A 57,463-nucleotide genomic window follows, 5' to 3' on the forward strand; every position below is an offset into this window, starting at 1 on the left:
GCCAAATCTCGATAAAGCCCAAGGCGCATTGGGCTATGGCTTTGGCATTGAGCAAGCTGGCACGCCGCCACCCACTGCGCCCATGCGTAAAAATCGACCGCACTTTGATGATTGGCGATCCACGCCTGCGTGGCGGGTGCATGAAAATCATGCAACGCCGCTGGCAGGCTTTTCCAACCGTGGTTGGTTTGTGGCGCAAAGTGTTCAAGCATGGCATCAAGGGTCGCTTGCGCGCGCAGACTATCACCGCCTTGAAGGACAAAAGTGCGGTATTGCGCTTTGCGCGATTCACAGGCTTCCGTGTTAAAATGCTCAAACGCTAAGCGCAGCCCTGCGAGTTTCAACGCCATCACCTGGGTGTAATCCACCCAGTCTGTCTCACGCACTTGGGCCAGCTTCGCTTGCGTCTCAGGCGAATTCAACCACGCCGTTGCCACCGCACTTTGAGCAAATTCAGGAATGGAGGCGACATCAATATAAATAATATTCAACCACTGGCGTGATGAGGGGCTGTATGGGCTGGCGGCTTCAGGAAAGGCAGGAAAGAGCGCATGAGTGGGGTTAAGCCCTACAAAATCGCCACCGTGGCGGTGAAATTCGTCCATAAATGCCTTCAAATCTGAAAAATCGCCCACGCCCCAGTTGCGCTCAGATTTAAGGGTGTAAAGCTGCAAGCTCGTACCCCACAAGTATGGTTGGCTTTGCAAAATGGGGGCTTGATAACAGCGCCGTGGGGCGATAATGATGCGGCTTTGCAACGCTCGCCGACCGCACTTTACGCTCAGCTGATGATAGCCTTCGGGTAGGTCGCGTGGCAGTTTTATGCCACTTTTTTTCACTCGCCCTTGCAGGCTCTGTCCGTTTTCTAACGTCAGTCGCCACTGCCCGTATAGCGTGCTATTATGGCTGGCAAAACGAATTTCTTTCGGCTGATCGGCATAAAACACCACAACCGACGGCAGCAAAGTGCGGTTTTCCCCCGCGCCCAAGCACACCAAAATAGACTTCACCACCAATGGACTTGGCTTGCACTTCACCCCACGCCCATCATAAAAGGACGGAATAATGCCCATTTGAGCCAATCGTTTTCTGTTGAGAGTCTGTCTCGCCACTGTAGCCCCCTTACGTTACACCCGACGTTCAAGGATGCGGCGGGCGATGTCTGGGGTGATATTTTGCTTTTCACCCAGAGCCACTTGGCCGTGTTTTTCAAGCTGGGCGACCACGTCATCAACCGCACTTTTATCTAAACCGTGGTACGATAGGCGAGTTTTCATACCCATTTGTTGGAAAAACAGTTCCGTTTGCGCAATCGCCGAGCTGACACGCTCCTCATGGGAGCCTGTGCGGATGCCCCACACATTAAGGGCATATTGCACCAATTTATCGCGTTTTTGATCTTTGAGTTCTGCCCACAACCCTGGCAGCACGATGCTCAAGGTTTGCGCGTGATCCAATCCATAAAGTGCGGTCAGTTCATGCCCGATTTGGTGGCTGGCCCAATCTTGCGTCACGCCCACGCCAATTAGTCCATTGAGCGCTTGGGTGGCGCACCACATCATATTCGCGCGCAGATCAAGGTCATCCGGGTGCTGCATAATTTGCGGGCCTAAATCACGCAGCGTGCGCAAAAGCCCTTCAGCGTAAGCATCTTGCACCATAGCACCAGCAGGTTCGGTGAGGTATTGCTCAAGCACATGAATAAAGGCGTCGACAATGCCATTGGCGACTTGGTGCATCGGCAAGGTGAGCGTTTTGGCGGGGTCTAAAATGGAAAATTGTGGATAAAGTGCGGTGTTGCGAAATCCTTGTTTGATTTTGAGTGCTTTGCGGCTCACCACGCCCACGTTATTCATCTCAGAGCCAGTAGCTGGTAAAGTCAGCACCGTACCCAGCGGCAAAGCGTTTTTCACCACCGCACCGCGTGAGGTCACAATCTCCCACGGGTCGCCGTCAAAGCAAGCCGCTGCGGCGACAAATTTGCTGCCATCCAGCACCGAGCCACCGCCGACGGCCAGTAGAAAATCGAGCTTTTCTTGCTTAATCACGTCCACGGCGCGCACCAATGTTTCAAACTCAGGGTTTGGCTCAATTCCGCCAAATTCCACCACATAGCGGCTGCCCAGTGCGGTTTTCACTTCATCGAGTGTGCCTGTGCGTTTAGCACTGCCACCGCCGTATAGCACCAGCACGCGTGCATTGTCGGGCACGAGTGTGTCGAGCTTGGCAATTTGCCCCACGCCAAAAACAATGCGGGTTGGGTTGTAGTATTCAAATGTAAACATAATGCCTCCTAACGTCGGCTAAGGGGTTGCATTTTAAAGCAAAGATCATGCTCGACCACTTGCAATAAAAAATCAATATTAGGATGGGCGCCTGGGCGGCGTTTGGCGTCGTCAACGTGTTCTGCAAATAAAATCAAGCCAGCCTTTGCTGCCGTGCTGTTGAGTTCGGTAAAGCGCATCGCCAATGTATTGTACACTTTCAGCGAGCCGAGTTTGCCTTCGATTGCGGGAATGCTCAGCACCGTTTCCCCTGTTTTATCCAGCACAATCAAGCCTTTTAAATGTTCCACCGACGCCAATGTGGCTAAAGTTTGTTGAAAATTCATGTTATTCCTCATGTAATCGCAGGGAAATTTCCCCGATATGAAAGCGTTGCCGTTGCCCTTGTGTGTCGATAATTGCCTCGCCGCTGTCAGGGTCAATGCCGCGATAAACGCCATCAATATGCCGATTTTCTTGTAGTAGGCGCACATTGCGGTTTAAAAAACAATCAAACTGGACAAATGCCGCGAGGGAGAGCATCCCTTTCTGCGCTTGAAAATGCGCAAAACATTCTTTTAGCGCACTCACCAGCGCCACCAATAATGCGTTGCGAGACAGTGTTAAATGGCTTTGCGCAAGGCTTGCCCACGGTTGGGTAATTGCCCCTTGTTGCACCGCTTGCATGGCTAAATTCAGCCCGATGCCTATCACCATATGCTGGTGTTGAGCGCTGAATTTTTGCGTTTCAATTAAAATGCCACCGAGTTTGCGATCGTCTAAATAAATGTCGTTGGGCCATTTGAGCGCGACGTTGGATACCCCCTGCGCCCTTAGCGTTTGGGCAATGCAAAGTGCGGTCAGCAAGCTGAGCTTGGGCAGATGAGGGGCTAATTGGGTGAAATCCCATCGCAAAGAAAAGTATAAATTTTGTGCAAAGGGGGAATGCCACACTCGCCCGCGCCGTCCGCGACCCGCTGTTTGCGTCTCAGCAGTGCACAGCGTATTGTGCGGGGCTTGCTCACGCAGCAAATAGGCGTTAGTGGAGTCAATCTCCTTAAAGATCAACACCGTTGTGTCCCCCAATGCTTGGCGCAGATATTGTGCGTCAAGCAGCTCAGGCGTTGGCTCGCTCATCCACGCACCGCCTCAGCACTATCGAGCTCGCCTTGCGCGCCATAAAACCGCACTTCAGGCACCAGCGCTACGCCGAATTTCGCGATCACTTGCTGATAGATGAAGCGCGACAAGGCCAGCACATCATCTCCCGTGGCATGACCTTTGTTGACCAATACCAGCGCTTGCTGGCTATGCACGGCAGCACCGCCAATTTGTTTACCTTTAAGTCCACATTGGTCAATTAACCAGCCTGCCGCTAATTTCACTTGTCCGTCCGCTTGTGGGTAAGCAGGTATGTTGGGATAACGTTCTTGCAATTGGTGATAGTGGCTTGGGCTGACAATCGGATTTTTAAAAAAACTGCCCGCGTTGCCAAGCTCTGCGGGGTTGGGCAATTTGGCTTGACGAATGGCGCACACTTGGGCAAACACCTCACGCGGGGTCACTGTGCGCGCATCAAGCTCGCGCAGTGGGCCGTAGTGCAAGTGCGGTTGCCAACGTTTTGCGAGCTTAATGCCGATCGCTACAATGGCATAGCCTGTGCGGTATTGGCTTTTAAAAATGCTTTCACGATAGCCAAATTGGCATTGCGATGCTTGCAAACGCCGCGTTTCACTGCTGTTTAAATCAAGGCAATCGACATAATCGCACACCTGCGCAAATTCCACCCCATAGGCACCAATATTTTGAATCGGCGCACTGCCCGCACAGCCTGGGATCAAGGCGAGATTTTCCAGCCCGCCCATCTCACGCGCCACACAAAATTGCACCAGTTCATGCCAATTTTCGCCAGCGTTGACGTGCAGATAATAATGGCTGTCGTCTTCGTTAACCTCAATGCCTTTGATTTGATTGCGTAACACCACGCCGTGGAAATCTTGTAAAAACAACACATCGCTGCCTTCGCCTAGCAATAAGCGGGGTTGATGGGCGTTTCTTTGCCAAGCGTGGTATAAATCATCGGCGCTGGTGATGTCAATCACCGCGTTGGCATTCACGGCAATGCCGAAGGTGTGGAAAGGTTGTAAACTTTGCATAGTGCTCTTTTGTGTGAAAAACAAAAAGTGCGGTTTGACCGCACTTTGGCTTTAAATCAATGTTCGTGTTTGCCACCACAGCAGCCACCATGATGGTGCTCATGCTCACCGCCACAGCAGCTGTCATGATGCTCATGTTCATGGTGGTGATGACCACAACCACAGCCGTGACCTTCTTCATCACTGTCATGCCCACCACAGCAACCGCTGCCTTCTTGGTGTACATGCCCGTGGGCAATTTCTTCCAATGTAGCTTCGCGCACGCTGACCACTTCCACATTAAACAGCAGCTCTTGCCCTGCGAGCATATGGTTGCCGTCCACCACCACGTAATCATCACCTACTTCGGTGATCACAACGGGCAATGGCCCAACGTCGGTGTCTGCAATAAAGCGCATGCCAACCTCTAAGCCGTCCACGCCGACAAACACATCTTGTGGCACGCGTTGCACGAGGTTGTCATTGTATTCGCCGTAGCCTTCTTCAGGTTTCACGCGCACGTCAAATTTATCGCCGACGCCATGACCTTCTAAAGCATTTTCCAGCCCGATGACCAAATTATTATGCCCTTGGAGGTATTCCAACGGTTGATTAGCTGGTGCTTCGTCCACTAAAATGCCATCTTCGGTGCGCACTTGGTAAGCGATGCCTACCACGGTATTTTTTGCAATATTCATAGGCTCTCCGCCAGTTGATGTAAAGTAATGCGATTATAACACGCAATCGTACTATTCGGTTAAATTAATCGTGGCGTTAATGCCGAGATTCACATCCGCCTCGCCTGCCTCAATGGGCATGCTCTCAGCTTCGGCGGAATACATCGCCGTGGCTGCTTTGGCCATGTAAGGCCGCGGCATACTGCCTGAGTTTGAGCCGATGGTAAGATCGACAATGCGATAGCCTTTGGCACCAAATTGTTGCACGATAAAGTCCGCTTTTTGTTTGAAGGCGGCAATCGCCTCGGCGGTCATCTCTTGTTCTAAATGTTGGCGTTTTTGTTGTGATAAACTAAAACTAATATCATCCACCGCCGCTACGCCACTGAGTTGGTTAATTAACTGACCCAGTTTATTAAAATCTTGGCTTTTAACACGATATTGCGCACGGTCAACCCAGCTTTCTGCTTCTGACTTTTTATTGTAATTGACGTAGGTATTGCGGCTTGTCGTCCCTTTGGGTAAGTCTAACGCTTTCGCAGCATTCACAATTTGGTTCATTTTGTCATTGACATCAGCATTAAGCGCTTTAAGATCGCTGCCTTTTTCCTCAACCAAAAAGGTAACTTGCATTACGTCGCGCTCTACTTGACGTTGGGCTTGTACGGTGAAGGTGATGTTTTGAGACGCCTGCGCTGCAGGCTCATGGGCGAATGCAAGCACGGGGCTGAGGCAAAGTGCGGTCAAAAGGGGTAAGTGTTTTTTCATCATCTGCTCCTTAGACGTGTAGCCAAAATGTCACCGGCCCGTCGTTGGTTAAACTCACTTGCATATCGGCGGCAAAAATACCGCACTGCGTTTGAATCTGTTCACTGGCTTTGACACGAAAATAGTCATAAAGTTTTTCCGCCATCTCTGGGCTGGCACCATTAGAAAAGCTCGGACGCAGCCCTTTTTGGGTGTCTGCCGCGAGCGTGAACTGAGAAACCACCAGCAATGCGCCGCTCACTTGTTGTACGTTGAGGTTCATTTTGCCCGCCTCATCACTAAACACGCGATAAGCCAGCACTTTTTTTAACAGCTGATCGGCACGGTGCTCGTCGTCGTTTTTTTCCACCCCAAGCAACACCAACAGTCCTGTGTCAATTTGCCCAACACAGCGTTCATTTACGCTAACGCTAGCGTGTTTAACGCGTTGAATCAGTGCTATCATGACGCTCTCCTTGGTTTTCTTCGTTATGGTGTTGCAACTCAATGAGGGCTTGTTGCAATTTTTCTTGGCGCACTTCGTATTCACGATTATTCGGCATTTCGCCATTTTTAATCAACCGCATATCTTCCAGCACCGCCGTTAACTGCGCGCCGAGCAGCACAAATGTCCAACTTAGTTGAATCCATAGCAGCAAAATCGGCAGTGTTGCCATCGCACCATAAATCAGCTGATAAGACGGAAAAGCCGAGATGTACCACGTAAACGCACGCTTACCCAGTGTAAAGAAAATGGCGGCAATCAGCGCGCCGATCATGGCATAACGCAAATTTACTTTGGTATTCGGCACCACCGTATAAATCAAGGTGAACGCCAGCCAGGTCAGCAAAAAGGGGATAATGCTCAGTAAATAGGTGCTAAATGTCGCATTATTAAACGCATCACTGGAAAAAATATACGAGCTGACAATCACGCTTACACCCAAAAAAAGCGGTCCGAGGGTAAGAATCATCCAATACATCGCAAAAGAGACAAACAGTGTACGCGAGTTAGTATTGGGCCAAATATCATTCAAAGTGCGGTCGATGGAGGAGATCAGCATCAGCGCTACTACAATCAAACCGATGATCCCAACGCCGCTCATTTTTTTGGAATTTTCCACAAATTCATTGATATAATCTTGCACCACACCGCCCGTTTCTGGCGCAAAATTACTAAAAATCATATGCTGCACTTCACCGCTCACCTCTTTAAATACGGGAAAGGCGGAAAAAATCGCAAGGCTGACCATCACCAACGGGACCAGCGCCAACATCGTGCTGTAGGTTAAATATCCCGCCGCCATATTGAGCTTATTCTCGTTGTAGCGATGCCAAAAGAGCTTTATAAAAATTAATGTATTTGAAGTGTAATGGGTCATTGTTTTATTCCATTGTGACATTGAGCCAATTATGTAACAGTTGTTGTCCGTGTTCGCTGATGAACGATTCAGGGTGAAATTGCACCCCAAAAAGCGGTAAAGTGCGGTGTTGCACAGCCATCAACACGCCTGTTTGGTCACACGCACAAGCCTCAAGCTCGTCAGGTAAGCTATCTTGAGCGATGGCCCACGAATGATAGAGCCCTATTTTAAAAGATTTCGGCAGATTTTTAAACAAAGGTGACGGTGCAAGGGGCACAAGTGTTCCCACTTGCCCGTGGCGTACTGCGTTGAGGTTATAAAGCCGCGCGCCGAAAAAGTCACACAACGTTTGGTGTCCTAAACACACGCCCAAAATCACCTTTTGGGTATAAAAATGCGCCAAAAAATCATACAGTTGTGGATAGGCTTGTGGCACGTCAGGCCCAGGGGAAATCAAAATATGACTAAACGGTTCGATTGATCGAGTGGACAGTTCTTCCGTTTTGCACACATGAAGATCCGACAACGGCAGCCGTTTGAACAAATCCACCAAATTGTAGGTAAACGAATCGTGGTTATCCACAATCAACACACTTGCCGTCACATTTTCCTCCCATGATTGAATGGGCATTAGTATAACGCAAAAGTGCGGTCAAATAACCGCACTTTTCACCAATGAATGGAAATTTGCTTAGGCAAACACTCCTAGCTGTTGAGCGATAAACAACAGCGCAAAGCCTGTTAGGTAAATCAACCCCACCACTGAGAGAATAAACAAGCCACCACGCACGCGGTGTTCGCCTTTCATGACCAGTAATAAATTTAAAAAGGCAAAAATAGGGGTTAATACAAATGACGCAATCATAGCGAATTTCAACATCGGTCCGAGCGCATTGTTGAAGAAAAACAACACCACAATCCCTGAAACAGTGGTAATTGCCATGGCAACATTAAGTATACTTTGACGGGTATGTTTTTTGTTTAATAAAAGACGAATGCTTTCTACACTGGTGCGGGTGTAGCCGTCAATAACGGTAATAGTTGTACCAAACATACAAGCAAAGGCGATGAAAGCAATTAGCCAGCGTGACCAGTCACCGATGGTGTAGGCATACATATTAATCAATTGCGCGATATATTTGCCGCCCACTTTTTGCACTTCAACGCCTGAGCCATACTGCACCAAAGCACCCAATGCTAAGAATACCAGTGCCAAAATAGCCGTGCCAATATAACCGACATTGAAATCAAACAAGCCATCATTGTAGGAAAATTTGTTTAAACGACGTTTCGCTACCACCCACATAGAGTTCACCGCAGAAATTTCAATTGGCGCTGGCATCCACCCCATCAGTGCGACGATAAATGCTAATGCACCCATATTCCATGGTGTTGGACCAATGTAGTCCGGTGGCGCAACGGCTCCACGACTAAAGGCAATCATCACAGCAATCACTGTAGACACAGTCAACGCAATCATAATGATCTTTGAGATGCCGTCTAAAATACGGTACTTTCCGAACAACAAAATAATCAAGCTCAACACGAGCACTACCATACTCAACAGCGGTAACGGCACGCTAAATGGCAGAACAAACGTTAATATCACCGCACACAATAAACCTACCGCCGCTGTATTAACCACAGTCGCGAACAAATTCATGATAGTGAATATCCATAAATAAACTTTGCCTTTTTGGCGGTAGCCTTCAAGTAAGGTATTTCCTGTGTCTAACGTGTATTGTGCACCAAAACGGAAAAAAGGATATTTGAATAAATTGGCCAGTACGATAATTAGCGCAAGCTGCCAACCATAAATCGCCCCAGACTGTGTTGAAGCGATCAAATGAGACCCTCCTACAGCAGCAGATGCCATTAATACACCTGGTCCCAAGGCGCGCAGTTTGGAATTCCAAGTCGATTTTTCGTTCTCTGATGCAGAGGCATATTGCATAATTGCTCCTTAGTGTTCACACAGACAAATGCGTTGAAATACACATCAATATTCGTCTAAATTGTCAAAATAAAACACTTTTATCTAGAAATAACAATAAAAATAATATTATATAAAAAAACATACTATTGCTGCATAAAACAGCCTGATTTTGATTTTATTTAATATTCAATAAATTAGCAAATAAATTTTAACAAAAAGGCAACTTATTATAAAAATGGAAAAGTATAATATGCTAAAATAATTCTTAAGACATGGCTTTTATGTCATAAAAATAACCGCACACCACACAAAAACACCTCCAAAAGGAGGATTTTTCAGATAAAATAACTCAATAAAAACTAAAAGTGCGGTAGAAACCGCACTTCTATAGAGGAAACTTACCCGATCACGCCAAATTGTTGGATGATGAATAACAATGAAAAGCCGATCAGATATATTAAGCCGACAATGGAGAGCCAGTAGAGCCAGCCAGTGACGCGATGCTCTCCGCTGCGTACAAGACTAAAGTTGAGCCATGCGTAAACAGGGGCGAACACAAAGGACATGATCATCGCAAACTTCAGCATTGGACCTAGTGCATTTTTGAAGAAAAAGATCATGACAAGCCCTGCTGCGACATTGAGAATAATCGATAAATTAACAAAACTTGGACGATTATGTTTTTTGTGTAACATAATGCGTAAACATTCAAGCGTGGCGCGAGAGTACCCATCAATCACGGCGAGGGTTGTACCAAAAATACAGACAAAGGCGATGAACGCAATCAAAAAGCGAGCCCATTCACCCATTGTGCTGACATACATATTAATCAGCTGACCAATATATTTTATGCCTGCAATTTGTACTGTTTCGCCTGCACCAAACTGTACCAAAGCACCCAGAGCCAAAAACACCAATGCTAAAAGTGCGGTGGTGATATACCCCACATTGAAATCAAAAATGCCATCGCGGTAGGATACTGGAGATAAGCGAGATTTCGCCACCACCCACATTGAATTAAAAATAGTGATTTCCATTGGTGCTGGCATCCAACCCATCAGTGCCACAATAAAGCCGAGTGCCCCCATATTCCAAGGGCTTGGTCCGATATAGTCAGTAGGGGCGACAGCGCCTCGACTAAAGGCTATTACCACGGCAATAACAGTTGCAATAGTCAAGGTCAGCATAATCATTTTTGATATGCTATCAAGTAGGCGATATTTTCCCATGACTAAAATCATTGTACTGACAATCACAACACTGACAGTCAATACGGGTACATCAACGTGAAATGGCAATACAAAACTAGTGACTACCGCACATAACAATGATACTGCTGCGATATTCACCACACTCATTATCAAATTGGTTAACAAAAATGCCCAAATATAGCCTTTACCCTTTTTCATATAACCATCAAGCAGGGTTTCTCCTTTATCAAGGGTGTATTGTGCACCAAAGCGAAAGAATGGATATTTAAATAAATTCGCTAACACAATAATCAGAGCTAGTTGCCAGCCATAAATAGCGCCTGCTTGAGTTGAGGCAATAAGATGTGAGCCACCAATTGCAGCTGACGCCATCAAGATTCCTGGTCCAAGAGCACGTAATTTAGTGTGCCAAGTAGAAAGTGTGTCTTGTGTAGAATTTTGCATAATAGAACTTGAAACAATCTCGACTATAGGCCTCTACGCCTAATCGTAAAATAGAGAAATGAACGACAGCGTAAGTGCGATTAACCAAGAACCGCACTTAGCTTATGCTTGAAAATCAGATCAATCCAAATTGTTGCACAACAAAAAGTAATGCAAAACCAATGAGATAGATTAATCCAGCGATAGAAAGCCAATAAAGCCAGCCTGTTACACGGTGTTTACCGCTGCGTACCAGTGAGAAGTTGAGCCAAGCATAAACAGGCGCAAACACAAACGACATAATCATGGCAAATTTCAGCATTGGGCCGAGGGCATTTTTGAAGAAAAAGATTAAAATTAATGCGGCAATCACATTAAAAATAATCATTAAATTCACATAGGTTGGGCGACTTTCTTTTTTATGTAAGATAACTCGAATGCTTTCCAGTGAACAGCGGGAATAGCCGTCCATCACCGCCAGTGTGGTGCCAAAAATACACACAAAAGCAATAAAGGCGATTAACCAGCGCGCCCATTCGCCAATGGTGATAACATACATATTAATCAATTGTCCAACGTATTTTACACCAGCAATTTGTACGGTTTCTCCTGCGCCATACTGCACTAGAGCACCGAGCGCAAGAAACACAAGAGCTAAAAGTGCGGTAGTGAGATAACCCACGTTAAAATCTAGAATGCCTTCCTTATACGACACATTGGTCAAACGGCGTTTTGCTGCCACCCACATAGAGTTACACACAGTGATGTCCATCGGTGCAGGCATCCAGCCCATCAGCGCTACAATAAAGCCAAGTGCCCCCATATTCCACGGGCTTGGGCCGATGTAATCCACAGGCGCAACAGCTCCACGTCCAAATGCAATAATCACGGCAATGATGGTTGCAACCGTTAATGTCAGCATAATGACTTTCGAGACACTGTCTAATAAGCGGTATTTTCCAAACACTAAAATCAGCGTACTGACGAGCATCAAGGTCACAGTCAATACAGGCACATCAAACCCAAATGGCAGCATAAATCCCATAATCACAGCACATAACAGGGAAATTGCAGCAATATTGATCACGCTCATAATTAAGTTAGTGATTAGAAATGCCCAAATGTAGACTTTACCTTTTTGCATATAGCCTTCAAGTAAAGTTTCACCTGTTTGTAGGGTGTATTGCGTACCGAAACGGAAGAAAGGGTATTTGAAGATATTAACCAACACGATAATCAAGGCTAATTGCCAGCCATAAATGGCACCCGCTTGGGTGGAGGCAATTAAATGTGAACCACCAATAGCCGCCGATGCCATTAAAATACCAGGGCCAAATTTTCGCAGCCGATCACGTAAAGACGACGAATGACAATCGTCAGAGAGTTCCTTATTCATAACAAATCCTAATAATCAGTTTTTACTTTTCACATGCACATTATTATTTATACCCATTAATAAAATGGGGAATAAAAGTTTACCGACAATATGAGATTTGTTCAACTTAGGATGACACTTTTTTACTATAAAATTGAAAATAATATGTCATTTTTTACTGACAGCGCTGATAAAGCCCGAGCATTAACCACAACACAATCAATAATAACGCCTGTGCTGCCAATGGCACCCAATACCACGGTGCATTTGCCCACACCGCCAGCAAATAATCGCCACCGAAACTGGCCCCAAGATAATAACAGGAAAGATACAACGCGCTAGCCAAGGCACGTGCCTTCTTCGCACTTTTCCCCACCCACGCACTACCTAGCGCATGGGTGAAGAAAAACCCAATAGCGCAAATCAGCAAGCCAAGCACCATCAGCCACAGCCAAGAACTGGCTAAAAACGCAATCCCCACCATCAACACAAGCCAGCCGATCAACATCCCTTTCGGCGCATTAAAACGGCGGCTAAAACGCCCTGCCATTGACGCGGCAAAAGTACCTGAAAGATAGCACAAAAACAGCATCGACACCTGTGACGTGCTTAAATGCCATGGGCTGCCCTGCAACCGCAGCCCCACCACGGAATAGAGATTGATAAACATGCCAAAACAGAGTCCGCTGATAATAAACGTGCGCCACAGCAGCGGATTTTTAATATGCCCACACAAATTCGCAACCGTGGCTTTCAGCCCTAAGGCTTGCGGCGTGAAATGTTGTTCTTTCGGTAGGTAAAGTGCGGTCAGCACTGTGCCAATGAGCGTGATCCCCCCTGTGAACACCATTGGCGCATGCAAATCAAACCATTGCGCCAAAAAGCCGCCGACAAGCCGCCCTGAAATGCCACCGATGGAATTGGCGGCGATATAAATCCCCACCGCCGAGACCACCGCACTTTGCTCAAATTCTTCACTAATATACGCCACCGCCACCGCAGGCAGCCCTGCCAACGCCACGCCTTGGCAAAAGCGCAACGCAATCCACACTTCCGTCGTATTGCTAAACATCAGAGAAAAGGTAAAAAGTGCGGTCAGGCTCAGGCTTAAAAGCATCATCAACCGCCGCCCATAGCGATCGGCTAAAATCGCCCATGGGATCAAACACAAACTCATGCCAAGGGAGGCGGCGGCAAAAATCCAGTTCGCCAGCTGAATGCTCACTTGATAACGTGCAGCAAACATCGACAGCAACGGCTGCACGGTGTAAAGGTTACAGAACACCAAGAAAGAAGAAAAAGACAAAAGTGCGGTCGCGCGCCAATAGGCTTGGGTTTTCACTCGAATCATGGATTTCGCCATTAACATTTTTTTTACATCATAACGGATAAAAAATCACCATGCCAGTAGCAAAGAAATAAAGTTCACCCAAGATCACAAAATCGCACCGAAAACGACTTTTAAACCGCACTTTTCACTTTATTTTTCGGCTATTTCGTTTTAGTCTATGCGCTCAACTCTCTCAAGGTGGGCGCTATGCTGCTGAGCATTTTATACATCATTGGAATTACCGCAGAGGCGATCACAGGGGCGCTGGCAGCGGGGCGTGAGAAAATGGATCTCTTTGGGGTGATCATCATCGCCTCGATGACGGCCATCGGTGGCGGTTCCATTCGTGATATGCTGCTTGGGCATTATCCTCTCGGTTGGGTGGCGCACCCACATTACATTCTTATTGTCGCAGGCGCGGCAGTGGCGACAGTGTTTACCGCGCCGATGATGCGCTATTTCCGCACCGTGTTTTTGGTGCTGGATGCCTTGGGCTTGATCGTCTTTTCCATTATCGGCGCGCAGGTGGCACTCAGCATGGGGCATGGGTTTATCATTGCCTCGGTGGCGGCGGTCATCACGGGTGCCTTTGGTGGCGTGTTGCGGGATTTGCTGTGCAATCGCATTCCGCTGGTGTTCCAAAAAGAACTCTACGCCAGCATTGCGCTACTTTCTGCCGCAATTTATTGGGGACTACCACACTTAGGCGTGCCCCACGATTTGGTGGTTATCCTCACGCTGATCGCTGGCTTCGGGCTGCGGTTGTTGGCGATTTATTTTCGGCTGTCGTTACCCGTGTTTGACTATCAAGAAGAACCAATTCAAAGCGAGCCGTTACTCAAAAAATGGCGCAAAAATCGCAAAAAATAACCGCACTTTTACGCCACCACTTCAAATTTCAGCACATAAAGTGCGGTCTCGTTTGGATAAATTTCGCTGATCACCGCTTTTAACTGTTCAAGCGTCATATTTTCTTGCGCGGCGTGTTCTGCGTTCAGCTCATCAAACGTAATCGGCGTGACGCTTAAAATGCGAATATTGGCAAAGTGGCGGTCGTCTTCATAGGTGCTAACCGCCACTACCGTGTTGGGAAGATAGTCTTTTTCATCGCGATTGCGGATGGTGATGGTTTTGCGCCCAGCAACGATATCCCGCTCAAAACGTTCAAAAAAGGTGATTTTGCTTGCATCAAAGGCCATAACGCGCCACTCCTTGTGTGATTTCCGTGAATTTATTTCACAGTGTTTGCTCAACTGTAGTAAACTATCTTAACGCGTTTTGAAAAATCATAAAGGTACACTATGCAATATTTAATCGCTCCGTCTATTTTATCAGCGGATTTAGCGCGCCTTGGCGACGATGTCGCCGAGGTGCTGCGCGCAGGCGCCGATGTGATTCACTTTGATGTGATGGACAACCACTATGTGCCCAACCTCACCTTTGGCCCGCAGGTGTGTAAAGCGCTACGCAACTACGGCATCAGCGCGCCGATTGACGTGCATTTGATGGTCAAACCCGTTGATCGCATCATTCCTGATTTTGCCAAGGCGGGCGCAAGCTACATCACCTTCCACCCTGAAGCGAGCGAGCATATCGACCGCACTTTGCAATTAATCCGTGATTGTGGCTGCAAAGCTGGCCTTGTGTTCAACCCCGCCACGCCGCTGAGTTATCTTGATTATGTGATGGATAAACTCGATGTGATTTTGCTGATGTCGGTTAACCCCGGCTTTGGCGGGCAGTCGTTTATTCCAAGCACGCTGGAAAAACTTCAACAGGTGCGCCAGCGCATCGATGAAAGCGGCTTTGACATCCGCCTTGAAGTGGACGGCGGAGTGAAAGTCAACAACATTGCCGAAATTGCTCAAGCCGGTGCCGATATGTTTGTAGCAGGTTCTGCCATTTTTGAACAAAATGATTACAAGCAGGTGATTGACGCCATGCGCGCCAATCTCGCTGACGTGAAAAAATAAGAGAACAGTATGAGTCAATTTAAAGTTATTGGATTTGATTTAGACGGCACGCTAGTTGATAGCCTGCCCGATTTAGCCTTATCAGTCAATCAAGCGCTCGCCGAACACAACTTGCCACAAGCACCTGAAGAATTGGTGCTGACATGGATTGGCAATGGTGCCGATGTGTTAATTAGCCGCGCGATTGCCTGGACACAAGCGGAGCTGGATGAAAGTGCGGTTGCGCATATCAAAGAACGTTTTGGTCACTATTACGGCGAAAACATCTGCAACAAAAGCCGCCTGTTCCCCCACGTGAAAGACACGCTGGAAACGCTGAAAGCACGCGGCTACACCCTCGCGGTTGTCACCAACAAGCCAACCCGCCACGTTGTGCCAGTGCTCAAGGCCTTTGGCATTGACCAGCTCTTTAGCGAAACCCTTGGCGGGCAATCGCTGCCAAGTATCAAGCCACACCCGGCGCCGCTGCTCTATTTGTGTGGCAAATTTGGCGTGTACCCAAAACAATTGCTGTTTGTCGGCGACTCGCGCAATGACATCCTCGCCGCCAACAACGCTGGCTGCCCCGTGGTGGGGCTGACCTACGGCTATAACTATAACATTCCGATCAGCGAGTCGAAGCCTGACTGGGTGTGTGATGACTTCGCTCAACTTCTCGACATTGCAAAATAAAATAAGGATATAATATGAGTAAACCTATCGTATTTTCAGGCGTGCAGCCCTCTGGCGAACTCACCATCGGCAACTACCTCGGTGCGCTGCGCCAATGGGCAAATTTGCAAGACGACTACGACTGCCTGTTTTGCATTGTCGATTTGCATGCCATCACCGTGCGTCAAGATCCTGCCACCTTGCGCAAAGCCACCCTTGACACCCTTGCGCTCTACCTTGCCTGCGGCATTGACCCTGAAAAAAGCACTATTTTTATTCAATCCCATGTGCCAGAACACACACAACTCGCATGGGTGCTTAACTGTTACACCTATTTTGGTGAAATGAACCGCATGACCCAGTTCAAAGATAAATCCGCCCGTTATGAAGAAAATGTCAACGTCGGCTTATTCACCTACCCTGTGCTGATGGCGGCCGACATTTTGCTCTATCAAGCCAACCTTGTGCCAGTAGGCGATGACCAACGCCAGCATTTGGAAATCTCGCGTGATATCGGCCAGCGTTTCAACGCCCTTTACAACGCGCCGTTCGCCATTCCTGAAGCCTTTATCCCAAAAGCGGGCGCGCGGGTAATGTCTTTGCTAGATCCAACCAAAAAAATGTCAAAATCCGATGACAACCGCAACAATGTAATAGGCCTTTTAGAAGACCCGAAAGCGGTGGCGAAAAAAATTAAACGTGCGGTAACTGACTCCGATGAGCCGCCAGTGGTGAAATACGATGTGAAAAATAAAGCGGGCGTGTCAAACTTGCTGGAAATTCTCTCTGGTGTGACAGGCAAGCCGATTGCCGAGCTTGAAGCCGAGTTTGAAGGCAAAATGTATGGCCACCTTAAAAGTGCGGTCGCTGATGAAGTGTCCAACATGCTCACTGAACTGCAAGCGCGCTTTCACCACTTCCGCAATGACGAAGCACTGCTTGATCGCATTATCCGTGAAGGCACTGAGAAAGCCCGTACCCGTGCAGCGAAAACATTAAGTGCGGTTTACAACGCCGTTGGCTTTGTGGCAGGCAAATAGTATGCGTTTTCCTGTTGATTTGCACACCCACACCGTAGCCAGCACCCACGCCTACAGCACACTGCTCGAATACGTTGCGCAGGCAAAAAAGTGCGGTGTGCAACTCTTTGCCACCACCGACCACGGCCCAAGCACGGCGGACTCGCCGCACCCGTGGCATTTTTCCAACATGAGCATTATCCCGCGCGTGATTGACGGCGTGGGCATTTTGCGCGGGATTGAGGCGAATATTCTCAACGAGCAAGGAGAGATCGACTGTGATGATAAAATGCGCCGCAGTTTAGATATTATCCTTGCTGGACTGCACGCGCCCGATATCGCCCCTGATGATAAACGCGCCAACACCCACGCGCTGGTTAACGCCATCCAAAGTGGCTTGGTAGATGTCATAACCCACCCCGGCAACCCGAGCTTTCCAATTGAAATTGCTCCTGTGGTGCAAGCTGCGAAAACCCACAATGTGGCGCTGGAGATCAACAATTCCTCGCTAGTGCACTCGCGCCAAGGCAGCGCGCCCCATTGCTTGGCGATTGCCAAAGCGATTTTAAATGAAGGCGGGCTGATTGCGCTGGGGTCAGACTCGCACTTTGCCAGCTACCTCGGCGGCTTTGAACAAGCCTGGGCGATGCTATCCGATATCGATTTTCCTGTTGAGCGCATCATCAACCGTAGTGTGCAAGCCACTCTCGACTTTCTTGAATCGCGCGGGCATGGCGCTATTCCTGAATTTTCATCGCTCAAATAAAAAGTGCGGTAAAAACCGCACTTTTTTATCACAGATGGCTAGAATTATGCTTTACGCAATTGCACTGCTACCGCTTGGCCAGCTAAGGCTTTGGTGTCCACGTTCAGCACGGTAACATCACCGTTTTGTTGCGCTTTCACGCGTTCATTATTAGCCACTTTCCACTTGCCTTTCACGCTCACACTAATTTGTTCTGCATTTTGAGTTGGATCAGAGAGTAGTAACTGCAAGCCTTCGGCGGTTTTGTCACACAAGGCAATCGCGGGTTGTTCAAAGCTCAACTCGCCGTATTGACCTTTTTCCCACACCGCCCACGCAGTGAGATTGCCGTGTTTGGCCACTTGCGCTTTGGCATCGTTTTGCACCACGCTGAACTTGCTGCTTTTCGCGTGTTTTTCGGTATCGGCAAGGCTGGCTTGGGGTAAGAGTAACCACGCTGCAGGGCTGCCTTTTTTATCGTGTAAAAAGTGCATCGATGCCCATTGGCGAGTAAGTTTATCTTCTGCGCCTGCCGCTTTGCGCGCTGGATTGATTTCAATCCATGAACCGGTGCGTTCAGCCACTTGCGCTTTCACTTGACCCGATTGCAAGAACACATAACCACCCACACCATCTAAATGCGCCCATTTTGGTGCATTAAGTGTTTTCTCCTCTTGCACTTTTTCACCGTCAATCACCCACGCTTTATCAGATTTTTCACCCAAATTGCGCCCTTCCACCACGGTTAACGCTTGTTCAGCTTGGGTTGAAACATCGCTGACCATTTCGAGCATACCTTCAGGACTACCAAACCACACACGACGCGCGTGTAAACCGTCTTTATCTGGCCCAATCAAGTCCATGCCTGCGAAACTGAAGCCGTTGTAGGTAACGCCGCCAGTCCAGAGGTTATCTGGTGTTTCGTGGCCCCATTCACCAGCCGCTTGGCGCTCAAGTGGATGGGTATCAACGGTAGTACCCACGGGTGCAGCGTAATCTAAGGTTGGCCAGAAACCATTTTCAAATTGCCCCATGTCATCTGGCAAATACAAATAACGCATACCAGAACCCGTGCGTGAGGCCAGTTCGTTTTCTTGGTTACCGCATTCATACCATGCAATACGCTTACTGCACATCGCAATCGCCATTGCCCAGCTGCCTGTGCGATGTACGAGGCGATCCATTGAATTGAACATTTTCGGTGTTTTGCTCGCCGGCGCACTCTCACCACTGGCTAACACATCACCCACCAATGCTAAATATGGAATTGAGCCTTTGGTGGCAAGCGGATCATAGTTATTGCGTTCAATCCAACCTTTGCAAATGCTTTTCCAACGTTTACTAATCTTCTCTGGTGCACCTTGTGCCAGTTGCAAAATCGCTTTCATAATAGACGCACCGTGCATTGAGGCTGGCTCTGTAATACGAGAAACCGAACGCCCACGCACACAATCTAACACTTGACCATCCACTATCACAGGAATGAAAGCTTCATCGACTGTCCAGTACACTTGTGCTAACTGTTTAGCAGGTACTTCAAAGGCTGAATGGCTAACAAGCGAGAACAACATTGCCAAACCACTGATTAATACATCACCATAGGAACCAGTGTAAGGAATGGTATTATGTTGAATAAACGAACCGTCTTTGTAAAATCCATCACCTTCTGTAACTAATTTCCACGTTTCTGGTAAACCTTCAAGCGCATGATAAACACGCTCTGGATTTTGGGTGGCTAACGCCACACAAATCACTGCACGCGATAAGTCTAAGCGATTAGCACCTGTGGCCAACGTTTTGTCACCTGCTTTGCTATCAGATCCTGCTGCCTTTGAGGTTCGTAAGAACCATGGATCTGGCACAAAGAAATTCACACCTGCGGCGGCGGCTTGCATGACATCACTTGGTAATTTATCATGCAACAAGCACATCATATCACCCACCGCGCGTGAAGCACCACTTTCCCAATCCCACCAGTTACCATATTCTTCTTGTCCTGGGTGGTAGCGTAATTTCAAGAAATCTCGCAGGGCGTTAATGGCATCTTGCAGCACATCTTCATTTTGATAGTATTTTGAACCAGGGGTTGCCCAGCCTAAAGCCAAATCTAGTGCACCGCGCGCTGTTTTAGTGATAGCTGGAGATTTTTCTTCAGTTAAATCAAATGATTTGAACACACTGGTGCGGTTTGGCTCACGGATTAAATCAGCTAACGTTTTTTCAACTTTACGATCCAATCCAGCGATAGCTTTAGCAAAACGCTCATCACCTTCTTTGAGCAAATTACGTCCTGTGATAATATCTCCCCAACGTACACACAATGCACTATATTGTTCTGCACTGAGCTGTGGACGGCTGGCTGCTACGGCTTTAAACACGCCAGAAAACGCAAACAGCGCTCCTGCGCCTGCTGTGCCCGCTAGAAAGGTGCGACGACTTAACCCCATAGTAAACTCCTTAACAATGACTGTTTTATAATCTAATATGATTATGTTAATAAAACAATGTTTCAAGTTCCATATGAAAAATACCGTTTTGTGCACTTGGTCACATTTTATAGAATAAAAGTGCGGTCATCGGAAATAACCGCACTTTGCAAAAAAGTGTTACGCTTTTTTCGGTAAGCATTTGGTCAGCAACAAAACTACCGCACCACACAACACACCGAAAATCACGGTGGCGAGAACGTTTAAAATACCGCTATCCAAGCCGTATTGGGCGAAGGCGTGGTGGATGATATCAAGGTTATGCACAATGATTCCGCCACCGACTAAAAACATCGCCAGCGTGCCCACCACACTCAACGCACGCATAAAATACGGCATCACGCGAATCATCCCGCGCCCTACGGCTTGACTGACCGCACTTTGCTTTTGCATCAGCCACAATCCCACATCATCGAGCTTCACAATCACGCCCACTAAGCCGTAAACAAACACCGTCATGCCGAAGGCAATCAGCGCCAGCACCAGGGTTTGGGTGAGCAGTTCATAGTCACTGACCATGCCAAGGGCGATAATGACAATTTCAGCGGAGAGGATGAAATCGGTACGGATAGCGCCTTTAATTTTGGCCTTTTCTTGCTCGGGCGTAAGCGCGCTCAGCCTGCGTTCGCCCTCGTCTTTGGTGGGCGACTTGTGGGCGATTTTCTCCACGCCTTCAAAGCACAAATAGGCCCCGCCGATCATCAAAAGATAGGCAATCGCGCCAGGTAAAAAATAGGAAATCAAGAGCGCCAACGGCACTAGAATCAGTTTGTTTAATAGCGATCCTTTCGCCACCGCCCACACCACAGGCAGTTCGCGCTCGGCGTTAACCCCTGTGACTTGACTCGCGTTAAGTGCGAGATCGTCGCCGACCACGCCGACGGTCTTTTTGGCTGCCACTTTGGTCATCAGCGCCACGTCGTCGAGTACGGCGGTGATGTCATCTAACAACGTTAATAACGAGGCCAGTGCCATATTCGCTCCTATTGGTTATTTTCACAGGCGAGCGCCTTGAGTTGATAAAGTGCGGCCAACGCTTGCTTTGGGCTTAACTCGTCGGGGTCAAGAGCATTGAGTTGCGCCAGCACGGGATTTGGCGCAGGATCAAGCGGCAGTGAAGGCTGCATAAGTGCTTGGCTTTCATTCGCAGCTGGCACGTTTGCCTCTAATGCGGCCAGCTTTTGCCGCGCAAGGGTTAGCACCGCTTTAGGTACGCCAGCCAATGCGGCCACCGCCAAGCCATAACTTTTGCTCGCCGCCCCCTCTTGCACGCTGTGCATAAAGGCGATGGTGTTATCGTGTTCAAGGGCATCTAAATGCACGTTAAACACGCCTTTAAATTGCTCTGGCAGCACCGTAAGCTCAAAATAGTGCGTGGCAAACAACGTTAATGACCGCACTTTTTGCGCCAACCACTGTGCACTTGCCCATGCCAGCGCCAGCCCGTCGTAAGTGGATGTGCCACGCCCTATTTCATCAATCAGCACCAAGCTATGCTTGCTGGCTTGGTACAGAATATTCGCCATTTCCGTCATTTCCACCATAAAGGTGGAGCGCCCTGAGGCGAGATCGTCAGAGGCACCAATGCGGGTAAAAATGCGATCAATCGGCCCAATCACCGCACGCGTTGCAGGCACAAAGCTGCCAATGTGCGCCAACAGCACAATCAACGCAGTTTGACGCATATAGGTGCTTTTTCCCCCCATATTCGGCCCTGTTACAATCAAAAAATGACGCTGTTCATCCAGCACTAACGGGTTGGCAATAAATGGCGCACTCATCACCTGCTCCACCACGGGGTGGCGCCCTTGCTCAATGTGTACAATGCGCTGCTCGCTAAAGTGCGGTACGCAATAATTCAGCGTTTGCGCGCGTTCAGCTAGATTAACTAACACATCAAGGCGGGCAAGCTGCGCAGCACATTGTTGCAATGCGCCCAAGTGCGGTAGCAATTGATCGAACAGCTGATCATAGAGCTGTTTTTCCAGTGCTAGCGAAGCACCTTTGGCTTTCAGCACTTTATCTTCATAGGTTTTCAGCTCAGGGATAATATAACGCTCGGCATTTTTTAATGTTTGCCGACGCACATAGTGAATGGGAGCACGCTGCGCTTGACTGCGGCTGAGTTGAATAAAGTAGCCATGCACTGCATTGTAGCCAATTTTCAGGCTGTCTAACCCCGTACGTTCACGCTCACGCGTTTCTAAATCTTGCAAAAATTGCGTTGCACCTGCGCTCAACGCGCGCCATTCATCCAGTTCAGCGTTAAAACCCGCAGCGATCACGCCACCGTCACGAATTAACAGCGGTGGCATTTCCACAATAGCACGGCTTAACAGCTCAAAAAGTGCGGTAAAATCGTCGATCTTCCGCGAAATTAAGGCTAATGCGCTGGTTTTGTTGGCACTTAAAATGCGCTTCATCTCTGGCAATTGTGCCAACGCCGCGCGCAGGCGAGTAAAATCCCGAGGGCGCGCGCTGCGCAAAGCCAGACGCGCCAAAATGCGCTCCATATCGCCCACCTCACGCAGCAGGCGCTGCACAGGCTCAATGTGATCCTCGCTCAGTACCGCTTTAATCACGTTTTGCCGTGCCAAAAGCCGCTCACGATGACAAATGGGATGGTGAATCCAACGCTTTAATAAACGGCTTCCCATCGGGGTGATGCAATGATCCAGCACCCACGCAAGAGTGTAATCCGTGCCGCCACTTAAGTTTTGAGTCAGTTCTAAATTACGCCGTGTGGCAGAATCTAACTCAATGTAATCGCTGGATTTTATAAGTTCAATGGATTGAATATGCAAAAGTGCGGTGCGTTGCGTTTCTTGCGCATAATGCAACAAACAGCCCGCCGCACACAAACCGCACTTTGCCTCCTGCACACCAAACGCACTGAGATCTTGTGTGCCAAACTGGCGCGTTAGGCGATCGATTGCGCTTTGATAATCAAACTCCCACTCGGCACGACGCCGTAAACCCGAATAAGGTGCGAGCAACGCCATATCATCAAAGGTTTCAGGATAAAGCAATTCTGCGACATTAAGGCGCTGCAAGGCGGATTTCACGCCTGCTTTGTCTTGATGTTCACTGATTTGAAAACGCCCCGATGCCATATCCAGCGTGGCGATGGCATAACCCTTTTTGCTGGCATACAACGCCCCGATCAGGTTGTCTTGCCGCTCAGGCAGCAAAGCCTCGTCGCTGAGTGTGCCAGGCGTGACGATACGCACCACTTGGCGCTCCACAGGGCCTTTGCTTGTGGCGGGATCACCGATTTGTTCACAAATTGCAACGGATTCACCCAATTTAACCAATTTCGCCAAATACCCTTCGACGGCATGATAAGGCACGCCCGCCATCGGAATCGGCTGGCCTGCCGATTGCCCGCGCTTGGTGAGCGAAATATCAATCAGTTGAGAGACCTTTTTCGCATCATCATAAAAAAGTTCATAAAAGTCACCCATGCGATAAAACAGCAAAACATCAGGATTTTCTGCTTTGATTCGCAAATACTGCTGCATCATCGGTGTGTGTTGACTCATATCGTCTTTTGGCATGCGCGCACCTTCAATGGTTAAAAATCAAATCATACTAGGATATTTCTCCGCGATCTAGCGTCATAATTTGGAATAAAGTTCACAAAATCAAAAAAAGATCGTTTTAGCTCTTGATACTGTATAACTATACAGTATAATACAGCTCATATGTTGACATTAACAAACACCGATTTGAGGACACCATGGACGAGAATAAACAAAAAGCTCTTGAAGCCGCATTAGGTCAAATTGAAAAACAATTTGGTAAAGGTTCTATTATGCTGCTAGGCGATAATAAAACCTTAGACGTTGAGGCGGTTTCCACTGGTTCTCTAGGCTTGGATTTAGCGCTGGGGATTGGCGGGCTGCCGATGGGGCGGATTGTCGAAATTTATGGCCCTGAGTCATCAGGTAAAACCACACTCACCCTCTCTGTTATTGCACAGGCACAAAAAGCAGGCAAAACCTGCGCCTTTATTGATGCCGAACATGCCCTTGACCCCATTTATGCGGCGAAATTAGGTGTTGATGTAACCGCACTTTTAGTTTCACAACCCGATAATGGCGAACAAGCACTTGAAATCTGTGATGCGTTAGTGCGTTCAGGTGCGGTGGATGTCATCATCGTTGACTCTGTTGCTGCCCTGACACCGAAAGCCGAAATCGAAGGTGATATGGGAGACTCCCACATGGGCTTGCAAGCCCGTTTGATGTCTCAAGCGCTGCGTAAACTGACAGGTAATATCAAAAATGCCAACTGCTTGGTGGTGTTTATCAACCAAATTCGGATGAAAATTGGCGTGATGTTTGGCAACCCTGAAACCACCACGGGTGGTAACGCGCTGAAATTCTACGCCTCTGTGCGTTTAGATATTCGCCGTACTGGTGCGGTAAAAGAAGGCGATAATGTGATTGGCAATGAAACCCGCGTTAAAGTGGTAAAAAACAAAGTCGCCGCACCATTTCGCCAAGCGGAGTTTCAAATTATGTACGGCGAAGGCATTTCCCGTGAAGGCGAATTGCTTGAGTTAGCGGTGCAACACAAAATTGCGAAAAAAGCTGGTGCGTGGTATTCCTACAACAACGAGAAAATCGGGCAAGGCAAAGCCAATTCCATTAAATTCTTGAAAGAAAATCCAGCTATTGCGCAAGAAATTGAGCAAAAAATACGTCAAGAAATTCTTGAAAATCCACAGCAAGCGCTCACTGCCGCGATAACAGACGAAGATGAAGCCGTTGAGGAATTTGTGGAAGAATAGGCAAAGTGCGGTCAAACCGCACTTTGACATACATCATGGATAAAGCTGCTCTTCACTATGCCGTTGGCTTGCTTACGCGTCGGGATTACTCCGCCTACGAGCTTGCACAAAAAATGCAACAAAAAGCCATCGACGAACAGACCATCAACGAGGTGATCGCCCATTGCCAACAACAGCGCTGGCAAAGTGATGAGCGCTTTTGCCACAGTTTTATCCGCTTTCGTACCCGGCGTGGCTACGGGCCATTGCGTATCGCGCAAGAGCTAAAACAAAAAGGTATCGACGGCCAACTGACCGCACTTTGCTTTGAAGAGATGAACATAGATTGGTTTGCGCTTGCAGAGCAGATGTTTAATAAAAAATTCAGCACGCAACCACTTGATCTTAAAACGCAACAAAAAGCATGGCGTTTTATGGCAAGCCGTGGATTTCATGCCGATCACTTCGCTCATCTTATTCACCAATCGCACTAATTGCCCAAGTTCACTTGCGATCTCTGTCTATTTGTGGCTTAATGCTCGTTTAATAAACACATTGATGTAAAAACAGACAAAACAACAATAATGATTCGCGTTGAAAAATACAATTTTTCACATTTTGATGATCTTGTGAACTATCAATTACCCCCAGATCAAGCACAGTACACCCTTCAACCGTGGCAATGGTTTGAAGGTAAGACATTGCTGCTTGAAAGTGGCATGACGGCAGTCTCAATATTAAGTGATAACAAAGCCGTTGGTTTTTTTATTCTTGATCGCAGTCACCACAAATTAGCCTACACCGAAAATAATCAGGCTGTCTTATTACGTTCATTTTCCATTAATCCTGACTATCAAGGTCGAGGCATTGCGTTGCAATCACTGCGCCCTCAGCATCTTGACCCGCTGATTTATAATCTTTCACCGCAATACAATGAAATTGTATTGGCAGTCAATCCACTCAACCGTGCGGCTTATCGGCTTTATTGCAAAGCAGGCTTCCAAGCGGTAGGGCGGATTATCATTAAGCGCAAGCGCAGCAACTCTGTGCTCAGTCGGCGGATTCGCTAGCCTCGAGCATCATCTCCAGCGATTCTTGACTTTCCAGCCAATCACTTTCCACCTGTTCCAATTGTTTTTTCACCGCCACTTGCTCACTTAAAAGTGCGGTCAGCTGAGATTTGTTCTCTTCTTGATATAACGCCCCCTGCGCCAATTGCGCCTCGATTGCTGCTAAATTGTCTGTGAGTTTTGCTAACTGTGTTTCAAGCGCCGTGATTTTTTTGCGCAGTGGAGCCGTTTGCTGACGTAATTGCGCTTCTAAGCGCTTTTGTTCTTTGCGGTTGAAGTTGCTCTCTTTTGACAACAGCTTATCTTCTTTTTCTGCTTTGACGGCGTCAAGATTGACTTCACTAAGCCATTTTTGATAGTCGGCAATATCCCCATCAAACGGCTCCACGCAGCCATCATGCACCAAATAAAAATCATCCACCGTATTGCGCAGCAAATGCCTATCATGCGACACCACGACCAACGAGCCTTGATAATCTACCAACGCCTCCGTCAAGGCTTGACGCATATCCAAATCAAGGTGGTTAGTTGGCTCATCAAGCAGCAACAAATTCGGGCGCTGCCACACGATCAACGCCAGTACAAGGCGCGCTTTTTCACCGCCTGAAAACTCACCCACAGCTTGTTTTACCTTGTCACCGTGAAACGCAAATCCACCAAGATAATCACGCAGCTCTTGCTCGGTTTTATCTGGCGCGATTTGCGTTAAATGCCATAGCGCACTGTCTTGCGCACGCAAAGTATCGAGCTGATGCTGGGCAAAATAGCCCAGTTTCACCCCTTTCGCCAGCCCCACTTGACCTGAAAGTGCGGTCAGCTCACCAGCCAGCAGCTTAATTAATGTCGATTTCCCTGCACCATTGCGCCCCAAAAGCCCAATGCGGGAACCTGGCACTAAATTCAATTTAACGGAATTTAAAATCGTTTTCTCACCATACCCTGCATTCACTTTCTCAAGGGTGATGATTGGATTTGGCAGTGACAGCGGCGGACGGAAAGCAAACTGAAAAGGGTTATCCACATAGGCGGGCGCAATGCGCTCCATTTTTTCCAGTGCCTTCACTCGGCTTTGAGCCTGCTTAGCTTTGCTCGCTTTGGCTTTAAAACGATCAATATAGTGCTGAAGATGCGCCACTTTTTGCTGCTGCTGGCGATAAAGTGCCTGTTGTTGCGCTAATTTGGAGGCGCGTTGAATCTCGAAAGAGGAATAATCACCAGTGTATTCAAACAACGTTTGCTGCTCAATATGCAAAATTTTATTCACAATCGGATCAAGAAAATCCCGATCATGGGAGATGATCACCAGCGTGCCCGTATAACGGCTCAACCAGCGCTCAAGCCAAATCACCGCATCTAAATCCAAATGGTTTGTCGGCTCATCAAGCAGCAACAAATCGCTGCGGCACAACAGGGCCTGCGCTAAATTCAACCGCATCCGCCAACCACCAGAAAATGACTTAACCGCACTTTGCAATTGTGTATTCTCAAATCCCAAACCATGCAGCAGTGTTGCTGCACGTGCGTGGATAGTCCAAGCATCAATTTGGTCAAGTTTATCATGCAACAGCGCAATTTGTTCGCCGTCATTTTTCTCATTCGCCTGCGCCAACGCCTCGCTTAAAGCAATGTATTCTCGGTCGCCTTGCAACACATAATCTATCGCGCTGATATCCAGTGCTGGCGTTTCTTGATTCACCCACGCCAACGCCCATTGGCTCGGCAATTGAATATCACCACTTTCTGGGCTAATTTCATCCTTTAACAGCGCAAATAATGTTGACTTACCGCAGCCATTTTTACCTACTAACCCAACCTTTTGCCCTGGATTAATCGATGCGCTGGCATTCTCCAACAGCGTATTAACGCCACGCTTTACTGTTAAATTCTGAAACGAAATCATCACACGCCCTTCAATCTAAAAGCGTCATAATAGCACGAAGTTATAAGATAAGAAAAAGCCTAGCGTAGCTAGGCTTTTAATCCAAAAATCAAGAATATTAAAAGCAGTTTATTGAACTATTTTTCCAATGAGACATTAACTTGCTCAGGACTTATGTTGTACATTTTACCACTCAGTGGATCAACAATAAGCCAACCAACTAGTCCACCAAAGATAATGTTTCCACCAATGTACCATCCATTTGGAGATGTTCTAAGAGGATATACACTTTCACCATAACCTTTTTTGTTAAAAAAAATTGTATATGTTTTCTTACCAAAGTAGGAACCGTCAGATTTTACTAAGGTAGCTGTAGAGGGGGTTACACCTTTGTGAACAACTTGATCTTTTTCGTCTTTAATCACATATGTCGCGCCATCAGGATTACTGTTGATTTGAACAGTTTGAGTTTCCTCACCCATAATGGTAGCACATCCTGTGAGCATAACAGAGCTTGCTATAACAGCTGTAAGGTATTTTTTCATAAATTCTCCTTAGGTAAATAACTAAGCAGAATCCTAATGGATCCATGCGGAATCCATGCGGAGTCCATGCGGAATCCATGCGGAATCCATGCGGAATCCATGCGGAATATTAATCTTTAAATTAAATCCATTCTTTGATCAATATCACAAATTTAATTATTTGATTAAAAAAACAAAACATATCAGTTATTAGAATTTGAGTATGCCAAGCATTCATTTACTTGGCATTAAAGAACATGAGAATCAATCCTCATTCTCAAAAAACTCACCATCATCGCCGTATTCATCGTCGTCGGCGTTGGGGTCTTCGAAGTAAGTGCCCCAGCCGTCGTAGTGGCCTTGGTGTTTGGCGATAAGCGGGAGGAGTTGGGTTTGCTGGGCGTCGATAAGGTCGGCTTTCAGTTCAATTTCGCTGATGATGTCAAAGCAAAATATGAGCTTGCCTTGCTCATCTTCAAGTTCTTCTGCTTCTGAAACCTCAAAGCCAGCTTTAAAAGCGTCAACGGCGATTTTTTCGAGTTTGTCGAAATCCTCGTGGGAGACGTGGTGTTCGATGATATAAAGTGCGGTTGGGTCACTGCCATCGTTGAGCAGATCGGCGATAATGTTGCGAGTTTCTTGCTGGCGTTGTTGGTCATTCATAAAGTGCTCCTTGGTCGTGAGATTCTATTGTAAAGTGCGCTCGGTTTTTTCACAATCGCTTTTCGATTTTGAAATTTTTTGTTTTATTGATCTAAATCAGTTTTCAGTTTAAGTGGGTGCTGACACGTTTAACCTCCTCGTTTTATAATTTTTCTCAGTTAAATAATTCATAAACTTTTAGGAGAAATTGATGAAAACAACAACGCAATCCGTTGAACTTAGCCCAGCACAAGTCGAAGTCAACCAACTGGTTGAGAAAGGCTTGGCGGCATTGGAACAATTCCGAGCGCTTAATCAAGAGCAAGTGGACTACATTGTCGCCAAAGCCTCCGTAGCCGCGTTGGATCAGCACGGTGCATTAGCCATGCACGCGGTTGAAGAAACGGGCCGCGGGGTGTTTGAAGATAAGGCGACGAAAAATTTGTTCGCTTGTGAATATGTGGTGAATAATATGCGCCATTTAAAGACCGTTGGCGTGATCAGCGAAGATGACGTTACGGGCATTACTGAAATTGCCGATCCTGTGGGCGTTATTTGTGGCGTGACACCAACCACTAACCCAACTTCCACCGCCATTTTTAAATCACTGATCGCCTTGAAAACCCGTAACCCAATTGTTTTTGCCTTCCACCCTTCAGCACAGCAATCTTCTGCACACGCAGCACGCATTGTTTACGAGGCCGCGGTAAAAGCTGGCGCACCAGAAAACTGCATTCAATGGATTGAAACGCCGTCTATGGAAGGCACCAGCGCATTAATGAAACACCCTGGCATTGCCACTATTTTAGCAACTGGCGGTAACGCGATGGTGGAGGCGGCCTACTCCTGCGGCAAGCCAGCCTTGGGCGTCGGTGCGGGTAATGTGCCAGCTTATGTGGAAAAATCCGCCAACATTCAACAAGCGGCACACGATATTGTGATGTCGAAATCATTCGACAATGGCATGGTGTGTGCCAGTGAGCAAGCAGCCATTATCGACAAAGAAATCTACGATGATTTTATCGCAGAGTTGAAATCCTACGGCGTTTATTTTGTGAATAAAAAAGAAAAAACGCTGTTAGAAGAATTTATTTTCGGCGCGAAAGCCAATAGCCAAAACTGCGCAGGGGCGAAATTAAACCCTAATGTGGTGGGCAAATCCGCCCATTGGATTGCCGAACAAGCGGGCTTTTCTGTACCTGAAAAAACCAATATTTTAGCGGCAGTGTGTGCTGAAGTGGGGCCAAAAGAACCATTAACACGGGAAAAACTCTCTCCCGTTCTGGCAATTTTAAAAGCGAACAACACCGAAGAAGGCCTGAAAATGGCAGAGCAAATGGTGGAATTTCATGGGCTTGGTCACTCGGCTGCCATTCACACACAAGATGCCGAACTGGCGAAAAACTTTGGTAAATTGGTCAAAGCTATTCGTGTGATTTGGAACTCACCATCCACATTTGGCGGCATTGGTGATGTGTATAACTCGTTCTTGCCATCACTCACGTTGGGCTGCGGCACCTACGGTAAAAATTCCGTGGGCAACAACGTAAGTGCAGTCAATCTTTTAAATATTAAACGTGTGGGCAGACGGAGAAATAACATGCAGTGGTTTAAAGTGCCATCAAAAATCTATTTTGAGCGCGACTCAATTCAATATTTAAAATCCATGAAAGGTGTTGAAAAAGCGGTTATCGTCACCGATCGTTCCATGGTCGATCTCGGCTTTGTAGAGAAAGTGGTTGCTCAATTAAACCTTCGCCGCAACAGTGTAACCTATCAATTATTTGCCGATGTGGAACCAGACCCAAGCATTGAAACCGTACGCCGTGGAACCGAGCTATTGCGTAGTTTCCGTCCTGATACTATTATCGCCCTTGGTGGTGGCTCTGTAATGGATGCGGCAAAAGTCATGTGGCTTTTCTATGAACAACCAGAAGTGGACTTCCGCGATTTGGTGCAAAAATTTATGGATATCCGCAAACGGGCGTTCAAATTCCCAGAATTAGGCCGCAAAGCCCGCTTTGTGGGCATTCCAACCACTTCGGGCACTGGCTCTGAAGTGACTCCATTTGCGGTGATTACTGAAGGGGATAAAAAATACCCAATCGCTGACTACTCCCTCACCCCGACTGTGGCGATTGTGGATTCTTCCTTCACCATGACCGTGCCTGCGAAAGTCACGGCCGATACGGGGCTTGATGTGCTCACTCACGCCACCGAGGCTTATGTTTCCACCTTGGCGAATGATTTCACTGACGGGCTGGCGCTGCAAGCGATTAAACTGGTGTTTGAATTCTTAGAACGATCTGTAAAAAACGGCGCATCAGACCCTGAAGCGCGTGAGCGGATGCACAATGCCTCCACCATCGCGGGCATGGCGTTTGCCAACGCCTTTTTGGGCATGAATCACTCATTGGCGCACAAAATTGGTGGACACTTCCACACCCCACATGGGCGCACCAATGCGATTTTGATGCCACACGTCATTCGCTACAACGGCACACGTCCGCAAAAAACGGCGACTTGGCCGAAATACAACTTCTACAAAGCGGATGTGAAATATCAAGACATCGCCAAAATGCTTGGCCTGCCTGCCAGCACACCAGCAGAAGGGGTGGAATCATTTGCTAAAGCCTGTACCGAATTGGCACAAAAGGTTGGCATTGAGATGTCGTTCAAAGCGCAAGGCTTGGATGAGCAAACCTGGCTTGACGCACGCCGTGAAATTGCCTTGCTGGCGTTTGAAGATCAATGTTCACCTGCCAACCCTCGCTTGCCACTAGTTGACGATATGATTGACATTCTTACTGATGCCTACTACGGGCCTGAAAAGCGAAAATAATACACTTTTAGCCTACTAAAAACCGCACTTTCAAAGTGCGGTTTTTTAATTTAACCAGCGCCACAATCCATAGCCCAGTGCGGTGAACGCCAGCCCTAGCCCGAGGTGCATGGCAATCACGCCAAAGGCGTTTAACCACTTGTCGCTTAATAGCTTTTCGACCACTTCACCAGAAAATGACGAAAAAGTGGTTAAGCTGCCGAGAAAACCTGTGACTAAAAACACGCGCAGCTCAGCACTGGTGGCTGGGTGGCTGAAAAATGCTGCCATAGCAAGCCCGATAATAAAGCAGCCGATGACATTCGCCACCAATGTGCCAACGGCAATATGCTCGCCAAGTGGATTAAGCCAGATTGATAGCAACCAACGACACACCGCCCCAAGACTTGCGCCAAGGGCGATAAGCAGTACCCATTTCATTTTTCCCCCAAAGTGCGGTTAAACGCCAAAATGTGCGCGCAAGAAACTGGCAACCGATTCATTGCTGTTAGTGCCGATATGTAGCAGCCCTTTTGCTTGGGCTTTAAGACGAGGGTCGGCGTTACCCATTACGCAGCCTTTGCCCACTTCTTGCAGCATAGCAAGGTCATTAAGCCCGTCGCCAAAGGCGACACACGCGCTCAAATCATAATCTCGATGGGCTAAAAGTGCGGTCAACGCGGCGGCTTTGCTTACGCCTTTTTGCATAAATTCTACACAGCGTGGGCCTGAATGCGTGATGCTGACCTCATCACCTAACTGGGCGCGCACCGTATGCTCAATTGGCTCTAAAAATGCGCTTTCACGGGCAATAAAAAAGACTTTTTCACAATCAGTTAGGGGGTGGCTGGCAAAATCCACCACGGTGTAGCTGTACCCCGAATCTTTAAAAAAACGTTCAAATTCGGGCACGGCTTGGCTGATGTACCACTGCCCGTTTTGGTATGCGTTCATCACCACATTGTGCCGATCAAATGGCACTTGCACCAGCTGTTGGGCGATGGCTTCTGGCAAAAATTGGGCATACAGCGAGTTGCCCGAAATATCGTGAATGCGCGCACCGTTAGAGGTAATCATCACGCCACGTTTTAACCCAATGCGCTTGATAATGCCCGCCACATCAGGCTGGCTGCGCCCCGTTGCCAACACAATGTCCACGCCATGCTGCTCAAGGCGTTGCAGTGTTTCAATGGTGAAATCACCTACATAATGCTGAGCATTGAGCAATGTGCCGTCTAAATCTGAGACCACTGCACGAAATGCGCAATGAAATGTCATATTCTCTCCTGTCTATTTTATTGCACCTTTGCAATGTCTTGCACCAACACCCAAGGCGGCAACACCACCGCCCATAGGGTTTGATTGTGAGCGTAAAACGTTTGCGCCTGCTCGGCGGTCACAGCATGAATTTTCCCTTGTTCAATAAGCGAGGCAATGGCTTGACTGTCGTCTTGCAGCATTTGCTGAGCCACATGTACCAAATCTAACTTAGGGGCGATATAAATCACGCGCCCACGCGCAAAATGCACTTGCAACTCGTGCCAATGGATTTTGGCGATCTCTTGGTTAAGATCAAGTTCGTCTAATGGCTGTTTTTGCATTAATCCTGCCCTGACCGCACTTTAGCACCCTCAATCGCCTCCGCCACCCGCTCTGGCGCCACGCCCCCTTTGGCACAACGCTGTGCAAGGCAAGAATCGAGTGAAAGTGCGGTGTAAACATCATCACTCACCACTGAGCTAAACTGCTGGAACTCCTGCACGCTCAGTTCTTCCAACGCTTTACCTTGCGCGATGGCATACACCACCGCCTCACCCACGATGTGGTGCGAATCGCGAAATGGAATGCCTTTGGCAACTAAATAATCCGCCAGTTCGGTGGCATTGGAATAGCCTTTGAGTGCAGCGTCTTTGGTTTTTTCCACGTTAACTTTAATGTCATCAAGCACCAGCGCCGCCATGTCTAAACAGGCGTGCCAGCTGTCGAGTGCATCAAAAATGCCCTCTTTGTCTTCTTGCATATCTTTATTATACGCCAACGACAACCCTTTCATGGTGACCAGCATGCCTGTTAATGCGCCCACCACACGCCCAGTTTTGCCACGAATTAATTCACAAGCGTCTGGATTTTTCTTCTGCGGCATCAGTGATGAGCCTGAGGTGACGCGATCGGAAAGTTCTACAAAATTGGCTTCACCGCTGTTAAAAATAATCAAATCCTCGGCAAAGCGCGAAAGATGCACTTGGCTGATGCTGGCAATAGAGAGCAGTTCCAAAACATGATCGCGGTCAGACACTGTGTCTAAACTGTTGTTGGTAGCGCTATCAAAGCCAAGATCGCGCGCGAGCTGCTCACGATCAACGGCATACGCTGTGCCTGCCAACGCGCCGCAGCCCAATGGGCAGGTGTTCATGCGTTGATAAGCATCACGCAGGCGTGAATAATCACGATCAAGCATTTCAAAATAGGCCAAGCACCAGTGAGCGAAGGTCACCGGCTGTGCGCGTTGCAAGTGGGTGTAGCCTGGCATGACCGCACTTTGTGTTTTTTCTGCGGTGGCAACAAGCTGGCGTTGCAATGCGCGGATCGCCTTTTGCAGTTCGGTGACTTGGCGTTTGCACCACAGTTTAATATCCAGCGCCACTTGGTCATTGCGCGAACGGCCAGTGTGGAGTTTTTTACCCAAATCGCCCACACGCTCGATCAGTTTGCTCTCTACCCAGCTGTGAATATCTTCGTGATCATCTTGCAAGATGATTTCTGGATTGTCCGCCACAATGCGGTGCAATTGCTCAAGTGCACTTTGAAGAGTAGCTTGCTCTTGTGCGCTTAACACGCCGACGTTGACCAGTGCTTTTGACCAGCCAATCGAGCCTTCAATATCCTGCTCGGCGAGCCGATAATCAAAACGCAACGAGTCATTAAATTGTTTGAATCGCGCGTCTGCTGCTTGGGTAAAACGCCCCCCCCATAATGCCATAATCGAGTCCTCTTAATTAATTTGCTTGAATTGTTGTGCCCACTAGCTCGCCGCGCAAAAGTGCGGTCAGCTGGTCGCTGTTTTTCCAACTGGCGATATTCACCGCGCCACCTAAATTTTTCGCAGCCTGCCATGCGGCATTGACTTTCACCGCCATGCCACCTGTGATCACGCCGCGCTGAATTAACTGATCAATCTCGCCACGATTAAGCTGTGGCAAACGTTGCCCTTGGCTGTCTAACACGCCTTCAACATCACTAAGCAACACCAACCGCGCCGATAATAATGTGGCGATGCACACCGCCGCGTCGTCTGCGTTCACGTTCATTAACCGCCCACGGCTGTCAATGCCAATGGAGCTAATCAACGGCAAAAAGCCCGCATTGAGCAGTGTGCGCAATAAAGTGGCATCACCTGGCGCAACGTGCGCCACATGGCCTAAATCCACATCAAATTGATGCGCACGTGTCATGTTGCCATCACCCAAACATAACCCAACGGCGTTGAGATTTTTATGCAACGCTTGGGCGAGCAAGGTTTTATTCGTGGTGCCCGCCAGCGCGCCAGTTACCGCATTGATCTGGTCGCTTGGTGTGATACGCAGCCCTTGTTTTTTGCGCACGGGCAAATGCAAACTTGCCATTAAATTGTCCACCACCACACCGCCGCCGTGCACAATGACGACCTTGTGACGTGCATGCTGGCGAAAAGCATAAAGTGCGGTCAACAGATTGTCCATCGCCTGAGGGTTATCTAACAGCGCACCACCGACTTTCAACACCACTGTTTGCATTAGATTAATCCTAGTGTTTGTTCAAATTGATTACGAATATTGGCGCACTGCACCGCTTGTGCCGCCGCCCCTTTCAGCAGATTATCTTCTGCCCCCACAATAATAATGTGCCCATGCTGCACGCGAAATCCGATGTCGCAAAATGGCGTTTGCTGCACTTGCGCCACCGCTGGCAGCGTTGAACACAGGCGCACCAATGGCGCATTCGCATAAGCCTGTTCAAACGCTTGTTGCACCGCACTTTCATTCACGCCTTGTGCGAGTTTGGCGGTGATGGTCGCCAAAATGCCCCGTTTAAAATTGCCCAAGTGCGGTGTAAAAATCACCTCCCGCCCAAGATGAGTGGCAATTTCGGGTTGGTGACGGTGGTTAAACACACCGTAGGGTTGCAGGCTCACTTCACAAAAGCTACTCTTTAAGCTAGCCTTACGCCCTGCGCCACTCACACCGCTCACAGCGTTGATCACAGGCAGCACATTATCATCGAGCAGGCCAGCTTCAATCAAGGGTTTAAGGCAGAGTTGCGATACTGTTGGGTAGCAGCCTGCCACCGCAACCAAATTAGTTTGCACAATGCGTGCACCCGTCCACTCTGGCAGCCCATAAACCGCACTTTGCAATAATTCAGGATATTGATGCGAAAAGCCATAAAATTGCGGGTAAAATTCACGATTATTAACACGAAAGGCACCAGAAAGATCGAACACTTGGCAGCCTTTAGCATAAAAGTGCGGTGCGAGATCGTGGCTGACTTCGTGGGCGGTGGCGAGAAATACCACATCTGCCTGCTCTGCCACCGCTGACACATTTTCAAGCGGCAGTAATGGCAACTCAACACAGTGAGCAAGCTGCGGATAAAGCGCACTTAATGGCTGATGCGCATCGGCGCTTTGGCGTGAAACATAAAGTGCGGTCAAATTAAATTCAGGGTGATGCGTTAAAATGCGCGCAAGCTCTGCGCCTGTGTAGCCACTTGCACCAATAATTACCGCGTTTAACATCTCAAGCCCTCTTTTTTTAATGAATTTTCAATATTGTAACTAATTTTGTTGATATTGCCACACTCACAGAAATTTTATTGCGAGCACAGGCAAAATTGAGTATGTTGGTGCAATGATTTTTATCAGGAGATTTTATGAGCTTACCGCCTTTTCTTGAACTCTACCGCACATTGATTGCACAAAACACCGTCTCCAGCCTCGTGGCGGAAGAAGACAACAGCAACCGTGTGTTGATTGAAACCCTTGCCACTTGGCTGGAAAGTTTAGGTTTTCGCTGTGAGATATTACCGATTGCAACCTCACGCAGTAAATTCAACCTACTCGCCACCCTCGGCGAAGGCGAAGGTGGTTTATTACTGGCAGGCCACAGTGATACCGTGCCTTTTGATGAAGGGCGCTGGCACTCAGACCCTTTCACCCTCACGGAAAAAGACGGCAAATTCTACGGGCTTGGTACCGCCGATATGAAAGGCTTTTTCGCCTTTATTGTGGACACACTCGCCAATATGGATTTAACACAGCTCAAAAAGCCACTGCGCATTCTTGCCACCGCCGATGAAGAAACCACCATGCTCGGCGCACGCACCTTTGCCAAGCACGCCCACATTCGCCCTGATTGTGCGATTATCGGCGAGCCGTCCTCACTTAAACCTATTCGTGCGCACAAAGGCTACATTGGCAGCGCAATTCGGGTGACGGGCAAATCAGGGCATTCAAGCAACCCTGACGTTGGCGTGAATGCGATCGAAATTATGCACGAGGCTACCGCCAAACTCATTGATCTGCGCAATCACTTGAAAAGCCATTTTCACCATAATGGATTTGCAATTCCTTATCCGACGATGAATTTAGCCAATATCCACGGCGGTGATGCGCTCAATCGCATTTGTGCGTGCTGTGAGTTGCAATTCGACATCCGCCCACTGCCGAATTTAAAATTGGAAGATTTAAACGACATGATGCAGCAGGCCCTTGCGCCATTGATGGATCGCTGGGGCGATCGCGTGCAACTGACCGCACTTTATGAACCGATTCCAGGTTATGAGTGCGAACACAGCGCACAAGTGGTGCAGGTGGTGGAAAAATTGGTCGGCGAAAAAGCAGATACGGTCAATTACTGCACCGAAGCACCGTTTATTCAAGCACTTTGCCCAACGCTGGTGCTCGGCCCTGGCTCCATTGAACAAGCCCACCAACCCGATGAATTTTTAGACGCCAAATTTATTGAACCCACCCGCGAATTATTGGCAAAATTAATCCGCCATTTTTGCGCATAAAACAAAAGTGCGGTCAAACCGCACTTTTTATTGCTTTGTTCACGTTCCCTAACGTCGTTCGCTGACAAACCAGCCGCGAATAAACTGGATAGATAAAAACAAAGTGAGGAGCAAGAAAATATACGCCACATAACTGGCAATAGGCCAGCCTGGTTCGGTGCCAGGTTCAACGGCTTTGATGGAAACCATATTGCGGAACTCGTCAAACATCACAATCCGCCAGCCGTAGTATTTGATTTGCACGAGCTTTTTCTCCGCAGCAAAGGCTGAGGCTTTAGCTTGTAAATCAGCGGAATTGAATTTGAAATAAAATGGGAATCCCCAGCGGGTGTCTTCGTTACGATACACCATCACTTTGTCGGTGCCTGGTTTTTGGGTGTAAACATAATAGACATCACGGGTTGGGCCGTCGGCAGGGTTTGCCTTGGTGATCGGGCCGTCTTTATCCACGCGTTTCACTTCCACTCCAGACACATTCGCCACTTGATAATGTGGGAAGAAAAAATTTACCCCTGCAAATAACACGCCATGAATGATTAACGTGACTAAAATAAAAAATAATGAAATAAAACGACGCATGACTAACTCCTTGGTGACAATGCTGCATTCGCTTAGTTTAACATAAGCGCGCTAAAAACTAACGCACTTTGCACTGAAAGAGGCGCTCAAAATTCTCGGTGGTGATCTCTGCGAGCTGCTCGACACTCACCCCCTTAAGGGTGGCAACATAATCACACACCTCGCGCACATACGCAGGCTGATTTTGTTTGCCGCGGTACGGCACAGGGGCGAGATAAGGCGAGTCAGTTTCCACTAAAAGCCGCTCAAGTGGGACGGTTGCAATCACATCACGAATGTCTTGCGCATTACGAAAGGTGATGATGCCTGAAACCGAAATATAAAACCCGATCGCCAGCGCTTGCTCCGCCATCCATTGATTTTCCGTAAAACAGTGCAGCACGCCACCGCACTTTTGCGCATTGCCTTCGCGCAAAATCGCCATGGTGTCTTCACGCGCCTCGCGGGTGTGGATAACCAGCGGCTTATGCACTTCATTCGCAACCGCCACCTGCTCGGCAAAAATGTGCTGCTGCTCGCGCTTGCTGTCTGCGCTGTAATGATAATCCAGCCCACACTCCCCTATAGCAACCACCTTAGGGTGACTTGCAAGCTGTACTAAACGCGCGCGATCAAAGGGTTCATCATCAATGTTCAGCGGGTGTACGCCGCAAGACAGCGACACATTCTCACGCGCTGACAAGTTGGGATACATCGCTTCAAAGCCTGCCAAAGTGGTGCCAATCGACAACACATGGCGCACCTCGCGCGCTTGCGCTTTGGCCAGTACATCATCAATATCGTGATGAATATTTTCATAATCAAGACTGTCGAGATGACAGTGGGAATCTACAATAAACACTTAAACCTCAAATACATCTGTTATTAATTTGGTGAGAAAATCCAGCACCAGCAGCGAGCTGTTAACCGCGCTAATGTCGCGTAAATCACGGCGCAATTGGCTAACCTGCTGCCAAGCATTGATAAAATGCGCAGGCGTATAGCGCGCCATCAAGCGCTGAATCCCTGGCGTGAGATCGCTATTCACCCAGCCTTCGCGGATGTTTAAACCGCACTTTATGCAATCGGCAAACACACTTTCAAGCCACGCCAGTTGCCCATCAAGCAGTGCATTGTCGTTCAGCGCAAAGTGCTCCAAAAACGCCATCACGTCACGCGTTTGGGAAAACGCCCAAAACGCGCGCAAAAAGGTTTTACGGTTGGCTAATTGCGCCGTTTGAATCATTGCCAGCGCCTGCAAAGGGCGATGGGCAGAGAGTTTCAATGCCACCTGCGCGTCTTGTGGCGCAACCCCTTGCGTGACGAGCCAATCCTCGCCCTGCTGCGCATTCGGTGCGGCAATCGTCCACACCTGACAGCGGCTGTAAATAGTGGCCATCAACGGCTGGCTGAGATCGGCTGCCAATAAAAAATAGGTGTTATCGCGCGGCTCTTCTAAGGTTTTCAACAGCGCATTGGCTGCCGATTCGGTGAGTTTTTCCGCTTGGGGAATCAGCACCACTTTATTGCCGTCTTGTTGGGCGTGATTTTGCAACTGCACAATCACCTCTCGCACCTGCTCAACACTCACCGTTTTGCCTGCCTCACAAGTCAAACGGTGGCAATCGGGGTGGTTTATACTAGCCGATAACTGGCAATCATGGCACTGCCCACACGCCTCAAGCGCTGGCGCTTGGCGACACAAAATGCCTTGCGCGATGCGCTCAAGCAGCTGCTCCACGCCAAGGTTGCGCTCGGCATTAAGCAGCAACGCGTGATGACCGTGTTGCTGCATAAAAGTGCGGTCAATGGCAGCAAAGGTCGGCTCAAGCCACGGATACATCACACCATCACCTTGGCAAACCACGCCCTAACCGCACTTTGCACTGCTGCGGTTACATTTTCCAGCCCTTGCCCTGCGTCAATGATCACGGCATTAGCATCTTGCGCCACCAGCTCCAAATAGCGTGCGCGCGTGCGTTCAAAAAAGCTCAGCTCAGCACGCTCTATACGATCCAGTTCACCGCGCGAACGGGCGCGCGATAATCCTTGCGCGGGGTCAATGTCGAGATACAACGTCAAATCGGGTTTAAATTCGCCCAAAATGGCCTCACGCAAGCGTTCGAGCAAAGTGCGGTCAAGCCCTCGCCCACCGCCTTGATAGGCTTGTGATGAGAGATCGTGACGATCGCCTAGCACCCATGCACCGCTGGCTAATGCGGGCTTAATCACATTATCCACCAGCTGAATACGCGCGGCATAAAGCATTAATAATTCTGCCTTGTCGCACACCTCTTCGCCGTCCACACCGTGTTTAATCAGCGCGCGCAATTTTTCCGCCAACGGCGTGCCACCAGGTTCTCTCGTGAAAACCACATCATGCACGCCCAGTTCCAAAAGCACTTGCACCACCGCCTCGCGCGCGGTGGTTTTACCCGCGCCTTCTAGGCCTTCAAGCACAATAAATTTACCTTGTGGCTTTGTCATGTTTTTGTTTCCGTAATTGCTGTAAATAGTGCGCCACCGCGCGGTTATGATCGCCAAGCGTGGCGCTAAACGTGTGCCCGCCTTGCCCATTGGCCACAAAATACAATGCACTCGTTTGCGCTGGATGTGCCACCGCGTGCAATGATGCCTCACTGGGCATGGCAATCGGCGTTGGTGGCAAGCCGTCGATTTGATAAGTGTTATACGCGGTGACTTCATTGAGATCCGCGCGGCGAATGTTGCCTTGATAGCGCGCCCCCATGCCGTAAATCACGGTAGGGTCGGTTTGCAGGCGCATATTTTTGCGCAGCCGATTGATAAACACCGCCGCCACCTGCGCACGTTCGTCATCCAGCGCGGTCTCTTTTTCCACAATGGAGGCGAGAATTAACAGTTCATAGGGCGTTTTTAACGGCAAATTCGTCTCGCGCGCCGCCCACGCACGGGAAAGTGCGGTTTGCATTTTATCGCTTGCACGTTTTAGCAGCGCCAGTGCGCTTGAGTTGGCGGTGTAGTGATAGGTGTCAGGGTAAAGCCAGCCCTCGAGCTTCGCAGGGCTGCCCTCAGGCAAGGCTAACAGGCGATAAAGTGCGGTTTCATCTTGCCCTTCATCTTGGGTTAAATGCTGTGCTTGCGTCAAACTGGCCAGCACTTGCTTTGCCGTATCTCCCTCGCCGACACGCCAAGCAAATTGCGCTTCTTTGCCACTGGCAAACAAACGCAACAGCTCGCTTAAGTCTCTGATGCCCTGCAAGGAATAAGTGCCCGCTTTGACGGCCGCCAACTCAGGTTGCAGTTTCAACAGCAAGGGAAAAAACGGGCTTGCGTCAATCACCCCTTGGGCGTGCAAATACTCGCCGAGTTTTTTACCTGTGGTGCCTTTTTTAATAGTCAGCAGCTGCTCAGGCGTGGCGTGAATAGGGCTGTGGGCCAACGCATTTACTTGCTGATACACCCAAACGCCCGCGCCAAGCGCAGCCAAGAGTAAGAGACTGAAAAGTGCGGTCCATTTTTTCATCTCACCCCCGTCTGTTAAAACACTTGCTGCATCGCCACATTGACGACAAAACCGCCAACAACCAACCAGATAAACACCAGCAAGCCCAGCACCAACGGTTTGGCACCCGCTTGTTTAATGGCGCCAATGTGGGTGGTCACGCCAAGGGCGGCCATTGCCATCATCAACAAAATGCCGTCCAACTCAACCAGCCAATGCACAATCGGCGCAGGCACGATAGGGAAAGAATTCAGCACAGCCACCAAAATAAAAAACACCGCAAACCATGGAATGTTAATTTTACGCGTGCCCCCAACCGCACTTTCTTTCGCCAGCGCATAAGAAAGCACCAGCAAGAACGGCGCGAGCATCATTACGCGAATCATTTTGGTGATTACCGCATCATCGGCGACCAGTGGGTTAATATTGCCCCCTGCGGCGTAAACTTGTGCCACTTCATGCACACTCGAGCCAATATAAATCCCGAACTGGTGATCGCTGAGATATTGTGTCATGTAAGGATACAAAATCGGGTAAACAAACATCGCAATGGTACCGAAAATCACCACAATGGCAATTGCCACCGCCACTTTGTGAGATTCCCCACGCACCACAGGCTCACTTGCCATCACCGCGGCTGCACCACAAATGCTACAACCCGCGGCACTGAGATAGACAATTTGCTTGTCGATTTTCAGCCATTTGTAACCCAGATAAAAGGTTAAAAAGAAAGTGCTGATCAGCATGATGGCATCGCTGGCAATGGCGTTCAGCCCCACTGCATCAATTTGTTGAAACGTGATACGAAAGCCGTAAAGCACAATTCCTGCACGCAACAAAATGCCTTTGGCAAAGGTGATGCCGCTATGGCAGGTATTCGCCACGCGACCATAGACGGTATTGCCCACCAACATGCCAAGCAAAATGGCAAAAGTAAGCGCACTCATACCAATGCTGGCACCGATGTGGTTAGCATTTAACCAAAATGCCAATGCTGTAATGATACCTGCCAATATTAGCCCTGGAATGTAATCCATTATTTTATTTAACATAATTTTATCCTGTATTAACCGCACTTTATGCTTGTGCTACCAGTAATGGCGCAAACCATTGATTTAATTTTGCAGAAAGTGTGCTCACGCCCAATTTTTTGAGGCTGGAAAAGGCTTCTACCTGCACGTCACCTTGAAACGGTAAAATCGCCTCACGCACCATTTTAATCTGCTTGCTGCGCTCTTTTTGGCTGACTTTGTCGGCTTTCGTTAACAGCAATAACACTGGCAAATTGGCACTGACCGCCCATTGTAGCATTTGCTGATCCAAATCTTTCAGCGGGTGGCGAATATCCATTAAAATCACCACGCCCCCTAAACACGCACGTTTTTGCAAATATTCTCCCAGCGCCTGCTGCCATTGAATTTTCATTTTCTCAGGCACAGCAGCATAGCCATAGCCTGGCAAATCGACAATTTTGCACTCGGGTTCGACTTCAAAGAGATTAATCAGTTGCGTTCGCCCTGGTGTTTTTGAGGTGCGCGCAAGATTTTTTTGATTGGTCAACACATTCAATGCAGTGGATTTGCCTGCATTAGAGCGCCCTGCAAAGGCAATTTCAATGCCGCTGTCGTCGGGCAAATGCCGAATATCTGGCGCACTCATCAAAAAATGGGTTTTGTGATAATTGAGTTCCATTGCTGCTCACTTATGCCTTATGGTTGGCATAGATAGGTTAAAAAAGACGCCAATTTACGCGCGCTGCCCACAACAAGGCGCGTGGCCTCCGCTGACGAAAGCTGTTCACGCTGGAGATAAATTGGCTTGCTGTGGGCTAGTGTATCATCTTTAAGCTGCCATTGCCCCCAAAAGTGCGGTCGCTGCTTTACTGCCTGAAGTTCACGAATGCCAAAACTCAACGCATGTGAAACATTCATCGACTTGTGGGCTAAATACGCCTGACAAAGGTTGGCGTGCTGAACATCAAACATGTCAATAAAGCCCGCAGGGGCGATTTCATACAGCGTGAGCTGAGAAATGGCGTGCGTACGCAGCGCGCGCAGCGGTGTACTTTGGTGGTTAATCACCACGACAATCTGATGCCCACCAAGCTGCTGCAACGCGAGCGTTTGCCCATGGATATGCGCTGAAATGGTTGGCTTTTCGCCACTAAATTCCACCACCTGCGCCTGACCGTGTGTATCCACAAACGCCAGTTTTCGCTCGCCTGTGGCAATGCAGCCCGTTAAACACAACGCCAACAATGCCGCAAGGCAATAACGCGTTAGTCTTTCCATTTTAATGATACTCCGCGCGCACCGTAGCGGTTAGGTTCGTTTTTGCCCAAAAACACACCCCAATCGAGCACGAATAAGGTCACAAAAAACAGCGGAAAGAAGCGCCCTAACGCCCACGCCATTGCGCCAGTGGCCTGTTGTGAGAGGATATAACCCAAAATCGGCAGCGCGATCATCCACACCGCCCAGCCTGAGCGGTTGCGATCATGTAGCCGCTTGACCGCCACGGCGCAAAAACAAAAGCAGATCAACGCTAGCATCAGTGAGGCTAAAAGTGCGGTATGAGTTTGTGCAAAAAGGACGGGCAGTGGCAAAATATTGGCAATCAGCACCAGCGCCAGCGCACAAATGCCGACACCTTGCCAAAACCCTAGGCGATTAAGTCGCCCACGAAATGAAAATAATAGCTGCCACAGTGTCATAATACTCTCCCTAAATCAGGGCTATCATAAAGCAAGCAGCCACTTTTGTCAGCTTAGGCAGAAAAAAACCGCACTTTAGTGAAAAGTGCGGTTGAAGGTTCGATTATAAAATGTCTTCAAACTCGTCAGTGACTTGTTTTGGCCACACGCTTGATTGCACTTGGCCAATGTGTTCTTTTTGCAGCAACAACATCGCCATACGAGATTGTCCAATGCCACCACCGATCGACAATGGCAACTTGCCGTTGACCAAATCTTGGTGCCATGGCAATTCAAGGCGATCTTCCGTGCCACTGATGGCAAGCTGTTTGCGCAACGCGGTTTCGTCCACACGAATGCCCATTGATGAAATTTCAAACGCCGATTGCATCACAGGGTTCCACACCAAAATATCGCCATTGAGGCCTTTGTACTCTCCCTCACTTGGGGTTGTCCAGTCGTCGTAGTCTGGCGCACGCAAATCATGCGGTTTGCCATCAGACAATTCGCCGCCGATACCAATCAAAAACACCGCACCGTGCTCTTTACAAATTGCGCTTTCACGCTCTTTGTCGTTCATATTCGGAAAACGTTTGACTAACTCTTCGCTGTGGACAAACGTAATGTCTTCAGGCAAAAAGCTCTTAGTGCCGTATTTTTCTTCCACCAAAAGTGCGGTTTCACGCATGGCGGCATAAATTTCGCGCACGGTTTCTTTCAAATAATCCAAATTACGGCGACCTTCAGGGATCACTTTTTCCCAATCCCATTGATCCACAAACACAGAGTGCGTGCGGTCAAGGCTGGTTTCATCAGGGCGCAGTGCAATCATGTTGACATAAAGCCCTTCACCGGGTTGGAAATCAAAGCGCGCTAACGTGTGGCGTTTCCATTTTGCCAACGAATGCACTACTTCAAAGCGCAAGCCGTGAATTTGACGGATTTTCACTTGCACCGCATTTTCAACGCCAGATAAATTATCTTGCATACCATTGCCAACTTGGCTCAACAGTGGGCCTGTCACTTCCACAATGCCCAAATGTTCGCGCAATTTACGCGCAAAAGTGTCTTTCACAAAACTGATTTCTTGTTGTTGTAAGATAAATGATTTTTTCATATTATTTTTACTCATTGGGTTAAAACTGCAGTTATTATCTAATTTTTTTAGCCTTATTCAATACAAAAAGCAATCTTACCAAGATTTTTTTAAAGTTTTTTGCTATTATATAGAAATCATATAAAATATGCCTATTATTTTTGAATAAAAATCAATAACGGAGCCAAAAATGCAATCATTCGGTCAAATTGATGCACTCGATCAACAAATTTTACGGGTTTTAACCAAAGATGCGCGCACCCCGTATGCCGAAATGGCCAAACAATTTGGTGTCAGCCCAGGCACCATTCATGTGCGGGTGGAAAAAATGCGCCAATCGGGCGTGATTGAAGGCACCAAAGTGCGGTTGAACGAGCGCAAGCTCGGCTATGATGTGTGCTGCTTTATCGGCATTATTTTAAAAAGCGCGAAAGACTACGACACTGTGATCAAAAAGCTCGACAGCTTTGATGAAGTAGTGGAAGCCTACTACACTACAGGCAACTACTCAATTTTTATCAAAGTGATGACACACACCATTGAAGAGCTCCACCATGTGCTGGCGAGCAAAATTCAGCTGATTGATGAAATTCAGTCCACTGAAACGCTCATTTCAATGCAAAACCCGATTTTGCGCGACATCAAACCATAAAAATTTGAGCCAGCTCTCAGTTTTTGACCGCACTTTGCGATAGACTGACCCGATTTTTAACAACAATAATAAGAGGATATAATTATGGCAGATGTTTTTCACTTAGGCTTAACTAAAGCCGATCTCAAGGGTGCGAAAGTGGCGATTGTGCCAGGCGACCCTGCACGCGTTGAGCGCATCGCACAAAAAATGGATAACCCAACTTTTTTAGCCTCCACCCGCGAATACACCTCGTGGCTGGGCTATGTCAACAATCACCCTGTGGTGGTCTGCTCCACTGGCATCGGCGGGCCGTCAGTGTCGATTGCGGTGGAAGAATTAGCCCAACTCGGCGTGCGCACTTTTTTGCGCATCGGCACTACTGGCGCCATTCAACCCCACATTAACGTTGGCGATATTTTAGTCACCACGGGTGCGGTACGTTTAGACGGTGCCAGCCAACATTTTGCACCATTAGAATACCCAGCCGTAGCTGATTTTGCCTGCACCACCGCACTTTACAACGCCGCAAAAGCCAGTGGCCAGCAAACCTACATTGGTATCACCGCCTCATCGGATACCTTCTACCCAGGTCAAGAGCGATATGACACCTACACGGGCAAAGTGTGCCGTCGTTTCCGCGGATCACTTAAAGAGTGGCAATCACTAAATGTGATGAACTTTGAAATGGAATCAGCCACCTTATTCACCATGTGTTCAGCCCTTGGCTTGCGCGCAGGCATGGTGGCAGCAGCGATTGTGAACCGCACACAACAGGAAATCCCGAACGAGCACAACATGAAACAAGCCGAAGAAAACGCCATTCAGATTGTGGTGAAAGCCGCTGGCGAACTCGCGGCATAAGTTTTCCGCCTAAAAAAACCTGCCCGAAGGCAGGTTTTTGATTATTTGCCGTCCGCCTCTTTAATAATGGCGTAGAGCTTGTCTTTCAGTAACAATTTTTCTTTTTTCAGCGTTTCCACCTCTTCTGGTGTGCCGATCTCAATATTGCTCTCAATGGCTTTGATTTTATGATCCAACTCATTGTGCTCTTCAAACAAGCGAGCAAAATGGGCATCTTCTTGTCGTAATTTTTGGATTAAATCGCGATGTTCTGGAAACATAATTTCTCCTTATCAATGATAGAAAGTCACGCTCATAGCTTTATACTAAAGCAACACCTCACAATAAACAACCTTAAATCTGCTTGCGCTGAATTTTTGTGAGCAATGCCTCACAACAGCGATCTAACAAGCGATAGGTCTGCTCAAAATCGCCCGTGTACCACGGATCTGGAATATGATCTATTCCAAGATCATCGACCAATTCTGTGATATTGAAAAGCTTATCATGCTTGCCAAAAAATCGCTGGGCATCATGCAGATTTTGCGCATCCATCACAATTAAATAATCAAATTCTTGCAAATCACGTTTAGTGATTTTACGGCTGACAAAGCCCGTTGGCGCGATGTTGTGCTCGCGCAATTTGGCCGCAGTGGCGCGGTGCATATCCTCACCGTCGTGATATCCCGCCGTGCCTGCGCTGTCAACGCGGACATCATCAAGGCCAGCGCGGGCTAGCTTGTCGCGCAAAATGTACTCCGCCATCGGCGAGCGGCAAATGTTGCCTAAACAGATAAATAAAATCTTCATCATCACCTCACAAGCAAAGTGCGGTTTGACTGACCGCACTTTGGGTTAAAACTCAAATTGATACAACAGATCTACCGCTTGGTTGACACCAGAAACAGACTGCAAATACAGCTGCGGAATGATTTTGTAGCGCAATGTTAGCTCAGCAATCGGTTGGAACAACCCGACACCATATTTTACCTGTAGCCTTGGGGTGATGTTGCCGCTGACCACCACTTGCGAATTATCGCCAATGCCAGCGGTGTCGAGCGAGAGATCGCTGATGCCAAAGGCCTCACCAATGCCGCCGACCACTTTGCCACCCTTAGACAACCCAAGGCCGAGCATCGCCGCACCAATTGACGCCCCTGATGCAGCGTCACCGCTGTTGTCCAGCCCGCGGCCCGTTAAGAGATAAGACAGCGCCTCATCTTGCGACATTGCAGGCTCTGAGAACACTTGCACATCAGGTTGGTCGGCAATGCCCGTGACTTTTAATCCTGCAACAATTTTGCTGTTTTCCATCGCTTCAGGGTTACGAATCGCCTCAATATTTAAAAACGGTTGCGAAGCCAGGCCTGAGAAGCTGATTTGCCCGCGGCGAATCAGCAAATCTTGCCCGTAGGAGTTATAGCGCCCGTTTTTGATATCCACTTGGCCATAAAGCCCTAAGTTTTTCTCTTGGCGCACATCAAGCGTGCCGACGAGGTTGGCTTTAAGGCCATAGGCGTCTAAAAAGACATCATCACCAATGTTGACTTTAACATCAGAGGCAAACACCATGCCGTCTTTGCGCGCCACCACTTTGCGCACGCTGGCTTTATTTTTGGCATCCACAATCACCATATCACTGCTGACGCCAACCGCACTTTCAGGCAATTCTTCAATTTTAATCCGCGCCCACGGCACATCCACAGTGCCTGTGACTTTTACAAGTTTTGGGCCCGCCTCCACGTCAATATTTGGGCTGGCCTCAAGGCGCGCCATTTTCGGGATCGCCACTTTAAAGTGATTGGCGTTGGCGTTTAAGTATGCCTGCCATTGATCAAGGGTTTTCCAAGAGGCGTTGCCGCTTAAATTCAGCTGGCTGTCAGGCGTTTTCAACACGCCTTGCAGTGTTGATGAGGTGCCGTTGAAGGCCAAATTCAGCTGGCCATCGCTGACTTGCACTGGGCTGGTGAACATTTTCAGCGCCAAGCCTGTGAGGTTGAACTGTCCATTAAGCAGAGGCGCTTGCAGGCTGCCGCCGAGTGTTAAATGGCTATTGGCCACACCTTTAAACTGCTCACCTTTCGCCAGCAGTGGGTTGACCAACGGGCCGAAATTGAGCGCGTTTAACACCACATTACCGCTGAGCTGGCGACCTTTTGGCAAGTCTGTGATGGTGATATCCGTGCTGAGCTTACCTTGCTTGTTGACCTCAAGGGCACTTTTCAGGCTCAGGTTGTTGTCTTTAATCGAGCTTGTCACGTTGATATTGCCCAGCGCGATTTGAAACGTGCGGTAGTCAATTTTTTGCTTGAACGCGATGTTAGGGCTGGTGATATTCATATCCAATGCAAAAGATTTGTTGGCAAACCACGCCGCCTGACCGCTACCACTGAGCACACCAGTCAGCTCGGTTTTGTCATCCAAAAACGGCTTGAGCATCGCTAAATTGACTTGCTTAAGCTCAAACGGCACATTGCCCTGCTTGCCCGCTTTAAATGCTTTCGGGAAGCAAATTTGCGCTTGATTATTTAGCCAGCAGTGGGCTGCAACTGTAGCTTCACTTTGCGCTAAATTAACATCGAGGGTGATATTTTGGTCGTTTTTCCAATTGCCCACAGGTGAGGCAAGCTGAATTTTTGCCAGTGTGCCCGCCCACGTTTGTTTGCTGCGATCAAAATGGCCATAAACATTAAACGTGCCTGACACGGGCTCGCCTTGAGTGCGAATGTTGAGCTTGTGATTTTTCTCGCTGCCGTCGGCGATGATCTTCGCCTGTTTGAGTTGAATGTCATTCATTTGCAACGAGGCAAGATCGATATAAAGCCCCCCTTCGATTTGCTGATTCACATTCACTTTTCCCTTGGCAGAAAGATTGCGCAGATGTAGATCATTAAAATCCAATTTGCTACTGGTGAGATCCACCACCGCATACGGCTTGTGAATATCCCCTTGCAGCAACACATTGCCTTGCATGCTAGCGCTTAAACCTGGCACCAGCCCAGCCAAATTCGGCGCGTCGATGTCCATGCGTAAATCAGAATGATCATCAAGATAACCATTCACTCGCAGGGTATTTTTGCCATAAAGCAATTTCAGGTCGTCTGCGTTAAGCAGGCGTTTGTCGCTGCTTTGCGCATTGCCAATGAGCTGCAGGCTTTGCCCATTGAGCTTGCCTTGCACATCCAGCTCACTTACGCTGACTTGCCACGCGTTGCCGTCCACCACGCCTTCACTTTTCAAGCCACCGTTGAGCACCGCTGCCCACGCTTTGGCAAATTCGCCTGTGTTGATGTTATCGAGTGAAAGTGCGGTCTCCCAACGCACGCCCTGCGCCCAATCGAGCTTACCTTGCAATTGGCTTTGCCCTTTAAGCGCTGCCAGCGTGAGCGCGTGGATCTCAAGTGCCGTCAGCTCGCCGTCGGCATCTAAATTGGCATGTAATGGCGGGATAGATCGCCCTTTCACGGCACTGTCAAATGCAATATGATAATTCAGCAAATCCCCCGTCACGCTTAAGTTGAGTTTTTCTGCCTCAAGCAGCGCCACCTCATTTTTCGCCCGCGCGAATGGATAGTGAAAGTGCGGTGAGGTGAGGCTGAGATTAAACGGATTTTTCGCCTCGCTCAGTTGAATGTCACCTTGTAATTGTGCGTTCACCCCGCCTTGCACATCAAGAGAAAGTGCGGTGGTTTGCGCCAATGCGCCACTGAGTTTGATATCAATTTGGCTTTGCGGCAGTAATAGCTCGCCTTGGTGTTTGAAATCAAAAATCTCACCGTTAAGGTGAAAATCCAGCGGATAATCACCGCTTAGGGTGGCCTTGCCCTGCCCGTTGAGGTGCGCTAAATTGCTTTCAATGAGCAGTTGTTCAAGGGCGATGTGGCTTTCATCGGCTTGTCCTTTGAGCTTGAGGTTGTCAATGGTCACCTCAAATGGCTCGCCTTCAGCACTCAGCTGTTGGTAGCGCCAGTTTTGCGCCTCAATCCCTTCAAGGTGCATCGCAAACGGCAGCACCACGTCTTTGAGCGATCCTAACAGTGGCTCGCTCAATTTCTCATGTAAGGCGTCCCAATCCACACGCTCAACCGCACTTTGGGTGTTTTGATGATGAAGCTCACTCGCCCCTTCTACGGCGAGAGCGGTGTCCACCGCCTGATCGTTAAGCACGGCTTTTGCTACATCGGTTTGCGCGTCTTTTTCCGTTTGAGCCATCACCACATTCACGTTATCAATGCGGGTTGGTGCAATCGTCAGCCCCGTGTCGTTATTGAGTGAAAGTGCGGTTTCAAAATGGCCCAGCTGCGCGTGGGTGTTGTCAATTTGGGTATTGATGTCGGACAATTGCACATGTTTCACCTCAATTGCCACAGGCAGGTCGATTTTTTTCATCTCACTCGGCGGCGAAGGCTCAGACGGCGGCAATTTGCTGGTATCTACGGCGATGTTAGCGTGTGCTAACGTGACATCATTAATGCAAATTTTGCGTTTGATTAAGCACGAAAGCTGCAATTGCGCGCGCACATCGCCAACATTAACGGCAACGCCGTCTGTTTCGTAGGTGACGTTTTTCAGCACTAAGCCGTCGCTGAAATTACCTTCAACGCGGTCGATGTGCAGTTGATCTAACAATTTATCTGTCCACTGTAACGCCATGCGCTGCCCCGCTCCCGTGCCGAGCAACACGCCAAGGGCAATGACGAGCAGCAATAAAAAAAGGCAAATGCCCCATAACAGCGCGTGCCAACCGCACTTATGCTTTTGACGAACAGGTTGTGGGGTGTCGCTGGCGGTATGTTCTGGCGTTTGCGCCTCTTTTTCTTGTTCTGCCATTAGAGTTCTGTCCCTAAGCCGATGTAAAATTGAATGTTGTGGCTGCCGTCTTTGTCATGCACGGGGGTAGCGATGTCCAGTTTAACCGCCCCCACAGGTGATGCCCAGCGCACGCCCACACCCGCACCTGAGCGCAGCTCTTTGCGGCTATAACTGTTGGCGGCAAGGCCCGTGTCGTAGAAAATGGCGCCCCACCAGTTCGGATACACTTGGTATTGATATTCAAAATTGGCGGTCGCTAAGCGTGAGGCGCCAACAAGCTTGCCATTTTTGTCTTTAGGCGAGATTTTTTTATATCCATAGCCACGAATGGAGCGATCCCCGCCAGCAAAATAGCGCAGCGCAGGTGGAATGCGGTTAAAATCCGCACTTTTCATGTAGCCTGCGTCAAAGCGCAATAAAATGCGGTGATTGTCAAAATAGGTACGAATCCACGCCGAGCTGGCACGCACGCTGAAAAAGTTAACATCCGAGCCCCAGATTTTTTGCCCTAAGTTAAAGGTGATATTTTGTGCATCGCCCCAGCTTGGGAACATTCCACCACGCAAGCGCGTGCGGTTTAGCCCCGCCGTTGGATAAATCAGCAAAGTGCGGTTTGACACATCGGCTTGGGTGAAGGCGTCATAACGGGCGCGCAGCCCTAAGAAATATTGCCAGCCACTGTCGTGTTTCCAATAACGCAATCCTGCTAAGGTGATAGTGTCCGAGTGGGTGTCGTTGGTGCGCTCACGATCTAGCCCAGCGGAATATTCATAGTAATATTTCAGTGCATTTTTCAACAGTGGGATTTTGTAGGTCATCTCCACCGTTTGCTGCGGTTTAGAGAGATAAAAACTGCTGCGAAAGCTGTGACCTCGGCTGTTGATCCACGGTTTGTTCCAGTTAAGTTGCAATCGTGGGCCAACATCGGAGGCATAACCAATCCCAATTTCCATGCTGTTTTTCTTTTTCGGGCGCAGCAACACGTTTAAATCCACACGATGATCTTCCGCCACCAGCTTAGGTTGTAACAACACGGAGCTAAACCAGTTGGTGGAGGTATAATTGGCCGTCAAGGTGGAAAGATCGTTGATCAAATACGGATCGCCTGACTTGATGTTGAGCATATTGCGCAAATAGTCTTCCCGAATTTGCGAATGCTCAAAGGTAACCTCGCCGTAATGATAACGCTCGCCACTGTCAAAAATCATATGCCAAATGGCAAGATGCTCTTGCAACATCACCAACAGCTGCGAGATTTGAAAGTCAGCGTCAAAGTAGCCTTGTTTGACCGCCAATGTTTGTAACGCGGATTTAAAATCGTCATAGGTGCCTTGATTTAAAATGGTGCCTGCTGGCGGAATGGTTTTCTTTAAATCAATAAAGGCAGGATTTTGCGCTGCCTCACCGATAATCGACACTTCGTTTTCCCCTAATTTCACGGGCTTGGCAAGGGTAACATCGGCATAAAGCAAATCTTTCAGCCCCGCGCGAGGAACAAAAGTATAACGAATGGTGTTATCAAAATACCCCAACGCACGCAGGGCATTTTCAATAGTTTGGCTAACCAAGTATTGATAACGCTCTGATCCGTCGGCTTCGTCATTGCTTAATTGAGAGAGATGAATCCGCACATTGTTGTAAAGCTCTGGGTTATCAATGCCACGCACTTTGAGCAATACTGTCTGCTGCGCAGAAGCGCACGCACTCCATGCGCACACGCCTGCTAACACAAAACGCCAAAATGGCTTCACTCCCAATTTCACACGCCTCTCCCATCCATCACAACGTTGCATAATTTCCTAAGTTTACCGATAAGCTAGGCGCTTGCCAACGCTTTATGACGATTTTGCGTGCAAATTTTGTGCTAAAAAGAGTTCTCGACTTTTCAACGGTTGCGCCCCTAAATAAGGCTTTAATACCATTCGGGTAAACCGTTTCGCTGCTTGGCGCGTTTCCACGCTGTCAAAGTTCAGCTGCGCAAAATGTAACAACGCTTCACCTTTAAAGCGCATCTGATTATCCAGCAAGGAGGCAATAAAGCCTTTTTCAGGTTGGTATTGATAAAACATATCGGGATCAATGGGTTTGCCGCTCCCCACACAGTGCGTGAAATCCACGCCATAACCGAGCGCATTGAGGAGTTTAAATTCAAAACAACGCAAATGAGGTTCCACTTGATCGCCCGCTTGGCAAAGTGCGGTGAGGCAGGTGAGGTAATCCTCAAACAGTTGTGGATAAGCTGTATTCGGTTCAATCACGCGCGAGAGCAGCTCATTAACGTAAAAGCCACTGAAAAGTGCGGTATTTTCCAGTGGCAACGCCAGTGCCGCAGCTTCTGCTTTCGTGAGCAGTTTCAAATCGCCTTTGCCGCTAAAGCGCAGCAAAAGTGGCGTAAATGGCTGCAACAGGCTTTTAAGGTGCGAGCGCTTGCTGCGCGCCCCTTTTGCCAGCACGCTCAGCCGCCCATGGCACTCGGTAAATAACGACACCAATAAACTGCTTTCATTGTAGGGGCTGCGATGCAACACAAAGCCCCGTTGCCACGTTTCACTCATAGCGCTATGTTAGCCTGTAAAACCGCACTTTAGCAAGCACTATCCTTGTTCTCCACGCTGCCTAACTCGTGGGGCAAAATCGCATTGAGAATCAACGCCAACAGTGAGCCAACCGTAATGCCTGAGCCGAAAATTTCTTTCACAAATTCGGGGAGTTTATCCAAAATTTCAGGCCGTGTGGTGACCGCCAAACCACACCCAATGGAAATGGCAATAATCAAACCGTTGCGTTTGTTGCGCTCCACCTGGTCAAGCATTTGAATGCCCGCGGCGATAATCATGGCAAACATCATCAAACCCGCCCCACCTAACACTGGCAGAGGAATAGAAACGATCAATGCGCCAAACACAGGAAATAAGCCTGCCAGTACTAACAGCGCGCCAGTGATAGTGACCACATAGCGACTGGCCACCCCTGTGAGAGAAATGACACCGATATTTTGTGAAAAAGAGGAGAAAGGGGTCGTTGACATCAGCGCAGCGAACGCGGAGCCTAAACCATCGCACAACACGCCGCCACGCAAGTGCTTGCCTGTAATGTCTGTGTGAGTGGCATTGCCCAATGCCAGAAAGTTGCCGCTGGATTCCACAATCGTGACCAAATAAGCAATGCTCATACCAATAATGCCCGAAATCGGAAAACTCAGACCAAAATGTAATGGCTTCGGCAGTGCAAAGGCTTGTGCTTGATGTACGCCTGAAAAATCCACCCAGCCTAGCATTAGGCATAAAATATAACCTGTGAGCATGCCAATCACAATCGCTGCCGCAGAGAAAATACCTTTACCCCACTGCACCAGCACCACAACAATCAGCAATACAAACGTCGCCATGGCTAAATTGGCAGGATCAGCATAATGGGTATCGCCGCGCTGTCCGCCCGCAAACCAGTCCACCGCCACAGGAATAAGGCTTAAGCCAATCATCATCACTACCGTGCCAGTCACCACAGGAGGGAAGAGTTTACGAATCACGGGCATAAAGAAACTTCCGATAATCATCACCAATGAGCCAACTAAAGACGCACCTAAAATACCACTCACGCCATCTTGGCTAAAGCCAATAGCCAAGGCGGCCGCCACAAAGGTAAAACTGGTGCCCATCACACTCGGCAAGCGGATGCCCACTGGCCCCAGCCCTTGGCATTGAATCATCGTCACAATGCCTGAAACTAACAATGCCGCGTTGACCAAAATAATGGTATCCGCGGTGGGCAACTGCAATACGTTCCCGATCACTAACGGCACCGCGATAATCCCACCCAATGCGGCGAGCAAATGCTGCCCACCGAGCAATAGGCTTAACAAAAATGGCGGCTTATCTTCCACTTGATAAAGTAATTTGTTCATAAGATTCCCTAATAACAACAATCAAAAGTGCGGTTAGCACATAAAAAAATACCCATTTACGCAAGCAAATGGGTATTTAACATTAAAATTTAATCATCACTATAGCCAAGGCTTTTGAGTGCACGTTCATCGTCGGCCCAGCCTGACTTCACTTTCACCCACAGCTGCAGGTGGACTTGGCTTTCAAAGAGGCGCTCCATATCCGCACGCGCTTCCATACCGATGGTTTTTATTTTTTGTCCTTGTTTACCAATTACCATCTTCTTTTGCCCATCACGTTCAACCAAAATCAGCCCATGAATCACCAGCACACCTTTCGGGTTGGTTTTGAACTGTTCAATTTCCACTGTGACGGCATAGGGCAATTCTTCTCCCATAAAGCGCATTAATTTTTCACGAATGATTTCAGAGGCTAAAAAGCGCTGAGAGCGGTCAGTGATGTAATCTTCTGGGAAATGGTGTACCCCTTCGCGCAAATTTTCGCGCACCAGTTTCTTGAGCTGATCAACATTATTGCCTTGCGTTGCTGAAATAGGTACAATCGCTTTGAAATTGAGCTTTTGCTCCATTTCAGTAATAAATGGCAACAGCTCGTCTTTATTTTTGATGTTATCAATTTTGTTGATCACCAAAATGATCGGGGCACGTGTGTTGCGCAATTTGTTGAGCACCATTTCATCATCATCGTTCCAATGGGTGCCATCAACCACAAAAAAGATCAGGTCTACATCCCCAATTGTGCTGTTGGCCGCGCGGTTCATTAGGCGGTTGATTGCACGCTTTTCTTCAATATGCAACCCAGGTGTATCAACATAAATAGCCTGGTAGGCGCCTTCAGTATCAATCCCCAAGATACGATGACGCGTTGTTTGTGCCTTGCGTGAGGTGATAGAAATTTTCTGTCCTAAAATGCGATTGAGCAGTGTTGATTTGCCCACATTTGGGCGCCCGACAATACCGATAAAACCACAATATGTGGGCTGTTGTTGTGTTGATTGTGTTGATTGTGTTGATTGTGTCATAATCTCTCTTATAAAACCTGCGCCAAAATGTACTCAGCAGCAGCTTGTTCTGCCTTACGACGACTTGGACCAACACCAAGTGCGGTCATCTCCAAGCCACTCACTTCACACTGCACTTTGAATACTTGTCGATGTGGCTCGCCTTCAATGACGATAACCTCATACTGCGGCAAAGGCAAATGTTTACTTTGCATATACTCTTGCAGACGTGTTTTCGGGTCTTTTTGGTTGTCACCTGGCTTAATATTGGCAAGATCATCTTTGTACCACGCCTTAACCACAGGCGCCACCGCCTCGAAACTAGCATCAAGGTATATCGCGCCG

General features: G+C 48.4%; 57 protein-coding genes (2 of these 57 only partly in view). 12 read left to right on the forward strand and 45 right to left on the reverse strand.

The features are described from left to right. From malQ to HPC38_RS04105, 14 genes are all read right to left on the reverse strand, one after another. Positions 1-1,112, reverse strand: partial view of a 4-alpha-glucanotransferase gene (gene malQ, locus HPC38_RS04040; protein WP_328805226.1) — the 5' portion only. Its footprint begins 952 nt before the window's first position; only the first 1,112 of its 2,064 coding nucleotides appear in the window; the start codon lies at positions 1,110-1,112; the stop codon falls past the left edge of the window. 15 nt (positions 1,113-1,127) lie between these two features. Continuing rightward, on the reverse strand, positions 1,128-2,285 hold the full coding sequence (locus HPC38_RS04045) for an iron-containing alcohol dehydrogenase (protein ID WP_208119985.1): 1,158 nt from the start codon (positions 2,283-2,285) through the stop codon (positions 1,128-1,130). Between the two features lie 8 nt (positions 2,286-2,293). Continuing rightward, the gene (locus tag HPC38_RS04050; RefSeq protein ID WP_208119986.1) at positions 2,294-2,611 is read right to left on the reverse strand and encodes a DUF2322 family protein; all 318 of its coding nucleotides are present in this window, start codon (positions 2,609-2,611) and stop codon (positions 2,294-2,296) included. Between the two features lies 1 nt (position 2,612). After that, the gene (locus HPC38_RS04055) at positions 2,613-3,401 is read right to left on the reverse strand and encodes a biotin--[acetyl-CoA-carboxylase] ligase (protein ID WP_208119987.1); all 789 of its coding nucleotides are present in this window, start codon (positions 3,399-3,401) and stop codon (positions 2,613-2,615) included. After that, positions 3,398-4,420, reverse strand: coding sequence for a UDP-N-acetylmuramate dehydrogenase (gene murB / locus HPC38_RS04060; protein WP_208119988.1), 1,023 nt, complete (start codon positions 4,418-4,420; stop codon positions 3,398-3,400). Before murB ends, HPC38_RS04055 begins: the two co-directional genes overlap by 4 nt. Positions 4,421-4,476: 56 nt before the next feature. Then, positions 4,477-5,097: a peptidylprolyl isomerase gene (gene slyD / locus HPC38_RS04065; protein ID WP_208119989.1), complete on the reverse strand. Its 621-nt coding sequence runs from the start codon at positions 5,095-5,097 to the stop codon at positions 4,477-4,479. Positions 5,098-5,148: 51 nt separating this feature from the next. Continuing rightward, positions 5,149-5,844, reverse strand: a complete 696-nt coding sequence (locus HPC38_RS04070; RefSeq protein WP_208119990.1) for an SIMPL domain-containing protein — start codon at positions 5,842-5,844, stop codon at positions 5,149-5,151. A 10-nt stretch (positions 5,845-5,854) separates the two neighbouring features. Then, complete coding sequence (gene dtd, locus HPC38_RS04075; RefSeq protein WP_208119991.1) at positions 5,855-6,289, reverse strand: D-aminoacyl-tRNA deacylase; 435 nt, start codon at positions 6,287-6,289, stop codon at positions 5,855-5,857. Continuing rightward, a complete protein-coding gene (locus HPC38_RS04080) occupies positions 6,264-7,205 on the reverse strand; it encodes a virulence factor BrkB family protein (protein ID WP_208119992.1) in 942 nt (313 codons plus the stop codon). The genes dtd and HPC38_RS04080 overlap by 26 nt, the downstream gene beginning before the upstream one ends. A 4-nt stretch (positions 7,206-7,209) precedes the next feature. Continuing rightward, positions 7,210-7,818, reverse strand: a complete 609-nt coding sequence (locus HPC38_RS04085) for an anthranilate synthase component II (protein ID WP_208119993.1) — start codon at positions 7,816-7,818, stop codon at positions 7,210-7,212. Between the two features lie 60 nt (positions 7,819-7,878). Further along, positions 7,879-9,141: an Nramp family divalent metal transporter gene (locus tag HPC38_RS04090; RefSeq protein ID WP_208119994.1), complete on the reverse strand. Its 1,263-nt coding sequence runs from the start codon at positions 9,139-9,141 to the stop codon at positions 7,879-7,881. 380 nt (positions 9,142-9,521) lie between these two features. Beyond that, positions 9,522-10,778, reverse strand: a complete 1,257-nt coding sequence (locus HPC38_RS04095; RefSeq protein WP_208119995.1) for an NRAMP family divalent metal transporter — start codon at positions 10,776-10,778, stop codon at positions 9,522-9,524. 115 nt (positions 10,779-10,893) lie between these two features. Further along, positions 10,894-12,153 carry an NRAMP family divalent metal transporter gene (locus tag HPC38_RS04100; RefSeq protein ID WP_235977609.1) on the reverse strand — a complete coding sequence of 420 codons (1,260 nt, stop codon included), beginning with the start codon at positions 12,151-12,153 and terminating at the stop codon, positions 10,894-10,896. 154 nt (positions 12,154-12,307) lie between these two features. Further along, positions 12,308-13,483 carry an MFS transporter gene (locus tag HPC38_RS04105; protein ID WP_208119996.1) on the reverse strand — a complete coding sequence of 392 codons (1,176 nt, stop codon included), beginning with the start codon at positions 13,481-13,483 and terminating at the stop codon, positions 12,308-12,310. A gap of 186 nt (positions 13,484-13,669) precedes the next feature. Between HPC38_RS04105 and HPC38_RS04110 the strand changes: the two genes are divergently transcribed. Continuing rightward, entirely contained in the window at positions 13,670-14,332 is a 663-nt protein-coding gene (locus HPC38_RS04110) for a trimeric intracellular cation channel family protein (RefSeq protein WP_208119997.1), read from the forward strand. A gap of 8 nt (positions 14,333-14,340) precedes the next feature. Here the strand turns inward: HPC38_RS04110 and yqfB are convergent, their stop codons facing one another. Then, on the reverse strand, positions 14,341-14,661 hold the full coding sequence (yqfB, locus tag HPC38_RS04115) for a N(4)-acetylcytidine aminohydrolase (RefSeq protein ID WP_208119998.1): 321 nt from the start codon (positions 14,659-14,661) through the stop codon (positions 14,341-14,343). Positions 14,662-14,763: 102 nt separating this feature from the next. Between yqfB and rpe the strand changes: the two genes are divergently transcribed. Genes rpe through HPC38_RS04135 form a run of 4 tightly spaced genes read left to right on the forward strand, consistent with a single transcriptional unit; the run spans position 14,764 to position 17,871 of the window. Then, on the forward strand, positions 14,764-15,435 hold the full coding sequence (gene rpe, locus HPC38_RS04120) for a ribulose-phosphate 3-epimerase (protein WP_208119999.1): 672 nt from the start codon (positions 14,764-14,766) through the stop codon (positions 15,433-15,435). A 9-nt stretch (positions 15,436-15,444) separates the two neighbouring features. After that, positions 15,445-16,107 (forward strand): phosphoglycolate phosphatase, encoded by a 663-nt coding sequence (locus tag HPC38_RS04125; protein WP_208120000.1) that lies wholly within the window; start codon positions 15,445-15,447, stop codon positions 16,105-16,107. Positions 16,108-16,121: 14 nt separating this feature from the next. After that, complete coding sequence (gene trpS, locus HPC38_RS04130; RefSeq protein WP_208120001.1) at positions 16,122-17,126, forward strand: tryptophan--tRNA ligase; 1,005 nt, start codon at positions 16,122-16,124, stop codon at positions 17,124-17,126. Between the two features lies 1 nt (position 17,127). Further along, a complete protein-coding gene (locus HPC38_RS04135) occupies positions 17,128-17,871 on the forward strand; it encodes a phosphatase (protein WP_208120002.1) in 744 nt (247 codons plus the stop codon). 44 nt (positions 17,872-17,915) lie between these two features. On the opposite strand, the gene HPC38_RS04140 is transcribed toward HPC38_RS04135, so the two are convergent. The 3 genes from HPC38_RS04140 to mutS all read right to left on the reverse strand — a co-directional run bounded on the left by HPC38_RS04140 (position 17,916) and on the right by mutS (position 23,860). Then, complete coding sequence (locus tag HPC38_RS04140) at positions 17,916-20,297, reverse strand: polysaccharide lyase 8 family protein (protein ID WP_208120003.1); 2,382 nt, start codon at positions 20,295-20,297, stop codon at positions 17,916-17,918. A gap of 159 nt (positions 20,298-20,456) precedes the next feature. Beyond that, positions 20,457-21,311, reverse strand: a complete 855-nt coding sequence (locus HPC38_RS04145) for a DUF808 domain-containing protein (RefSeq protein WP_208120004.1) — start codon at positions 21,309-21,311, stop codon at positions 20,457-20,459. An 8-nt stretch (positions 21,312-21,319) separates the two neighbouring features. Continuing rightward, complete coding sequence (gene mutS / locus HPC38_RS04150) at positions 21,320-23,860, reverse strand: DNA mismatch repair protein MutS (protein WP_456242937.1); 2,541 nt, start codon at positions 23,858-23,860, stop codon at positions 21,320-21,322. Positions 23,861-24,075: 215 nt separating this feature from the next. Here mutS and recA point away from each other — a divergent pair, with 215 nt between their 5' ends. From recA to HPC38_RS04165, 3 genes are all read left to right on the forward strand, one after another. Further along, positions 24,076-25,131: a recombinase RecA gene (recA, locus tag HPC38_RS04155; RefSeq protein ID WP_208120006.1), complete on the forward strand. Its 1,056-nt coding sequence runs from the start codon at positions 24,076-24,078 to the stop codon at positions 25,129-25,131. A 35-nt stretch (positions 25,132-25,166) separates the two neighbouring features. Beyond that, on the forward strand, positions 25,167-25,604 hold the full coding sequence (recX, locus tag HPC38_RS04160; protein ID WP_208120007.1) for a recombination regulator RecX: 438 nt from the start codon (positions 25,167-25,169) through the stop codon (positions 25,602-25,604). A gap of 90 nt (positions 25,605-25,694) precedes the next feature. Further along, positions 25,695-26,180 (forward strand): GNAT family N-acetyltransferase, encoded by a 486-nt coding sequence (locus tag HPC38_RS04165; RefSeq protein WP_208120008.1) that lies wholly within the window; start codon positions 25,695-25,697, stop codon positions 26,178-26,180. Here HPC38_RS04165 and HPC38_RS04170 read toward each other — a convergent pair. The 3 genes from HPC38_RS04170 to rraB all read right to left on the reverse strand — a co-directional run bounded on the left by HPC38_RS04170 (position 26,161) and on the right by rraB (position 29,246). Beyond that, positions 26,161-28,080 carry an ABC transporter ATP-binding protein gene (locus HPC38_RS04170; RefSeq protein ID WP_208120009.1) on the reverse strand — a complete coding sequence of 640 codons (1,920 nt, stop codon included), beginning with the start codon at positions 28,078-28,080 and terminating at the stop codon, positions 26,161-26,163. The genes HPC38_RS04165 and HPC38_RS04170 overlap by 20 nt on opposite strands. 116 nt (positions 28,081-28,196) lie before the next feature. After that, complete coding sequence (locus HPC38_RS04175) at positions 28,197-28,604, reverse strand: hypothetical protein (protein ID WP_208120010.1); 408 nt, start codon at positions 28,602-28,604, stop codon at positions 28,197-28,199. Positions 28,605-28,847: 243 nt separating this feature from the next. Beyond that, a complete protein-coding gene (rraB, locus tag HPC38_RS04180) occupies positions 28,848-29,246 on the reverse strand; it encodes a ribonuclease E inhibitor RraB (RefSeq protein ID WP_208120011.1) in 399 nt (132 codons plus the stop codon). Positions 29,247-29,436: 190 nt separating this feature from the next. Between rraB and adhE the strand changes: the two genes are divergently transcribed. Further along, a complete protein-coding gene (gene adhE, locus HPC38_RS04185) occupies positions 29,437-32,067 on the forward strand; it encodes a bifunctional acetaldehyde-CoA/alcohol dehydrogenase (protein WP_208120012.1) in 2,631 nt (876 codons plus the stop codon). Positions 32,068-32,112: 45 nt separating this feature from the next. Here the strand turns inward: adhE and crcB are convergent, their stop codons facing one another. From crcB to argC, 6 genes are read right to left on the reverse strand one after another with little or no spacing between them, the layout of a single operon-like run. Next, positions 32,113-32,487 carry a fluoride efflux transporter CrcB gene (gene crcB, locus HPC38_RS04190; RefSeq protein WP_208120013.1) on the reverse strand — a complete coding sequence of 125 codons (375 nt, stop codon included), beginning with the start codon at positions 32,485-32,487 and terminating at the stop codon, positions 32,113-32,115. Positions 32,488-32,505: 18 nt separating this feature from the next. Then, positions 32,506-33,324 (reverse strand): Cof-type HAD-IIB family hydrolase, encoded by an 819-nt coding sequence (locus tag HPC38_RS04195; protein ID WP_208120014.1) that lies wholly within the window; start codon positions 33,322-33,324, stop codon positions 32,506-32,508. 17 nt (positions 33,325-33,341) lie between these two features. After that, positions 33,342-33,647: a DUF2288 domain-containing protein gene (locus HPC38_RS04200; RefSeq protein ID WP_208120015.1), complete on the reverse strand. Its 306-nt coding sequence runs from the start codon at positions 33,645-33,647 to the stop codon at positions 33,342-33,344. After that, entirely contained in the window at positions 33,647-35,026 is a 1,380-nt protein-coding gene (gene argH / locus HPC38_RS04205) for an argininosuccinate lyase (protein ID WP_208120016.1), read from the reverse strand. The genes HPC38_RS04200 and argH overlap by 1 nt, the downstream gene beginning before the upstream one ends. Positions 35,027-35,042: 16 nt before the next feature. Continuing rightward, complete coding sequence (gene argB, locus HPC38_RS04210) at positions 35,043-35,819, reverse strand: acetylglutamate kinase (RefSeq protein WP_208120017.1); 777 nt, start codon at positions 35,817-35,819, stop codon at positions 35,043-35,045. After that, a complete protein-coding gene (gene argC / locus HPC38_RS04215; protein WP_208120018.1) occupies positions 35,819-36,820 on the reverse strand; it encodes an N-acetyl-gamma-glutamyl-phosphate reductase in 1,002 nt (333 codons plus the stop codon). Before argC ends, argB begins: the two co-directional genes overlap by 1 nt. A 134-nt stretch (positions 36,821-36,954) precedes the next feature. On the opposite strand from argC, the gene argE reads away from it, so the two are divergent. Next, positions 36,955-38,097: an acetylornithine deacetylase gene (gene argE / locus HPC38_RS04220; protein WP_208120019.1), complete on the forward strand. Its 1,143-nt coding sequence runs from the start codon at positions 36,955-36,957 to the stop codon at positions 38,095-38,097. Between the two features lie 48 nt (positions 38,098-38,145). Here the strand turns inward: argE and HPC38_RS04225 are convergent, their stop codons facing one another. The 10 genes from HPC38_RS04225 to asnA all read right to left on the reverse strand — a co-directional run bounded on the left by HPC38_RS04225 (position 38,146) and on the right by asnA (position 45,948). Then, positions 38,146-38,676 carry a DUF1523 family protein gene (locus tag HPC38_RS04225; protein WP_208120020.1) on the reverse strand — a complete coding sequence of 177 codons (531 nt, stop codon included), beginning with the start codon at positions 38,674-38,676 and terminating at the stop codon, positions 38,146-38,148. A 58-nt stretch (positions 38,677-38,734) separates the two neighbouring features. Next, the gene (locus HPC38_RS04230; RefSeq protein WP_208120021.1) at positions 38,735-39,517 is read right to left on the reverse strand and encodes a YchF/TatD family DNA exonuclease; all 783 of its coding nucleotides are present in this window, start codon (positions 39,515-39,517) and stop codon (positions 38,735-38,737) included. Next, the gene (holB, locus tag HPC38_RS04235; RefSeq protein WP_235977629.1) at positions 39,518-40,498 is read right to left on the reverse strand and encodes a DNA polymerase III subunit delta'; all 981 of its coding nucleotides are present in this window, start codon (positions 40,496-40,498) and stop codon (positions 39,518-39,520) included. Next, a complete protein-coding gene (gene tmk / locus HPC38_RS04240; protein WP_208120023.1) occupies positions 40,498-41,142 on the reverse strand; it encodes a dTMP kinase in 645 nt (214 codons plus the stop codon). The genes holB and tmk overlap by 1 nt, the downstream gene beginning before the upstream one ends. Beyond that, positions 41,123-42,160 carry an endolytic transglycosylase MltG gene (gene mltG / locus HPC38_RS04245; RefSeq protein WP_208120024.1) on the reverse strand — a complete coding sequence of 346 codons (1,038 nt, stop codon included), beginning with the start codon at positions 42,158-42,160 and terminating at the stop codon, positions 41,123-41,125. Before mltG ends, tmk begins: the two co-directional genes overlap by 20 nt. Before the next feature lie 14 nt (positions 42,161-42,174). Further along, on the reverse strand, positions 42,175-43,191 hold the full coding sequence (locus HPC38_RS04250) for a YeiH family putative sulfate export transporter (RefSeq protein WP_208120025.1): 1,017 nt from the start codon (positions 43,189-43,191) through the stop codon (positions 42,175-42,177). A gap of 25 nt (positions 43,192-43,216) precedes the next feature. Further along, a complete protein-coding gene (yihA, locus tag HPC38_RS04255; protein WP_208120026.1) occupies positions 43,217-43,831 on the reverse strand; it encodes a ribosome biogenesis GTP-binding protein YihA/YsxC in 615 nt (204 codons plus the stop codon). Positions 43,832-43,848: 17 nt separating this feature from the next. Next, positions 43,849-44,430, reverse strand: coding sequence for a hypothetical protein (locus HPC38_RS04260; protein WP_208120027.1), 582 nt, complete (start codon positions 44,428-44,430; stop codon positions 43,849-43,851). Further along, complete coding sequence (locus HPC38_RS04265; protein WP_208120028.1) at positions 44,418-44,852, reverse strand: DUF805 domain-containing protein; 435 nt, start codon at positions 44,850-44,852, stop codon at positions 44,418-44,420. The genes HPC38_RS04260 and HPC38_RS04265 overlap by 13 nt, the downstream gene beginning before the upstream one ends. A gap of 103 nt (positions 44,853-44,955) precedes the next feature. After that, entirely contained in the window at positions 44,956-45,948 is a 993-nt protein-coding gene (gene asnA / locus HPC38_RS04270; protein ID WP_208120029.1) for an aspartate--ammonia ligase, read from the reverse strand. 169 nt (positions 45,949-46,117) lie between these two features. Between asnA and asnC the strand changes: the two genes are divergently transcribed. Both asnC and udp read left to right on the forward strand, forming a co-directional pair. After that, positions 46,118-46,579: a transcriptional regulator AsnC gene (gene asnC / locus HPC38_RS04275; protein WP_208120030.1), complete on the forward strand. Its 462-nt coding sequence runs from the start codon at positions 46,118-46,120 to the stop codon at positions 46,577-46,579. Between the two features lie 84 nt (positions 46,580-46,663). Further along, positions 46,664-47,422: a uridine phosphorylase gene (gene udp, locus HPC38_RS04280; RefSeq protein WP_208120031.1), complete on the forward strand. Its 759-nt coding sequence runs from the start codon at positions 46,664-46,666 to the stop codon at positions 47,420-47,422. A gap of 41 nt (positions 47,423-47,463) precedes the next feature. Here the strand turns inward: udp and HPC38_RS04285 are convergent, their stop codons facing one another. From HPC38_RS04285 to rnc, 8 genes are all read right to left on the reverse strand, one after another. Then, positions 47,464-47,682 (reverse strand): YdcH family protein, encoded by a 219-nt coding sequence (locus tag HPC38_RS04285; RefSeq protein WP_208120032.1) that lies wholly within the window; start codon positions 47,680-47,682, stop codon positions 47,464-47,466. 73 nt (positions 47,683-47,755) lie between these two features. After that, a complete protein-coding gene (locus tag HPC38_RS04290) occupies positions 47,756-48,217 on the reverse strand; it encodes a low molecular weight protein-tyrosine-phosphatase (RefSeq protein WP_456242938.1) in 462 nt (153 codons plus the stop codon). A gap of 39 nt (positions 48,218-48,256) precedes the next feature. Continuing rightward, positions 48,257-52,231: an autotransporter assembly complex protein TamB gene (tamB, locus tag HPC38_RS04295; RefSeq protein WP_208120034.1), complete on the reverse strand. Its 3,975-nt coding sequence runs from the start codon at positions 52,229-52,231 to the stop codon at positions 48,257-48,259. Then, on the reverse strand, positions 52,231-53,964 hold the full coding sequence (gene tamA / locus HPC38_RS04300; protein ID WP_328805233.1) for an autotransporter assembly complex protein TamA: 1,734 nt from the start codon (positions 53,962-53,964) through the stop codon (positions 52,231-52,233). Before tamA ends, tamB begins: the two co-directional genes overlap by 1 nt. Before the next feature lie 84 nt (positions 53,965-54,048). Further along, positions 54,049-54,768 carry a DNA repair protein RecO gene (gene recO, locus HPC38_RS04305; RefSeq protein ID WP_208120036.1) on the reverse strand — a complete coding sequence of 240 codons (720 nt, stop codon included), beginning with the start codon at positions 54,766-54,768 and terminating at the stop codon, positions 54,049-54,051. Between the two features lie 29 nt (positions 54,769-54,797). Further along, a complete protein-coding gene (locus HPC38_RS04310) occupies positions 54,798-56,117 on the reverse strand; it encodes a uracil-xanthine permease family protein (protein ID WP_208120037.1) in 1,320 nt (439 codons plus the stop codon). Positions 56,118-56,206: 89 nt separating this feature from the next. After that, on the reverse strand, positions 56,207-57,139 hold the full coding sequence (gene era / locus HPC38_RS04315; protein ID WP_208120038.1) for a GTPase Era: 933 nt from the start codon (positions 57,137-57,139) through the stop codon (positions 56,207-56,209). An 8-nt stretch (positions 57,140-57,147) separates the two neighbouring features. Continuing rightward, positions 57,148-57,463: the 3' portion of a ribonuclease III gene (rnc, locus tag HPC38_RS04320; protein WP_208120039.1), read on the reverse strand. The gene runs 356 nt beyond the window's last position; the window shows 316 of its 672 coding nt (coding positions 357-672); its start codon lies beyond the right edge, outside the window — the gene reads right to left on this strand; the stop codon is at positions 57,148-57,150.

The organism is Spirabiliibacterium pneumoniae (assembly GCF_014884995.1).
GTDB classification, from domain to species: domain Bacteria; phylum Pseudomonadota; class Gammaproteobacteria; order Enterobacterales; family Pasteurellaceae; genus Spirabiliibacterium; species Spirabiliibacterium pneumoniae.

Excerpts from the sequence above, each read along its gene's own strand:
- HPC38_RS04045 (WP_208119985.1), bottom strand. The coding sequence starts at position 2,285 with ATGTTTACATTTGAATACTACAACCCAACCCGCATTGTTTTTGGCGTG.
- HPC38_RS04050 (WP_208119986.1), bottom strand. The coding sequence starts at position 2,611 with ATGAATTTTCAACAAACTTTAGCCACATTGGCGTCGGTGGAACATTTA.
- HPC38_RS04055 (WP_208119987.1), bottom strand. The coding sequence starts at position 3,401 with ATGAGCGAGCCAACGCCTGAGCTGCTTGACGCACAATATCTGCGCCAA.
- murB (WP_208119988.1), bottom strand. The coding sequence starts at position 4,420 with ATGCAAAGTTTACAACCTTTCCACACCTTCGGCATTGCCGTGAATGCC.
- slyD (WP_208119989.1), bottom strand. The coding sequence starts at position 5,097 with ATGAATATTGCAAAAAATACCGTGGTAGGCATCGCTTACCAAGTGCGC.
- HPC38_RS04070 (WP_208119990.1), bottom strand. The coding sequence starts at position 5,844 with ATGAAAAAACACTTACCCCTTTTGACCGCACTTTGCCTCAGCCCCGTG.
- dtd (WP_208119991.1), bottom strand. The coding sequence starts at position 6,289 with ATGATAGCACTGATTCAACGCGTTAAACACGCTAGCGTTAGCGTAAAT.
- HPC38_RS04080 (WP_208119992.1), bottom strand. The coding sequence starts at position 7,205 with ATGACCCATTACACTTCAAATACATTAATTTTTATAAAGCTCTTTTGG.
- HPC38_RS04085 (WP_208119993.1), bottom strand. The coding sequence starts at position 7,818 with ATGCCCATTCAATCATGGGAGGAAAATGTGACGGCAAGTGTGTTGATT.
- HPC38_RS04090 (WP_208119994.1), bottom strand. The coding sequence starts at position 9,141 with ATGCAATATGCCTCTGCATCAGAGAACGAAAAATCGACTTGGAATTCC.
- HPC38_RS04095 (WP_208119995.1), bottom strand. The coding sequence starts at position 10,778 with ATGCAAAATTCTACACAAGACACACTTTCTACTTGGCACACTAAATTA.
- HPC38_RS04100 (WP_235977609.1), bottom strand. The coding sequence starts at position 12,153 with ATGAATAAGGAACTCTCTGACGATTGTCATTCGTCGTCTTTACGTGAT.
- HPC38_RS04105 (WP_208119996.1), bottom strand. The coding sequence starts at position 13,483 with ATGATTCGAGTGAAAACCCAAGCCTATTGGCGCGCGACCGCACTTTTG.
- HPC38_RS04110 (WP_208119997.1), top strand. The coding sequence starts at position 13,670 with ATGCTGCTGAGCATTTTATACATCATTGGAATTACCGCAGAGGCGATC.
- yqfB (WP_208119998.1), bottom strand. The coding sequence starts at position 14,661 with ATGGCCTTTGATGCAAGCAAAATCACCTTTTTTGAACGTTTTGAGCGG.
- rpe (WP_208119999.1), top strand. The coding sequence starts at position 14,764 with ATGCAATATTTAATCGCTCCGTCTATTTTATCAGCGGATTTAGCGCGC.
- HPC38_RS04125 (WP_208120000.1), top strand. The coding sequence starts at position 15,445 with ATGAGTCAATTTAAAGTTATTGGATTTGATTTAGACGGCACGCTAGTT.
- trpS (WP_208120001.1), top strand. The coding sequence starts at position 16,122 with ATGAGTAAACCTATCGTATTTTCAGGCGTGCAGCCCTCTGGCGAACTC.
- HPC38_RS04135 (WP_208120002.1), top strand. The coding sequence starts at position 17,128 with ATGCGTTTTCCTGTTGATTTGCACACCCACACCGTAGCCAGCACCCAC.
- HPC38_RS04140 (WP_208120003.1), bottom strand. The coding sequence starts at position 20,297 with ATGGGGTTAAGTCGTCGCACCTTTCTAGCGGGCACAGCAGGCGCAGGA.
- HPC38_RS04145 (WP_208120004.1), bottom strand. The coding sequence starts at position 21,311 with ATGGCACTGGCCTCGTTATTAACGTTGTTAGATGACATCACCGCCGTA.
- mutS (WP_456242937.1), bottom strand. The coding sequence starts at position 23,860 with ATGATGCAGCAGTATTTGCGAATCAAAGCAGAAAATCCTGATGTTTTG.
- recA (WP_208120006.1), top strand. The coding sequence starts at position 24,076 with ATGGACGAGAATAAACAAAAAGCTCTTGAAGCCGCATTAGGTCAAATT.
- recX (WP_208120007.1), top strand. The coding sequence starts at position 25,167 with ATGGATAAAGCTGCTCTTCACTATGCCGTTGGCTTGCTTACGCGTCGG.
- HPC38_RS04165 (WP_208120008.1), top strand. The coding sequence starts at position 25,695 with ATGATTCGCGTTGAAAAATACAATTTTTCACATTTTGATGATCTTGTG.
- HPC38_RS04170 (WP_208120009.1), bottom strand. The coding sequence starts at position 28,080 with ATGATTTCGTTTCAGAATTTAACAGTAAAGCGTGGCGTTAATACGCTG.
- HPC38_RS04175 (WP_208120010.1), bottom strand. The coding sequence starts at position 28,604 with ATGAAAAAATACCTTACAGCTGTTATAGCAAGCTCTGTTATGCTCACA.
- rraB (WP_208120011.1), bottom strand. The coding sequence starts at position 29,246 with ATGAATGACCAACAACGCCAGCAAGAAACTCGCAACATTATCGCCGAT.
- adhE (WP_208120012.1), top strand. The coding sequence starts at position 29,437 with ATGAAAACAACAACGCAATCCGTTGAACTTAGCCCAGCACAAGTCGAA.
- crcB (WP_208120013.1), bottom strand. The coding sequence starts at position 32,487 with ATGAAATGGGTACTGCTTATCGCCCTTGGCGCAAGTCTTGGGGCGGTG.
- HPC38_RS04195 (WP_208120014.1), bottom strand. The coding sequence starts at position 33,324 with ATGACATTTCATTGCGCATTTCGTGCAGTGGTCTCAGATTTAGACGGC.
- HPC38_RS04200 (WP_208120015.1), bottom strand. The coding sequence starts at position 33,647 with ATGCAAAAACAGCCATTAGACGAACTTGATCTTAACCAAGAGATCGCC.
- argH (WP_208120016.1), bottom strand. The coding sequence starts at position 35,026 with ATGGCATTATGGGGGGGGCGTTTTACCCAAGCAGCAGACGCGCGATTC.
- argB (WP_208120017.1), bottom strand. The coding sequence starts at position 35,819 with ATGCAAACAGTGGTGTTGAAAGTCGGTGGTGCGCTGTTAGATAACCCT.
- argC (WP_208120018.1), bottom strand. The coding sequence starts at position 36,820 with ATGTTAAACGCGGTAATTATTGGTGCAAGTGGCTACACAGGCGCAGAG.
- argE (WP_208120019.1), top strand. The coding sequence starts at position 36,955 with ATGAGCTTACCGCCTTTTCTTGAACTCTACCGCACATTGATTGCACAA.
- HPC38_RS04225 (WP_208120020.1), bottom strand. The coding sequence starts at position 38,676 with ATGCGTCGTTTTATTTCATTATTTTTTATTTTAGTCACGTTAATCATT.
- holB (WP_235977629.1), bottom strand. The coding sequence starts at position 40,498 with ATGTATCCGTGGCTTGAGCCGACCTTTGCTGCCATTGACCGCACTTTT.
- tmk (WP_208120023.1), bottom strand. The coding sequence starts at position 41,142 with ATGACAAAGCCACAAGGTAAATTTATTGTGCTTGAAGGCCTAGAAGGC.
- mltG (WP_208120024.1), bottom strand. The coding sequence starts at position 42,160 with ATGAAAAAATGGACCGCACTTTTCAGTCTCTTACTCTTGGCTGCGCTT.
- HPC38_RS04250 (WP_208120025.1), bottom strand. The coding sequence starts at position 43,191 with ATGTTAAATAAAATAATGGATTACATTCCAGGGCTAATATTGGCAGGT.
- yihA (WP_208120026.1), bottom strand. The coding sequence starts at position 43,831 with ATGGAACTCAATTATCACAAAACCCATTTTTTGATGAGTGCGCCAGAT.
- HPC38_RS04260 (WP_208120027.1), bottom strand. The coding sequence starts at position 44,430 with ATGGAAAGACTAACGCGTTATTGCCTTGCGGCATTGTTGGCGTTGTGT.
- HPC38_RS04265 (WP_208120028.1), bottom strand. The coding sequence starts at position 44,852 with ATGACACTGTGGCAGCTATTATTTTCATTTCGTGGGCGACTTAATCGC.
- asnA (WP_208120029.1), bottom strand. The coding sequence starts at position 45,948 with ATGAAAAAATCATTTATCTTACAACAACAAGAAATCAGTTTTGTGAAA.
- asnC (WP_208120030.1), top strand. The coding sequence starts at position 46,118 with ATGCAATCATTCGGTCAAATTGATGCACTCGATCAACAAATTTTACGG.
- udp (WP_208120031.1), top strand. The coding sequence starts at position 46,664 with ATGGCAGATGTTTTTCACTTAGGCTTAACTAAAGCCGATCTCAAGGGT.
- HPC38_RS04285 (WP_208120032.1), bottom strand. The coding sequence starts at position 47,682 with ATGTTTCCAGAACATCGCGATTTAATCCAAAAATTACGACAAGAAGAT.
- tamB (WP_208120034.1), bottom strand. The coding sequence starts at position 52,231 with ATGGCAGAACAAGAAAAAGAGGCGCAAACGCCAGAACATACCGCCAGC.
- recO (WP_208120036.1), bottom strand. The coding sequence starts at position 54,768 with ATGAGTGAAACGTGGCAACGGGGCTTTGTGTTGCATCGCAGCCCCTAC.
- HPC38_RS04310 (WP_208120037.1), bottom strand. The coding sequence starts at position 56,117 with ATGAACAAATTACTTTATCAAGTGGAAGATAAGCCGCCATTTTTGTTA.
- era (WP_208120038.1), bottom strand. The coding sequence starts at position 57,139 with ATGACACAATCAACACAATCAACACAATCAACACAACAACAGCCCACA.